Here is a 57,671-nt window from a genome sequence, read left to right on the forward strand (position 1 = left end):
CGCAGCACGTCGATGTCCTCGCTCTGCGCGGCGAGCGCGCTGAGTAACGCATGCGGCGCGTTTGCGTGGCGTGCCAGCAGGCACGCGAGACGTGGGGCGGTTGTTTCGCTTTCCTGCGCGAGGATGGCGAGCGCGTCACCAGGCGTCGCGGGATTTCTCGCGAGGCGCAGTTTCAGTGTCTCGTCGCGATTGGCCACCGCGAGTTGCGCGACTACGGTGAGCACGGCGCCGTGGGCGAACGTGCAGGCGGCGAGCGCGAGGCAGTCACGCCGCCCGGCGAAGAGGCGCGTGCCAAGCCGCTCGCGGGCTGCATGGTCGGCGTGCGGGTAGAGTGCCGCTGCCGCGTAAATGTCCTCCGCGGCGAGCGCGAGTTCGACCAGCTCGCGCCAGTGCCGTCGCATCGTCGGCGTGCGCGGCCTGTGTTGCACAGGGGCGGAGCTGGGTGTCATGTCCGGGCGTCCTCGCCGTGGTTCAGGCCGCAGCGATGGCGCGCACGCCGCCCGGCTCAGCCGGATCGTCTCCGGCCGGTTGCGCGAGGCTCTCGGCGATCAGCTCGATCAGCTCGCGCACCACGAACCGGCCTTCGTAGCCGCTCGTCTTCAGCGCGTCTTCGAACATCGTCAGATCCTTCGGGCAGCAGACGACGAACACCTCCAGCCCTTCGATGCGCGCGGCCTCGTGCATGCGGTTCTGCGAAGGCTTTTCCTTGCCGACCGGATCGCTCATCCAGATCCGGCCGCCGCCGGCGCCGCAGCAGAACGAGTTGTCGCGCGAGCGGGGCATGTCCACGAGCTCGCAACCAATCGCCGAGAGGATTTGCCGGGGCGCGTCGTAGCCCTTGTTGAAGCGGCCGAGGTGGCACGGATCATGGAACGTCACGCGGTAGCCGAGCTTGCGCCTCGGCTTGAGTGCCCCTTCGGCCAACATGCGCACGACGAGGCTCGTGTAGTGCTCGATCTCGAACTTGCCGCCGAAATCGGGATACTCGTTGCGGATGGTGTTGTACGAATGCGGATCGGTCGTCACGATGCGCTTGAAGTGCGATTGCCCGAGCATCGCGATGTTGTTCTCTGCCAGCAGTTCGTAAAGCCCTTCCTCGCCCACGCGCCGCACGTCGTTGCCCGCGTTCGATTCGCCCTCGTAGAGCAGGCCGAAATCGATTCCTGCGTTATGCAGCAGCGTGGCGAAGGCCTGGGTCACGCGCTGGTTGCGCGGATCGAACGAGGCGTAGTCGCCGACGAACCACAACAGATCGACGGGTTCCTTGCGCGCATCCTTGATCTGAAAGGGCAGCGGCTTCGTCCACGCGGCGCGCTTGCGCTTCGATTCGTTAAACGAATTGCCGTTCTTGTGAATGGCCTGGAGCGTCTTTTGCACCTGCGGCTCCATCTCGCCGTCCTCAACGAGCTTGCGGCGCATCTGCACGATGATGGGCACGTGCTCGACCGCGACGGGGCAGATCTCCACACAGGCCATGCAGGTGCGGCACGACCAGACGGTTTCCATGAACACCTGGCCGATGTCCTTGCCATGCACGTCGAGCTTCACCTCGTCGGGCAACTCGTTCTTCTGCAGCGCCTCGTTGGCGAACTCGCGCAGCGAGAGAATCACGTCGCGCGGCGAAAGCGGCGCCCCCACCGCGTTCGCGGGGCAGGCCTCGTGGCAGCGGCCGCACTTCGTGCAGGCGTCGAGGTTGAGCAAGTGCTTCCAGGTGAAATCGGTGATGGTCTTGTAGCCGACCTTTTCGCTATCGGGCTCGACGCGGGGCAGGCGTTGCGCCGCCAGCGGGTCGCGCATCATCAGCGAGCCCGAGGCCGTGAAAATGTGCTTGACCTTCGTGTAGGGAATCAGCGCGATGAAGGTGAGCGCGAGCAGGCCGTGGAACCACCAGAGTCCGCTGCGCAGCGCGTAGGCCGCCGATGCGCTCAGGCCTACGCCTTTCATGATTTCGGCGAGCAGGGCGGCCACCGGCGACCACCAGCGCGTTTCCCACACGACAGCGCGGTCCTGCAGCCACACGAGGCGCAGCGCGCTCAGAACGAAGCCGGTGATGCCGATCAGCACGAGTGTCCAGAGGAACGCCCAGTCTTCGCGGCGGTAGCCGCTGCGCTCGTAGTCGGGGTCGCCGGGCTGGCGGTCCGGGCGCTTATAGTCGAGCTTGGGCGGCTTGATCCAGCCGCGGCGCACCATCATGTAGATGAGCCCGGCGATCATAGAGACGCCCGCGAGATTCATCGCGAGTTTGAACAGCAGATAGAAGTCGCCGTTCCAGAAGTGAAAGCCGAGCAAGCGCGCGGTGACGTCGTAGTCGACGGTTACCGTGGCGGTGCCGAGAAACAGCACCGCGAAGCCGTAAAAGATCATCCGGTGTGCGCGGCCCGCGGCGGGATCGCGGCGCGCGACGGTGCGGTGGCTCAGCACGACACGCACCATGTCCTTGAAGCGCGCTTGCAGATCGATCTTGCCGAACGACTTCGACAAGGGTTGGCCACGCCGGTATTTACGGATCTGAACGTAGACTCCCCAGGCAAACGCGCCGGCCGCCGAGAGGCCGATGAGATAAAACAGCGCGATCGCAAACGACGGGAAGCCCTCGAACAGGATGCGCGTGACGGTCGCGGGGTCGAAAGTCGCTGAGGTCTGCATGGCTCGTCCGTTTTATGGATGGAGGGGAAGGCGCGCCTTGTTCAGGCAACGCGCGCCCGTGCCAGGCGGGCGAGCGCGCCTGACGAAACAGCACACCGCGTTGTCACGGTGGCGGAGCCGAGCCCGTCCGGTGGCAATCCGCAGCGAGTGCCACCTGTTCCGGTTCCACGCAGAGCGCCCCGGCCCCGTGATCTGTCGATCCGGAGTCAGCGCTTTCGCTGTCGGCCGGAGTTAGTGCTTCAGCACTTACTCCGGGCCCATGCAGAGCGCCTACTCCGGTCCCATGCAATGGCTTACTTCTTGTAGTGGATCTGGTAGGTCCCTTCGGGCAAGTGCGGCGTGCCCCATACGGCCACTTCCCGCTTGTACGGCAACGGGAACTGCGCGTTTGCCTCCTCGATCTCGCGCGCGAGGCGGTGGCCCGTGAAGGTCGCGTCGGCGATCAGGCGCGGTGCTTCGGCATCGCCGATCAGATAAACCGCCTTGATACCCTTGCTCTCCCACTGGTCCTGCTTCGCCTTCACTTCGCGGTAGAGCGTGTCATTCGAGCGGCGGCCGGTCACGAGCACGAGCGAATCGAACTCGAGCCAGCGGTGCGTCTTGTTCGCGTCGCGCGGCAACTGGCCCGGGCCCTTGTAGGTACGGCGCGAGCCGTCGCCCCAGATGTTGTAGATCTCGATGCGGCCCTTCTCGATGCGGCTCGCGAAGTGATCGCCCAGTTCGGTCACGTGCAACTCGTGCAGCCGGCGCATCATGTTCGGATACTCGAGCGTGAAGTGCATGTAGTTGGCCAGATGCACGCCGCTCACGATCGTCACTTCGTGGCCGGCCGCCGCGAGTTTCTCCGCGAGGCTCGGCGCCATGAAGTAGGTATCCGCGTTCAGGATCACAACGCGCTTGCCGATCGGCTTCTTGCCTGCAAGCACCTGTTCCGGCGTCAACTGGTCGGGCTGCGAAGCATCGGCGCCGGGGATCGGATCGTGCGTGAGGCAGTTGGTGCCGTCGCCCACCCAATGCGAACCGGTTGCGATCACAACTTTTTCCGCGCCGTAGTCGAGCACGTCGTCGGCGGTGAGCGGCTTCACGCCGAGCGCCAGTTGGCTCTGCTTGTTCTTCTTGAGCAGCTTGGCGATCTGTGTTTCGCGATAGTCGCGATGATAGCCCCATTCGCCGAGGCCCGGCAGCGTGACGACACTATTCAGATGGCCGCCGATCTTCTCCGCCGAATCCACGAGGTGGACGGTATAGCCACGCTGCATGAGCACGCGTGCGCATTCCGAGCCCGACGGGCCCGCGCCCACCACGAGCACCGAGTCGCCCGACTTGCACTCTTCGAACTTCTCGGGGTGCCAGCCGCGGCGGTACTCTTCACCGGCCGTTGCGTTCTGCGTGCAGATCATCGGCGGGCCGCCGATTTCCCAGCGCGAGATACAGACGTTGCAGCCGATGCAGACGCGAATGTCGTCGATGCGTCCTTCCTCGACCTTCTTCGGCAGGAACGGATCGGCGATCGAGGGGCGGGCGGCGCCGATTATATCGGCATAGCCCTTCGTGACGATCTCGGTCATTTTCTCCGGGTCGGTAAAGCGGCCCACGCCAAGCACCGGCTTCTTCGAGACCTGCTTGATGAACTTCGTCCAGGGCACCTGGTGGCCCTGCAGATAGAAGCGCGAGGGGCCCGCGTCCTCGCCCCACTCGGCGATGTCGCCCACATCCACGTCCCACAGGTCGACGAGCGGATCAGCCATTTCGACGAACTTCATGCCGTCGTTCTCGACTTCGACGCCGCCGCTGCCGTAGAGCGTGTCCACGGCGAAGCGCGTGGCGATGGCGCAGTCCTTGCCCACTGCGTTGCGGACTTTCTCGAGCGTTTCAAGCCAGAAGCGCGCGCGGTTTTCGAGCGAACCGCCGTAGCCGTCTGTGCGCTTGTTGTAGTAGGGCGAGAGGAACTGCAGCGGCAGATACGAGTGTGCGCCGTACACGTAGACGATATCGAATCCGGCGTCGCGCGCGCGCAGGGCCGCTTCGACGTAGTACTGCTGGACGTCGCGGATATCGTCGAGGTCCATTTCCTTGCAGTACGTGAGCGTTTCGAACTCCGAAGCATACTGGCTGGGGCCGCGCGGCGTGGCGCGGCTTTCCATGCAGGGCGCGTGCGAGCCGCCGTACCACATTTCGATGCCGGCTAGCGCGCCGTACTTGTGCACTTCCTCGGTCATCGCGCGCAGATTGCGCACGTCGCCCTCGTCCCAGATGCGGGCGGAGAGGCGGTGCGTGTCGTCCGACTCCGGGTGGATCGAGCAGTACTCGGTGTTCATCGCCGCCCAGCCGCCTTCGGCCTTCATCGAGCGGTGCGCGGCCTGGAAGCCGGGCAGGTTGCTGCCCGCGCCGATGCAGTGCGGGACTTGATAGAAGCGGTTGCGCAACGTCTTCGGACCGATCTTGATGGGCTCGAACAGCACGTCATAGCGGGGATCGCGGGACATGGGGACGTATCTCCTGTTGTGTATTTTGGCTACGTGATGCTTACGTAGTGGCTACGTGGCGGATGCTCAGGCCGCGACGCGGGTTCGCACGCGTTGCGGGTCATAGAATGGCGTGCGGGTGACGGTGCCGGTGAAGGTGCCCGAGGCATCGTGGATCTCTACCTTGGTGCCGAGCGCCGTATGCGCAGGCTTCAGATGGACCATCGCGAGCGACTGCATCAGATACCGGCTGAACGTCGCGCTCGTGACGACGCCTACCTGTTCCTTCCCGATGAAGATCTTCGAGCCTGCCGCGACCGCGCCGTCGTGCTTCACGAGCACGCCCGCCTGCTTGAAGCGCTCCTTGCCGCGCGCGTTGAGAAGCGCCGCCTTGCCGATGTAGTCCCCGGGTTTGTCGACGTCGATCATCCAGTCGAGGTTCACTTCCCAAGGCGTGACGTCGCGTTCGGGCATGTCGAACGGATAGAAGAGCAGCGCGGCTTCGATGCGCGCGAGCTCGAGCGAGGTCCACGAAGCCGGCACGATACCGTGCGGCTTGCCCGCTTCGAGAATGGCGTCCCACAGCGCGATGGCGTCGCTGGCGCTGCATGAGACTTCGAAGCCTTGCTCGCCGGAATAGCCGCCGCGCGAGATGATGATCTTGCGGTCGAACAGCTGTGTTTCGACATGTGCGAAGTACGGCAGCTTCACGAGATCGATGCCGATATGCGGCTGCAGGATGGCCGCGGAGCGCGGGCCTTGCAGCGAGAGCATGTGTACGTCGAAGTCCTGGTGCCATTCGACGTTGCGGCCCTCCGCCGCCCGGCGCAGATGAGACTGGGTCGAGCCACCGCCGTGCGAGATGCGATATTGATTCGGCGCGTCGTAGATCACCATCAGGTCGTCGCAGATCACGGCGCGCTCGTCGACTTCGGCGGCAAGGCGCGCCGTGCCGGGCTTCATCTTCGTGACGTCGATCGCGCAGATGCTGTCGATCACGGCGCAGGCGTCCGGGCCGTTCACGCGTACGATGTTCAGCGCGCTGATATCGTAAAGGCCCGCAGTCGAGCGCACGGCGACCACTTCGTCGTTCGGGTCGCTGTTGTAGTACCAGGGCAGCGGCATGTCGTTCCACATATCGCCGTCCAGCTTCGAGCCCAGTTCGCGATGGCGGATATTCAAAATTGATTGCCTGGTCATAGCGTTTTCCCGAGGTTGAGAGCCTTACGTGACTTACATGAATAAAGGCCGACGCATCTGAGCCGATTGGCCGGAACGAGGGCCGCTGGATGGCAATCAGTCTCGGTCGTTAAAATCGGCGTCACAATCGCCCCGAGGCGCTACCTCCGAGTGGGTAGGCACGCTACTTAGTGCCGTCGCGGGAGTCTTTCGAAGGCCTTGCAAAACGTTGCATCGCGTGGTGGCGTACTTGCGCAGACATGTGCCGCATGCCCGTTGTATGGCCATCTGGCGGTCATTCGACGTCGTGAATGGAGTCTGAATGCACCCTCGCGGGCGTAGCAAAGGGGCTACCCCCTATGAATCATTGATCTCCCTTTTTTGCTCGCCGATTCTTCTCGTACAGATTCGCTGCCATGCATGCGTGAGTCCGGTTCAGGGTCTTCCCTGAGCATCGACCGGGCGCGCGCTCATCTGACTTGAGGATCAAAGGCCATGAACGGACCGAAGGCGATTCCAGTACGTGTCGAGCGCGTGGAGGACATCACGGCCGATATACGGCGCTTTACGCTCGTGCCGGCAGACGGCGCTCACTTGCCTGCGTATTCCGCCGGTAGCCATGTCGTGGTGACCATGCGCGGCGACGCGCGCACCTGGCGCAACGCTTACTCGTTGACGAAGCCGGCGGGCGTACGCGACGCGTATCAGATCATGGTGCGCCGCGTGCCCGCCTCGCGCGGCGGCTCGGCCTTCATGCATTCGCAGGTGCAAGAGGGTAGCCGGCTCGAAATCTCGATGCCGTCGAACTTCTTTCCGCTCGCACGGCGCGCCGCGAAGCATGTGATCGTCGCGGGCGGGATCGGCATCACGCCGTTTCTCTCGATGTTGCCCGAGCTTGCGGCGAGCGGCGCCCGCGTGGAAATGCATCTGTGCTGCCGCCCCGAGGATGCCGAGGCGCTCGGCGCGTTGATCTCCGATCGCATCGCGGGCAATGTCGCCATTTACACCGACATTCAGGACGCCGAAACGCGCTTTGGCGCGCTGCTCGCCGCCCAGCCGCCCGGAACGCATCTCTATACCTGCGGGCCCGCCGGCTTGATGGACGGCCTCGCGCAACTCGCACGCTCGCTTGGCTGGCCCGACAGCCATTTCCACCAGGAGAGCTTCGGCGGGGCCTCGCACGGCGAACCGTTCGTGGCGGTGCTCGCGAAGAGCGGCTGCGAGGTGGCGGTGGGCGCCGACCAGAGCCTGCTCGAAGCGCTCGAAGCCGCTGGCATCGACGCGCCCTACATGTGCCGCGGCGGTGCCTGCGGGACCTGTGCGCTGGAGGTGCTGGAAGGCGAGCCCGAGCATCGCGACTTCTTCCAGAGCGCTGCCGAGCGGGCGACGAACTGCAACGTGCTGCCTTGCGTGTCCCGTGCACGCAGCGAGCGTCTCGTGCTGAACATCTGACGAATACGAGGAAGCCCAACGCCATGTCCATAGCCTTCAAGCCCGACGAGTCGTTTCGCGACGCCTATACGTTTCGCAATAGCGACGAAGCGATTTTGCGTTTTCCGTTTCCGTTTCCGGAAGACCGCTACATGTATTCGGTGAACATCGAGCCGCACGTGCCCGGTGAAGCCGGAACGGTCTACCGGGCAGCATTCGACGTGGACGAGCACTACATTGCCGAGTGCCGCGACCGCGCGCTCACGCTCGAGCGCGATCCGCTGCGCTGCCAGGTGCTCGAGCATATGGACGCGGCCCAGTGGGACACGCTGGAACTGATCATGGAGAGCTTTGCGCGCGACTATCCCGAGCATTTCCAGCTCGAGCGCGACGGCGCGCGCTGGACGTGGAAGAACCGCCCGCTAGGCCTCACGCAGGACTTCGTGTTCGGCGATGCGGCCACGTTGCCGTGCCCGCCGTTCGAGTACATCACGCGCCAGGCGCAGGGCGACTTCTGCCTGCTCGATCATCGCGAGGACAATCTGTTCATCGACGGGGGCACCGTGACGACCCAGGCCGACTGGTCGCTCGACTTCGACCTCGGCATGAGCTTCATGGAATGGCACGGTCCGGTGCCGCTCGCCCATCAGGCCGGCATATTTGAGCGTGCGCTGAAATTTTTGTTGCGCCTGCAACCAGGTGCGCCCGTGCGGCGCCTGAACTGGACGATGACGGTCAATCCGCGGCTCGACACCTCTCCCGAGCATTATCCCGAGTGGGGTCCCGACCGCGCGAGCATCACGCCGGAGAACGTCGCCACCAAGCTGCATCTGCGCGTTGAGTTGCAGACGCTTTTCAGGCTGCCGCGCAGCAACGCGATCCTGTTCTGCGTGCGCTGCTACCTGATTGGCCTTGGTGAGCTGGCGCGGGTGCCGAAATGGGGCAAGCGCCTGCACCGCGTGCTGGGCACGTTGCCCCCCGAACTTGCCGAATACAAAGGGTTGGTCCGTTACCGCGAAACGGCCGTGCAATGGCTTTCGCAATTCGACGACGGGGCGCCGACCACCATCGGCACGCAGCCGGAAGTCGAAAACTTGACTCCGCCGCCCGGCGAGGCAAAGAGCGCAGACGCACCAGCCGGCTCTGTTCACCCCAAGCCGAGTTTCGCCAGCACTTGAGCCTTGTCCCGTAGCCGTGCCGCGCCCCTGGCGCGAGCGCCGCACTAGACTCGGCGCCCGCGCGCAGAGCGCGACTTACTGTTGCGGGAGCATCCCAATTCCGTATCCTCGCCGCCACCCACAGCGGTCCCTCACCAGAGTAAGGAAAACCGATATGAATGCGATTCCCGAAGACCTTGTCGTTGAAGCGGAAGGGTCGTTACAGCGCAAAATCAGCTGGACCGGCGCGTTCTGGGTGGCAAGCGGCGTGCCGGCGCTCGTGCTGTTCTCGATCGGCTCGATTGCCGCGACCGTCGGCAAACTGTCGTGGGCCGTGTGGATCATCTCGATCGGCCTCGGCTTCGTCCAGTCGTTCTCGTACGCGGAGATCGCCGGTCTCTTCCCGCACAAGTCAGGCGGCGCATCGGTTTACGGCGCGATCGCCTGGGTGCGCTACTCGAAGCTGTTCGCGCCGCTGTCCGTATGGTGCAACTGGTTCGCGTGGTCACCCGTGCTCGCAATCGGCTCCGGGCTCGCGGCGGGATATGTGCTCTCGATTCTCTTTCCTGCCGACTCCGCCATCAACACCTGGCAGATCACGCTCGTGAGCCTCGACTGGCTACGCAGCGGCCTGAGCCTGCGGATCAACGCGACATTCATACTGGGCGCGGCGATACTGCTGATCACGTTCGCCATCCAGCACCGCGGCATCATGAACGCGGCACGCATCCAGACCATCCTCGGCGTGGCTGCGCTGATTCCGCTGATTCTCGTCGGCACGGTGCCGCTCTTGACGGGCGATGTGCCCATGCACAACCTGTTTCCACTCGTGCCATTCGCGAAGGACAGTGCGGGCCAGATCATCGACGGCACCTGGGACCGTGCGGGCATCACGCTGATGGCGGGCGGCTTGTTCGTTGCCGCCTGGTCCACCTACGGCTTCGAGACCGCCGTATGCTACACGCGTGAGTTTCGCGACCCGAAGGTCGACACGTTCAAGGCGATCCTGTACTCAGGCCTCCTTTGCATCTTCGTTTTCACGGTGGTGCCGCTGTCGTTCCAGGGCGTGCTCGGCCTCGGCCACCTCGTTACGCCCGAGGTGAAGGACGCCGCAGGCAACGTGGTGACCCCCGCGGTCTATAACGGCATGCTCTCGCCGGACATCTACAGCGGCATGGGCGTGGCCAAGGCGATGGCGCCGATGATCCACGGCGGTCTGCTGATCGAGCGCGTGCTCGTCGTGATGCTGGTGCTCGCGCTGGTGCTCGCGATCATGACCTCGATGGCGGGATCGTCGCGCACGCTGTATCAGGCCTCGGCGGACGGATGGCTGCCGAAGTATCTCTCGCACGTGAATGAGCACGGCGCGCCCACTCGCGCAATGTGGACCGACCTTTGCTTCAACCTGATCCTGCTGATGATGTCGGACTATGTGTTCGTGCTCGCGATGTCCAACGTCGGCTACATCATCTTCAATTTCCTGAACCTGAATTCCGCGTGGATTCACCGCCTCGACCGCGCCAACTGGCACCGTCCCTTCCGCGCGCCCAACTGGCTGATCGTGCTCGGCACGCTGTTCTCCTTTGTCAATCTCGCGCTGATGGGCATGGGCGCGGACACGTGGGGCCAGGGCACGCTGGTCTCGGGGCTGTGCTTCGCCGCCCTCATCCTGCCCGTGTTCCTGTTTCGCCACTACATCACCGACAGGGGGCATTTCCCCGACACGATGAAAGAGGACATGGAACTGGTGGGTGACGGAAAGGTTGTGAAGCGCGCCGGGATACTGCCTTATTTGACGATCGCAGCCGGCGTTGCCGTGGTCGTGGTGACCCATAGCCTTGCAATTTATTGACGACTATGAAAACGGAGGCGCCCCATGATGACCTCGACTAACAAGAGCCGCCCGGTGTATGCGCCGCTCGAAGCCGATCCGCGCGGCACGCAGCACTGGCTCGTGATCTCTGGCGCGACCGAGGCGGCCCGCTCCAGCGCGTTTAGCGCATTGAGCAATGTGTCGCCGCTCGAAGTCTGGTCAGTCGAGGAGGACATGGCGCACGCGGGCGCCGGTGCCGCCTGCGCGGTGCCCAACGCCGTGGCGCACCGCTTCGACGGCGAGGACGAACTGCTCGGCGCGCTGGGCGTTGCGCTGCGCGGCGCCCGCGTGGGTCTGCGTATCTACGCGCTTGGGACTGAGCCATTCATCTGGTCGGTGCAGCAGGTAGCGGCGCTCGCGGGCATCGCGCTGGAGGCCGTGCGGCTAGTGCACAGCGGGAGCCTGCAGCGGCGCGTTTACTGTATCCACTGCAGGACGATGAACGAGGGCGTGGCGACCAACCTGGTGCCCTGCGCTGGTTGCGGCAGGCACCTGTTCGTGCGCGATCACTTTTCGCGCCGGCTGGCGGCATTCATGGGCGTGCAGGCCGACGCCGAAGTGCCCGGCGAGCTGCCCGAGATCGAGCACACTTATCTCTAGTGGCGGCGTCGCCGCTTTTACCAGGCTCACGTGTGCCAATACGTGAGCCTTTTTTATTCCTGCTCCCCACTCTTCGCGCTACCTCCAAAGGAGAACCTCCTCTTGCGGATTGCTGCTCGCCGCCGGCGCGCCATACTGGCGTCGTTAGGCCTGTGGCCGTTTTTGCATGAGGAAAGGGGCATGGAGTCTGTCACCACCGTACTTCTCGTCGACGATCATGCCCTGTTCCGGGCAGGCGTGGCGCAGCTTATCGAGATGCACCCGGCCTTTCGCGTCGTCGGCGAGGCGGGATCGGGTCGCGATGGCGTGGCGATGGCGCTCGATCTCGAGCCTGATGTGGTTTTGGTTGACCTGAACATGCCGGAAATGAGTGGTGTGGAAACCATTTCCCTGATGCGCGAGCAGGGCGTCGAGGCACGCTTCGTCATGTTTACGGTGTCCGATAACGAACGCGACGTCGTGGCCGCGCTGCGTGCCGGCGCGCACGGCTATTTGCTCAAGGACATGGAACCTGAAGAGCTGTGCCTGAACCTGGAGAAGGTATTGAAGGCACGGCGGTGCTCAGCGGGACGGTCACAGGCAATCTGATGCACGCGCTCTCCGGCGGACAAGCGCTCTATGCGAGCGAGACCCTGCTCTCTGCGCGCGAGCAGCAGGTGCTCGACTCTCTCGTCGAGGGGTTATGCGACAAAGCAATCGCACGCAAGCTCGATATCAGCGTCGGTACGGTCAAGGTTCACGTCAAGCACTTGCGGCGCAAGCTCGATTTGCACTCGCGGCTCGAGGCCGTCGTGGGGCATCGCGAATACATCGGACGCCGCCTTCCGCCGGGTGTGTGATTCACCGCAAGCTTTGCCATGCCCCACGGGTAACTTACCGCACGGTGCTTCCCGATCCCACGCGCGCCTGTTGCGCGAAGGAGGCCGGCACGAACGTGAGCACGATGCACGAGCCAGGCTCGTTCGAGCGGATCTCGAGCTGGCCGCCGAGGCTGCGCGAGCGCTCGCGCATGATCGAGAGCCCGTAGTGATGCTCGCCGCCTGTTTCTGTGGTGATGCCGCGGCCATCGTCTTCGATCGTGACGGTAACCTCGTGCTCGTTCGACGAAAGCGTGACGCGCGCGCTGGACGCGCGCGCGTGCCGTACGACATTGGTAAGCGCCTCGCGCACGATCTGACCGATGTGCAGCTCCTCGTTGACTGAGAGCCGCACGCGGCGGATGCGGTTGTCGACTGAGATCTGCACCTCGCTGCGCGAGGACAGCTCTTCGGCAACGTCCTCGAGCGTCGCGGCGAGGCCGCGCGCGTGCACCGATGTGCGAAACGTGGTGAGCAGTTCGCGCAACTGGCGATAGGCGCTGTCGATGCCTTCGCGGATGGCTCGCGCGATCTGGCCGGCGTCGCTGTGGGAGAGCTCTTCGGGCAGCACCGCTTGCAGCCGCGCGAGCTGGATCTTCATGTACGAGAGCGATTGCGCGAGCGAATCGTGGAGCTCACGCGCAATGGCGTTGCGCTCTTCGAGCAGCGTCATGCGCCGGTCGCGCACGTCGCGGCTCAGGTTGGAGATGGCGTGCGCGAGCACGCTTGCGGTCGTCTCCAGCAGATGCAGGTGGCGCTGCTCGTAGCGTGTGCCGGCCTCGGCTTCGCCAATCAGCACGCCGTACGTGCCCGAGGGCACGCGCACCGGCACCGCAAGCACCGTCAACAGGCCGCCCGTCTCGCCGTCGGGCAGCGAGCGCACCCCGGAAAGCGACATTAGCTCGTTCACGACGTGGTCGCGCACGATGTGCGGCGCATGGCCCCCAGGCGCCAGGATGGGGTCGACGCCCAGCAGTTGCGCCGAGGTTTCTGAGAGCACGAGCGCAATGCGCTGCACGCGCAGGATGCCGAGCAAGCGCTGCAGCAGCGCTTCGAGCGTGCCGCCGGTAGGCACGTCTTCCGCGAGTTGCGCGCAGATATAATGCAGCAGGTCAAGGGACTGATCGGCGAATGCGATATGGTCTTCGACAATGCGCTTGAGCCGTGTCGATTCGTCTTGCTCGCTGCGCAGCTGTGCCACGAGACCGTTAATCACCATGATCAGGCGATCGATCTCGTCGCGTCCGGCAGGCACGGTGTGACCGGCTTCTGCCAGCACATGCAGGGGCAGCGCCGGATGCAGGACGAGTGCGCGCCGCGCGCCCCATGCAAGCGAGAAGATGCCCGCGAACAGCAGCGCCGCAATGCAGGCTTCAAGCAGCGTGATGACGGCTTCCAGCGCGTCGCTCTGGCGCACGATCTCGGCCGCTAGCGCATCGAGCTTCTCGGGCGCAGCGTGTGAGTCTTCGAGCGCGGCCAGTTCAGCGGCGATCTCCGGCGCGGGCGCGCCATGTTGCCGCCAGTGCGCCAACAACGTATCGTTGCGTACGAGCTCCGTGGCTTGGGCGTTGAGTCTGGCGGCGGCATCGGGCGCCGCGGCGGCAATGCTCGTAGCGATGCGGCGCAGCCGCGCGGCATCGCCGAGCGTGACGGCCGCCTGCTCGTAGGTGCCTTTGTTGTCCAGCTGCACGCGCGTGCAGACGAACAGCAATGCGATCAGCGCGACGAGGCATGCGAGCACGATGCAGGTTTTCGCATAAAGCGGATAGCGGCGCAGCCAGGCACGGTCGGCGGCATTCATCTTGAGACAAGTAGCGAAGAGGGCAGGGGGCGGGGGCTCTGACCACCACGCCCGGATTGTGGATTCGCGAGGCCAACGCATGATGACAGTTTATCTGTTTTCCACCACGTTGCTGGTGGTTGTAGTGGGTTTGGTGCTGCCGAGGCTCGGTCCGGGTCAGGGCGTCGACGTGCTGTTGTATATCGCCATTGCCTTTGCGCTTGCGCTGGCAAGCGGACTGCTCGCGCTCGCCTTCACGTTCGGCGCGAAGCGGGCAGTGCGGCGCGGCATGCGCAGTTCGGCGGCGCCCGAGCTGACCTCGTTCGCCGCAAATCTTTCGACGCCCGCGGTGCTGCTCGACAACGACGCGGTCGTATTCGTCAATGGTGCGTTTCTCAAGCATGCCCGCTGGGAGCACCACGCCGACGAGATCGTCGGAATGCCGTTCGGCAATCTCGTGCACCCGCAGTCGCAGTTGGACCTGACGAAGCTGCTGGCGCAGGCCGGCGACGAGAGCGAGCGCACCGCCGGCTCCCTGCGCCTTGCACATGGTGACGGCACGTTCAGGCGCCAGCCCGTGACGGTGCTGCGGGGCAGGGGCTCACGCTTGACGCTGCTGCAGTTTCAGGCGCCATATGCGAGCGCCGACGCACAACGTAGCGAAGTACAGATCCAGCAGCACTGCCAGGATCTGGTTGCGCACTTGCCGCAGGCGCTGTTCCGCATCGATCGTGAGCAGAATCTGATCTTCGTGAATCCTGCATGGCGCAGCATGCTGCGCATCGTCGGCGGGGGAGGCGATTGTCCACCGCTCGCCGGCTTCGTGCATCCCGAGGACCGTGCGTTGCTCACCACGCGCCTCACGACGCTGCTCGACGGCAATTTGAGTGAGCTGATCACGGTCGTGCGCATGATCCGCGCCGACGAGACGATGTTCCATGCCGATTTGCGCTGCCGCGGCGTGGCGGACGAGGAGGGCCAGTTGATCGGCGCGGTGGGGTTCGCACTCGACGTCTCGAACAGCCGCCGCAACGAGGAGGCATTGCACGCGAGCCGCCGCAGCCTGCGCATGCTGCTCGCGAACGTGCGCGCGATGATCTATCGCGGGCAGAACAACCGGCTTTGGTCGATGGAGTTTGTGAGCGAGGGCTGCTTCGAGCTGACGGGCTACGAACCGAACGAGTTGCTCGACGAAGCCGTGATGGGCTTCGTCTCGCTCATCCATCCCGAGGACCGTGAGTTCGTCTGGAATGAAATCCAGTCACGCGTGTCCGTCGGCGAGCCGTATGAGGTGACCTACCGTATCGTCGACCGCGCAGGCCAGACCAAATGGGTGTGGGACCAGGGGCGCGGCATCTTCTCCGCGCGCGGTGAACTGCTGGGTCTGGAAGGCTTCATCATCGAAGTGACGCGGCGCCAGCTAGCCGAGGAGAGCACACGGCGCCGGCTCGTGTTCGACCGCTCTACGGGGCTCACCAATTCAGCGATGTTCGTGGACCGCTTGAGCTTTGCAGTAGCGTTTGCACGGCGCAACGGGCAGCCGTGCGCGGTTTTCGCGGTTCGCGTGACCGACTTCGAGAGAGTGGCCGTGCGTTTCGGCGCGGAGTACGCCGACCGTGTGCTCGTCGAGTTGGGGCGGCGCCTGCAGGTCATCCAGAGCGACTTGAACTGCGCGACATTGCTCGACAAGCAGGATTTTGCGATCATGCTCACCGACTTTACCGCGGCAGCGCTCGGCTGGTGCGAGTGCGCGGAGCAGGTCGCGGCGCTGGTGCCGGACGACAGCACGGCCGCCTTCGATATCGTCGCGGAAGGATTGCGCGATATCGTAGGCCGTCCGGTGCGTGTCGATGGACATGAGTTCTGTGCCACGGCGCAGGTCGGTTGGGTGCTCGCGCACGACGAGTTCCCGCAAGCGCTGGACATGCTCGACGGCGCTCTGGCGGCGGGACAAGCGTCGGGCGCCGGCGGTGCGGCGGGCACGGCGAATCAACGGGGACAGGCAGATGACGAACCGCAATGACACGGATACGCCAGGGGCCGCACACGAAGTGCACGATCATTCGATGTCGATCGAGCACTTCATCGGCAAGGTCGTGCGCGAAAACCGCACGAATCAGGGGCTCACGATCGCCGAGCTGGCGGAGCAGAGCGGGCTGTCGCGCAGCATGGTCTCAAAGATCGAGAACGGGCAGGTGTCCACCAGCCTCGAATCGATGGTGAGTATTGCGCGCGCGCTCGGCATCTCGATGTCAACGCTGTTTCGCAATTTCGAAGGCCAGGAAGGTAACGCGCAACACGTGAAGGCCGGCAAGGGCATGGAAGTGGTCCGGCGCGGTACGACCAGGGGGCACACCTACCATTTACTGGCCTACGATCAGGGGCCGGCCAAGCTGTTCGAGCCGTTTCTCATATCGATGGACGACGAGTCCGAGATCTTTCCAACTTTCGAGCATCCCGGCACCGAGTTCATCTACATGCTGCAAGGCAAGATGGAATATCGGCATGGCAATCGTAGCTACCTGCTGCAACCGGGCGATGCATTCACGTTTCGCGGATCGGTGCCCCACGGACCTGAGCGACTGATCAAGCTGCCGATCCGTTTCATCACGGTCATCATGTACGGGCATGCTGGCGGCTCGGACTCCTGAGCGATGGGGCAGGGCCGGACAAAGGCTGTCACGGCCCGTCGCGCGGCGGACGCGTGGTCGAGTGAAGGCTTGCGGCTGGCAAGCGACCGCTCCCCGGCCGACACCCTCACGCTGGGAAGTCTTCTATGCCGAACCACGTGGAAACGCACTCGATCGCCTGATCAAGGCTCGCAAGTATCGTCAAGCTGACTCGCATGACCTCGACCGACGGCTGCTTCAGGTCGGGCACCGTCACAACTCGTATGCCAGCTCGATGTGCAGCAAGCACACCGTTCTCACTATCCTCAAACGCCAGGCAATCACTCGGCGATTTGCGCAGACGAGAAGCTGCAAGCTCATACACCGCCGGATCCGGCTTACCACGGGAGACTTCGTCCCCCCCGGCAATCGCGTCAAAGAAGTCGAGCACGCCGACCCGTGCAAGTCGAGTTCTAATCTCTTGTCCGCTCGATGACGACGCTACTGCGCACGGGACTCCGGCATTGAGCAACGTGGTCAGTAGGCCATGTACTCCTGGTTTCAGTGGGTACACCGGTGGTGTTGTTGGGGACTGCAGCCGTTGCCGGGCTCGTGTAAGCGCTTCCTGAAAGACCGGCTCTGTTCCGAACATCCTGGCTAGCATCGTGTGGCACTCATGCAGCGACCTCCCGATGATTTCGACGTAGTCTCCGGGGCGGATATGAACCCCCATTTCGCGTCCGACTGCTATCCACGTGTTCATGATCGTTCGCTCGGAATCGATCAGTAACCCGTCCATGTCGAAGATTGCCGCAGAGAACATATGCAAGGATCCTAAGGGCTTGAAGTGCTTGCCACTATAACCGCATGGCGGAACGCTATGTGGTCGCTTTCGACGGAAATCTTGTAAGGTGCTCGAATTTCCGAAACTCATCTTTTTCAGGCGAGATCAGGCGCTTTGGCCATATCTCGGCCGAGAATCGCAAGACCCAGGCGATTTTCGGGTGCGCCGAATGCGGCCATACAGCGAACGCCGATCGGAGGCCAACGTCGTCACTCGCGCTCGATTATTCACATCTCGTGTTCAACGGCTCAACGCTGCAGGGGCTAATTTCCGGCACGCTATGAGGCATGCTTGCATCTATCGGGCGCGCACTCATTCAGGCGCGCCGCGCCAACGGAGAACGAGACATGAGCAAGACATTCAGAATCGCAGCGATTCCCGGCGACGGCATTGGCCAGGAAGTGATGCCCGAGGGCGTACGCGTCGTCGAGGCCGCAGCCGCGAAATTCGGCCTGGACCTCGAATTCACCCACTTCGACTGGGCCAGCTGCGATTACTACCTGCAGCACGGCAAGATGATGCCCGACGACTGGTTCGCCACGCTCAAGAGTTTCGACGCGATCTATTTCGGCGCGGTGGGCTGGCCCGACAAGGTGCCCGACCATATTTCGCTGTGGGGCTCGCTCCTGAAATTCCGCCGCGATTTCGACCAGTACGTGAACCTGCGCCCGGTGCGTCTCTTGCCGGGCGTTCCGTGTCCGCTCGCCAACCGCAAGCCCGGCGACATCGACTTTCTCGTGGTGCGCGAGAACACCGAGGGCGAGTACAGCTCGGTGGGCGGCAAGATGTTCGAAGGTACCGAGCGCGAGTTCGTGCTGCAGGAGTCAGTGTTCACGCGCCACGGCGTGGACCGCATTCTCAAGTACGCGTTCGAGCTGGCGAACCAGCGCGGGCGCAAGAAGCTCACGGCGGCGACGAAGTCCAACGGCATCTCGATCAGCATGCCGTACTGGGACGAGCGCGTGGCCGCGATGGGCGAGGCGTATCCCGACGTGAAGTGGGACAAGCAGCACATCGACATTCTCTGCGCGCGCTTCGTGCTGCAACCCGATCGCTTCGACGTGGTCGTGGCCTCGAACCTCTTCGGCGACATCCTTTCGGATCTCGGTCCTGCGTGCACGGGCACGATCGGGCTTGCCGCTTCCGCCAACCTGAACCCCGAGCGCAGGTTCCCGTCGCTGTTCGAGCCGGTGCACGGCTCCGCGCCCGACATCTTCGGCAAGAAGATCGCCAATCCCATCGCGATGATCTGGTCGGGCGCGATGATGCTCGACTTCCTCGGCAACGGCGACGCGCAATACCAGGCCGCGCACGACGCGATCATGCAGGCCATCGAGAAGGTGCTCGTGGAAGGCCCGCGCACGCCCGACATGGGTGGCACGGCGAACACGGCAGACGTCAGCAAGGCGGTTGCCGCCGCGCTTTAAGCGCAAAGTGTGCGGGATGTCCCTGCGGGGCACCCCGCTAATCTTCCCGCATGGCCTTCATCGGGAACCGTCGCATGACCGAGGTTCCGCGCGTGCTTGTGCCATGCGATTGCGCCGTGCTCAGCGCGGCGCGGTTCCCGTAGCCGCTCCTTCTTCGGCGGCCGGCTGCATACCCGCCGTCATGTCCGCCGGCTGCGCAGCGCGGCACAGCGCCGTGAGCCACACGTCCTCTCCATGCGGCGCCACGCGCGCGTAGCCTTGCTCCACAACCAGGCGCCACGTTTCGTCGGGCAGTGCTGCACGATACAGCACGCGATAGTCGGCGCGGTGCGCGAGCGCATCGTTCACGGCTGCCTCGCGCGCGGCTCGATCGTCTGGATGGATGTGCTGCGACAGCTCGACAAAATGGCGAGGCGCTTGCGTGGGGTTGACGCCGAACAGGCGGCACCACTCGTCCGAAACGATCAGCTCGTCCTGCGAGCGCAGCCAGCGCCAGGCGCCAAAGCCCACAATGCGCGCGGCGTCGTCGAGCAATTGCAGACGCCGTTGCTGTGCGGATTCCGCTTCCTTGCGCGCGCTGATGTCGATGGTCGTGCCCACTACCCGCACTGGGCGCCCCGCGCCATCCAGCAGCGTGGCCACGCGGGATTCGATCCAGCGGATCTGCCCGTCAGGCAGGATGATGCGAAAGTCCCATACGTGCGGCGCCTTGCTCGCCACCAGCTCGTTCAAGGTCGTCGCGTTTAGCCAGATCGAGTCTTCGGGGTGCAGGATTTCCCAAAATTCGTCGTTGCTGTGAATATCGCGGCCATAGAGTTTCTCGCAGTTGCTCGAATAGATGAGCTCGTCGGTCACGAGATTCCACTCCCACGTCACGATGCCCGCCAGTTCCTGCGCCTGCTTCATGCGCGCCTCGTTCGACATGATCTCGGCGGTGTAGCGGCGGCGCAGATCCGTCATGGGCAGCTCGGTGTTGCCGGCGATACCAAGGTCCTTCACGGCTTCGTCGCCGTAGCGCAACCAGACCCAGTTCACGTCGAGGAAGGCCGCGAGACGGCGCAGGTTCGAATAGTCGATCTCGCCGCCGCGCGTCCACTTGTGCACGGCGGGGCGTGAAATGCCAACTGCGTCGGCCACTTGTTGCAGGCTCAGCTTCTTGTGCTCAAGTAGCACTTTCAGACGGAACGCGAACGTATCCTCGGACATCCATTTCCCTCTATGACGAATCGCGCAGTCGAACAGAACAAGCGAAAAGGGCGGCATACGCCCCGAGGCCGCCAATCGGGCCGGGCATATGCCGCCGGTAACGAGCGGGGGCGCGCGGCCCGGACGTTTCCTCTGCCAGGATGAGTCTGCCAGGATGAGTCTGCCAGGTTACGTCCGGCCGCGTATCTCCCCGCTAGTTTAACGGATCGGCGCGAGCGCGTTTGCGTGCGGCCGGCCCACGAAGGGTCGCCGGTCTGAGCCCTTGGCCTAGAGGTCGATCACGAGGCGCGGCGTGCGCGAGCGTGACACGCAGAGCAGGATGGTTTTCTGGGCGGCCTTCTCGTCATCGTCCAGGTATTGGTCGCGGTGATCGGCTTCGCCTTCGAGGATAGCCACTTCGCAGGTGCCGCACACGCCTTCGCGGCACAGCGACTCCACCCTCACACCGGCGCGCTCGATGGCCTTGAGGATGGATTCGTCCTCGCCCACTTCCAGCTCGATGCCGGACTTCGCCAGCACCACGGTGAACGCCTTGCCGCCGGTGTCCGTCGCGGCGAACTGCTCCGAGTGCAGTTGCGCCTTCGGCCAGCCGAGCAGCGCGGCGTTCGCGTAGACGGCATCGTTAAGGCCTTGCGGACCGCATACGTAGACATGGGCGTCGCCGGGCAGGTTGTGGAAAAGCTTGAAGAGATCGAGCTTCTGGCCTTCGCTATCGATATAGCAGTGCACGTTGGCCGCGTGTGGCCCATTTTTCAGTTCGTCGACGAAGGCGCCATGCTCAGGGCTTCGGTAGGCATAGTGCAGTTCGATTTCGAGAGCGTGTTGACCACCTTCAGGGTGATGCTCGGCCAGTTGCGCGAGGAACGGTGTGATGCCGATGCCGCCCGCAATGAACACGTGCCGCCTGGCATTTTTCGCCAGCTCGAACAGATTGGCGGGCGAGCCGATGGCGAGACGCGTGCCCGCCGCCACCTTGTCGTGCATGAAGGCGGAGCCGCCGCGCGAGGCCTCCTCGCGGCGCACAGCGATCTGATACTGGCGCGTGTCGTGCGGCGAACTCAGGAGCGAATACGCGTTGTGGTGCCACGCTTCGCCGTCCTGCATCGAGACGAGCACATGCGCGCCGCCGTTAAAGCCGGGCAGCGGAGCGCCATCGGGCAACGCGAGCGTGAAGCGCTTGATGAGCGGAGTGAGTTGTTCGACGGCGACGACGTCGACAGTAATCGATTCGCGGGCGTTCATGTTGCCTTCCTTGACTTCCGAATCCAGAAAACGCAGTGGATGCGGCACGGGCCGCATCCGCTCGGCGGGGGCGCGAATTAGCGCGAGATACCCGCCATGCAGAGGTACTTGATCGAGAGAAAGTCCTCGATGCCGTACTTCGAACCCTCCCGGCCAACGCCAGACTGCTTGACGCCGCCAAATGGTGCGACTTCATTTGAGATCAGGCCCGTGTTGATGCCCACGATGCCGTATTCCAGTTGCTCGGCCACGCGCCAGATGCGGCCGATGTCGCGGCTGTAGAAGTACGCGGCGAGCCCGTAGATCGAATCGTTCGCGAGTTGCACGACTTCGGCGTCGTTCGCGAAGCGCACAATGGGCGCGACCGGTCCGAAGATCTCTTCGGAGAGCACGGCCATGCCGGGTTTCGCGTCGGCGAGCACGGTGGGCGCGTAGAAGCTGCCGCCACGTGGGTGCGGAGCGCCGCCCGTGACCACGCGTGCGCCGTGCGCCACGGCGTCGCGAACCAGCCCGTCGACCTTGTTGCGCGCCGCTTCTGTGATGAGCGGACCGATGTTCACACCCTCGGCGAAGCCGTCGTCCACCTTGAAGGCGGATACGCGCTCCCCAAAGCGGCGGCAGAATTCGTCATAGACCGAATCGTGCACGTAGAAGCGGTTCGCGCAGACGCAGGTCTGCCCGGCGTTACGGAATTTCGAGAGCAGGGCGCCTTCGATCGCGGCGTCGAGGTCCGCGTCGTCGAACACGATGAACGGGGCGTTGCCGCCGAGCTCCAGCGACACCTTCTTGACGGTATCCGAGCACTGGCGCATCAGGAGGCGGCCCACTTCGGTCGAGCCTGTGAACGTGAGCTTCTTGACGAGCGGGCTCGTCGTCATTTCCAGGCCGATCTCGCGCGACTTGCCCGTCACGATATTGATCACCCCTGCCGGGATGCCGGCCTCAACGGCCAGCGCGGCGAGCGCGAGGGCGCAGAGCGGCGTTTCGTTAGCGGGCTTGATGACGACGGTGCAGCCGGCGGCCAGCGCGGGCGCGGCCTTGCGGGTGATCATCGCGGCCGGGAAGTTCCACGGCGTGATGGCGGCGACGACGCCAACCGGCTCTTTCGTCACGACGAGACGCTGGTCCGGGTTCGGGCTCGGGATCACGTCGCCGTCGATGCGCTTGGCCTGCTCGCCGAACCACTCGATGAACGAGGCCGCGTAGGCGATCTCGCCGCGCGCTTCCGCGAGCGGCTTGCCTTGTTCGCGCGTCATCAGCGCGGCCAGCGCCTCCTGGTTCGCCATGATGAGCTCGAACCAGTTGCGCAACAGGCGCGCGCGCTCTTTGGCCGTGGTGGCGCGCCACGTGGAGAAGGCGCGTTGCGCGGCCTCGATGGCCGCGCGGGTTTCGCTTGCGCCCATGTTCGGCACGCTCGCGATGCGCTCGCCCGTGGAAGGGTTATGGACGTCGAGTGTGGCGCCGTCGTCGGCGTCGCGCCACTGGCCGTCGATCCAGGCCTGCTCGTGCAGCAGGCCATGATTTTGCAGTGAATTCATGGCGGCCTCTTAGTCCTGGTACTGTTGCGCAAGCAGGTGGTGGAAATGCGCGATGCCGTGCTCGCTCACGCCGCTGCGAGCCTTGTCGACCATGATGCGGCCCTGGCCGCGGTAGCCGCGCGACTTCAGGCCCTTCTGGACGCTTTCCACGAGGCGCAGGTCTTCCGGGCGGAACACGGTGCGATACCACTCGATCAGCTTTTGCTGCTCTTCGGTCGGCTCGTCGTTCAGGAAGTAGATGTCATAGTGCTGGAGCGTGACTTCGGCGCTCATCGGGAATTCGTAGATGACCGTCATGAAGTCGCCGCCGGGCGGCACGTTGAACATCGTGCACGGCCAGGCCCAGTAGCCGCTGAAGTTCGGGTCCTTCACGGAAGGATCGAGCTTGAACGAGCGCTCCGAGGACTGCGCATGGCCGAACTGCAGCGTCCAGTTGCCGTGCAGCGTGTGCGTGTACTGGTCGATCTTCACCGAATCCGAGAAGCCGGGATGAGCCGGGCCGCAGTGGTAGCACTCGAGGTAGTTATCGACGATCGACTTCCAGTTGGCCGGCGTTTCGGTCACGAAGCGCGCGGCCAGCTTGAGGTCGTCGATCACGGGGCACGACTTGCGCAGGCTGGCTTCGAGGCCCGGCAACTGGGCTTCCACGCCTTGTGCGTCCGGGTTCAGGTTGATGAACACGAAGCCCGCATACTCCTCCACGCGCACCGGCACCAGCGTCGAGTTTGCCTTGTCGAACGATTCCACGTGATCGCAGTTGTTGGCGTGCGCAAGCTCGCCGTCGAGCTTGAACGCCCAGGCGTGGTATGGGCAGGTGATGACGTTCTTCGCCTTGCCGCTGCCTTCCAGCAGCTGGTGGCCGCGGTGCGGACAGACGTTGTAGAAGGCGCGCAGCACCTTGTCCTTGCCGCGCACGAGAAGAATGCTTTCTCCCACCACCTCCCGGGTCGCGTAGGCATTCGGCTCGGCCAGTTCGCTGCGGTGCGCGACGCAGATCCAGGTGTTCTCGAAGATCTTCTTTTCTTCAGCCTTGTAGACCGTTTCGGCGGTGTAGTAACTCGCCGGAAGGGTCCAGGCCAGCTCCGGGTTGGCGCAAAAGTCGGCCGGCAGCTTGGGGAGTTCGGGTTTCGTGTGGAATTCGATCGGGAGATAGGTCATGGGGTTCGCCATACTGAAGTTGATTAACTGTCGGTTACAACAAAACTGTGGGTTAACGAAAATATAAAAGAAAACTGAATGAGGTTGGATCAGGGTTATCCCTCGGAGATGTTCAAAGACGCGCGCTAGCTTGATGCGTAGCGCCTATTCTTCGTGTTAGAAGTCGACGAAGATTGATGCGAGTCATAGCGAATGGGTTTCTTCGCGGACGTCAATAGGAGGATCCGATAGTGAGACGAAGCTCTTCAGGGTGGGTACTATTGTTAACTGAGAGTTTTGAGTTAACCGTAGGATAACCGCGTCGTGTCTGGAAACTGGAACCTTTGGTATCGGGGCCGGCGTGAGGAGCGCTGCCGCGTCGCGCGGCGGCGTTCGAGCCACCCCACTACTGGAGGAGACATGTCCCAAGATGCAATTGCTGACGCGTTGGCCAAAGAGCCCTCGCGCGCCAAATCACGGATCGAATCGCGCTCGATCGACTATGTGCCGCTCGCCGAGCGCAAGGGCAAGGCCTGGCATTTGTGGCCCGTGTGGTTCACGGGCGATGCCAACCTTGCGACCATCGCGGCCGGTGCAATCGGCATCAGCATGGGCGGCAACCTGTTGTGGAGTGCGATCGCCATCGTGCTCGGCAACGTGCTCGGCACCTTCTTCATGGCGTTCCATTCGAGCCAGGGGCCGCAACTCGGGCTGCCGCAGATGATCCAGTCGCGCCCGCAGTTCGGCTACATGGGCGCGTTGCTCGTGTGGGTGGTCGCGCTCGTTACCTATATCGGCTACAACTCCTTCAACCAGCTGATGGCGGGGCAGACCGCGCATCATCTGCTCGGCACCGAACCGCATCTGAGCTACATCGTCTTCACCGTGATCTCGGTCGCGCTCGCGGTATTCGGCTATGACCTGATCCACAAGGCGCAACGCTGGCTCGCGTTCGCGCTACTGGCCGCGCTCACGATCTTCAGCATCGGCATGTGCATGAAGGTGCAGTTCCCCGCGGGCCAGTTGAGCCTTGCCGGCTTCAAGACCACGCCGTTCCTCGTGCAGCTCTTCTCGGCGGCGGCGTACCAGCTCTCGTGGTCCATCTACGTTTCCGACTACTCACGATATTTGCCGCCGAATACGGGCGTGCGCGCCACCTTCTGGTGGACCTTCCTTGGCGCGCTGCTCGGTGGCGTCTGGATGATGCTTGTGGGCACCGCGGCGGCGGCGCTCAACTCGCAGATCGAGATTTCGGATGCGGTCCAGCGTGCGGGCGACATGATTTTTCCGGGCTTCGGCACCGTCACGCTGCTGCTCTCGCTGTTGGGTCTGCTCGCCATTACCGGCCTGAACTTCTACGGCGCCTCGCTCACGCTGCTCAGCATCACCGACTCGTTCAAGCCGCTCAGGTCGAATGCGACCAAGCGCGTGGTGAGCCTCGTCGTGGTGGCCATCGTGGCGACGTCGCTCGCGTTCTCGGCGTCGGACAACTTCATGGGCAAATTCGGCGACTTCCTCGGCATTCTTGGCTATCTGTTCACGCCGTGGACCGCAATCAATCTCGTCGACTTCTTCATCGTGCGTCACTCGCATTACTCGGTGCGCGAGATCTTCAACCCGCGCGGCATTTACGGGCGCTGGAACTGGCGCGGCCTGACCGCCTACGCGGTGGGCTTCGTCGCGATGATTCCGTTTTTCAAGACGGAGCCTTACACGGGGCCGGTCGCCGCTGCGCTGGGCGGCACCGACATCGCCATGCTCGTGGGCCTGCCTGTCGCCGCACTGGTCTATCTGTGGGCCTGCCGCTCGCTCGACATCGAAAAAGAACGCCAGCTCGTGCGCGAAGCTGACCGTGGCCTGAACTGATCCCGCAGCAATCAACACGACAACATGAAATCGATGAATACCATGCGGCTTGCCGCATTGCATGCGGCTGTGCTCGCGCTCGCCGCGCTCCCCATTGCGGCCCGTGCGCAAAGCAGCGTCACGTTCTACGGCATACTCGACGCAGGCGTCACCTATGTGAGTAACGCTGGCGGCTCGTATCAGGTGAAGTTCGACGACGGCGTTTCGTACGGGAACCGCTGGGGCCTGAGGGGCACCGAAGACCTGGGCGGCGGCGTCAAGACGGTTTTCAAACTGGAAAGCGGCTTTCACGTTGGCAACGGCAAGCTCACCAACGGAGGATCGCTGTTCGGCCGCCAGGCTTATGTAGGTTTGCAAAACAACTGGGGCACGCTCACGTTCGGCAACCAGATCGACATGACGCAGGAATTTGTCTACCTGTACAACGTTTCGGCATGGGCGAGCGGCTACGCCATCAACCAGGGCGACTTTGACCGCATGAACGGCGACCATCTGCCGAACGCGGTGAAGTTCATGTCGAACACGGTCGGCGGCTTCCAGTTCGGGGGCATGTACTCGTTCAGCAATACGCCGGGGGAATTCCATACGGGCAGCGCGTGGAGCGTCGGCGCGCAGTATCAGCATGGCGCATTCTCGATGGGCGCGGCCTATACGCAGTTGAACAACCCGTCGGGCATCTACGCATTCGACCCCTACGCAATGATCGGCGTGCACACGTTCTTCGGCAGGCCTACAGTAAGCGTCGATCCGGCCACGGGCACCGTCACCTCGCTCTACGCGGATACGCCTTTCCCGGTGGACAAGCAGGGCGCCTTCGGCGTGGGTGCGAGCTACGCACTCGGCAATGTCACGCTGATGGGCGCTTTTACGTATACGCAGCTCAAGGCGTTTGGTGAGAGCGAGCACATGCAGGTTGCCGAGGGCGGCGCGAACTGGCAGATCACGCCCGCGGCAAGTCTCGTGGGCGGCTACCAGTACACGCACTTCGAGGGCCACCACTGGAATCAGCTTTCGGTGGGCGCGCATTACCTGCTTTCGAAGCGCACGGACGTGTATATCTCTGGCGACTGGCTCAAGGCCTCGCAGGGCGTGGATGCGGTGATCGGCTATAGCTTCACGCCTTCTTCCACGACCACGCAAGCCGACGTGCGCATCGGCATGCGCCATTCGTTCTGATGAAGCTGCCGGCTTCACCAGAGCTGGACGACCTGCGGGTTTTCTGCATGGTTGCCCGCAAGTCGAGCTTCAGCGCGGCCGCCGAGGCACTTTCCGCCTCGGCGGCTTACGTGAGCAAGCGAGTGGGCATACTCGAATCGAGTCTCGGCACGCGGTTGTTGCACCGCTCGACGCGCCGCGTGGCAATCACGACGGCGGGCGAGCGCGTGTACTCCTGGGCCGAAAAAATCCTCGACGACGTGGACCAGCTCGTCGAGGACGTCTCCAGCACGCGGCACATCCCGCGCGGCACGTTGCGCGTGTCGAGCAGCTTCGGCTTCGGCCGGAAATTCGTCGCGCCGGCGCTGGCGGCCTTGTCGGACCAGTATCCGCAACTGAACGTGCAGCTCGATTTGTTCGACCGCGTAATCGATATCGTGGGCGAGGGCTTCGATCTCATCGCATCGGCGACGACATCGCGGGCCATCTCATAGGAACCTTCAATTCTATTCGCTTCACTATGTACAGCAAGCCTTCCGTTGTTTCAAACCCAACACCTGCCTTCGTCGCTCGGCAGGTTTGTTCTGGTTGTGCAACGATAGCCGTGCTATTCGCACCTGTCTGAAGACTTTGGACAACCCAACGGGGAGGGTACATGAGAGAAGACGCCACGACGCTGTATGTCGCTTCAGAGGACATTGAAACAGCGCTAGACCTGCTCGAGAGCGTTGAGGTCGAGGTCGGATTCGACAACGATGATCCGGAGAGCATCGAGCAGGCGATTCTAGCCGTCGAGGAGGCGATCAATACCCGCCTGATGGGCCATCGGGGCGATGTACGGATTGAATCAGCGATCCTTCGCGTCAAGTTCGACTTCCGGTGCGCAATCCTCGATCAAGCCTCGTCCGATGACGCTGATGATGAGGCCATCAACTGCATCCACACCCTCCATTGAACATTGCTGGCCCACTTGATCCGTTCGCCAGAGGAAAGCGAGTGGGCCACGGCTTAGCGCCATCTTCGGCACGAAAAGTACTACAAGGGCTTCCCCGTTGAGCGCAAGCTCAATCGCGGATTTACGTTGGTGCTTTGCCGTTGCCTGCGTTGCGTGAGAAGGTGAAGGACTGCAGAACTACAAACGGTCATTGTGGGCCAGTGGCCCGGACCCTGATGAAAGACGCGCGCGGGGACCTCGCTCGATTATCGGGATTGAAGTCCCAGTACTTTTCGCAGGTACGCCCCGGGCGGGGCCAACCCGCTTCACATCACCGCTGGCAGTGCAAAGTGATCTTCTGTCTGGTCATGGTCAGATGGCGCTACGGTGTGGATGTCGGTGTTTTAACCGGCAGATGGATCATGTTTGAAGTCATCGCCGTATCTCAACAGGGCCCACGCCATCCTCGCGTTCTTGGCAGCAAGAGCCACCGCAGTGCGCCAATAGTCGCGGCGGCAAGTGCAACATCGCCCGCACCGTTGCGGATTGCGCTTGAGACGGCGCGAGGCGGCCTGAGCGTTTCGTTCGTGAAGCGCCGCGGCCCGCATCGCGATGACCCCGTCTTCGTTGCACTGTCTCCGCGCCGCCCGTCGATCAGGTGGCTTCGCGCACCGCGCGCAGGAACTGCTGCGTGCGTTCGTGCTGCGGCGACGCGAAGAACTGCTGCGGCGGCGCCTGCTCGATGATCTTGCCTTGCGAGAAGAAGCACACGCGGTCCGCGAATTCCTTCGCGAAGCCCATCTGGTGCGTGACCATCAGCATCGTCAGGTTGTGCTCCGCGCCGAGGCGGCGCACGACGTTCAGCACTTCGCCGCACAGTTCGGGGTCGAGCGCCGACGTCACTTCGTCGAACAGCATCACCTTCGGGCGCATCGCGAGCGCCCGCGCAATCGCGACGCGCTGCTGCTGGCCGCCCGACAACTGCGACGGGTAGTGATCGCACTTGTTCGACAGGCCGACCATCGACAGCAGTTCGCGGGCGCGCTCGACGGCGTCGCGCCGGCTCATGCGCAGCGTGCGCATCGGCGCTTCGATCGTGTTCTGCAACGCGGTCATGTGCGGGAACAGGTTGAAGCTCTGGAACACCATGCCGATCTTGCTGCGCACCGCACGGACATGGCGGTCGTTCGCCGGCACCAGCCCGCCGTTGCGGCGCATGTGCGTGAGCGGCTCGCCGTCCACTTCGATCATCCCCGAGGTCAGCGGGTCGAGTGTCATCAGCACGCGCAGCAGCGTGGACTTGCCGGAGCCGCTCGGCCCGATGATCGCGACTTTCTCGTTGCGCGCGATGTCGAGGTCCAGCTCGTCCAGCACGGTCAGCGTGCCGTAGCGTTTCGTTACGCCGCGAAAGCGCACCATCGGCTGGTCGTGCTGGGCCTCGGCCAACTGACCGAGGGCGGGGTCGAGATCCCGTTTCATCTGCTTCTCCTGAATTTGCATGGCCGTGTCGTCCGTTGTGGCGCTCGGGGTGCGGCTCACGGCAGTCTGACGCGCCGTTCCAGATGCCGTATCCCCGAGGCGAACGTGATGCTGATGACGAGAAAGAACAGCCCCGTCATCGTGATCGGTTCGAGGTAGCGGAACGTTTCCGATCCGATATTTTTTGCCTGCTGCATCAGTTCAACGACGGTGATGGCCGACAGCACCGGCGTGTCCTTGAACATGGCGACGAGGTAGTTGCCGAGCGCCGGAATGACCGGCCGGATCGCCTGCGGCAGGATCACGTCGCGATAGGTGCGCGAACGCGAGAGCGACAGCGCGCACGCCGCTTCCCACTGGCCGCGCGCGACGCCGTTCAGCCCGGCGCGGTACACCTCCGAGACGTAGCACGCGTAATGCACCGCGATGCCGATCGTGCCCGCGGTCAGCGCGGTCATCGTAAGGCCGTAGAGCGGCGCGACGTAAAACAGCACGTACACCTGGATCAGCAGCGGCGTGCTGCGGATGAATTCGACGACGAACGCGGTCGAGCGCGAAACGGTGCGCACCGGGCTGCGCCGCAGCAGGGCGAGCACGAGACCGAGCACGAGCGCGATCGCGAAGCCGACCAGCGTGATGCCGATCGTGTACAGGCAGGCATGCAGCAGCGCGGGTGTGATCTGCAGCGCGTAGCCGATGTCGAAAAGCTGGCTCATCGTGCGACTCCCTGCAGGATGCCGTGGCTCACACGGCGTTCGACGCGGCGCATCAGCAGCACCAGCGCCTGCGCGATCACGAAGTAGATGAGCAGCGTGAGCGCGAAAATTTCGGCGGTCTTGAAGGTGGCCTCGTCGAGCTGGCGCGCGCGGAACGTGAGGTCCGAGAGCGTGATCAACGAGACGAGCGAGGTGCCCTTGATCAATTCGATCATCAGGTTCGTGGCAGGCGGCAGCGCGTTGATCATGGCCTGCGGCAGCACCACGCGAAAAAGCCGCGTGCGCGCCGACATGTACAGCGCGAGCGCTGCTTCATACTGGTCGCCCGGTACGGACCGCAGCGCGCCGCGCAGGATTTCCGAACCGTAGGCGCCGTAGTGCAGTCCGAGCCCGACTACGGCGACCGTGAACGGCGTCAGCTCGATGTGGAACGGCGGCAGCGGCAGCACGAAGAAGAACCAGAAGAGCTGCACGAGCAGCGACGTGCCGCGGAACACCTCGACGTAGGCGTTGGCGATCCAGCGCACCGCGCGCCACGGTGCGGCGCGCAGCACGGTGGCGAGGCTCGCCATCACGATCGCGAGCACGATCGCGAAAGCCGCGATGCTGATGGTGAGCCCGGCGCCTTTCAGCAGCAGCGGCATTAATTCGTTGAGGTCACCCATGTCGTCTCCTTGCCTGCGATGACGGTTGGCGGTGCCGTGCGCGGCGCGTCGCGAAGAACGCACTGCGCACGGCGCGTTATGCGTGTTCGCTTAACCGCCGCACAATTGCGCGGCGGTCTTGTTCGTCACATTCGACTTGTCGAAGCCGAACGGCGCGACCGTCGACAGATGGTCCGGCGTGCCGAGCCATGCATGCAGTTGCTTGTTGACGGCGTCGCGCAGATCCGTGTCTTCGGGGCGGAAGGCGAGTGCGCCGTACCCTGTGTGCTTCGGATCGTCGCTGAACTGCTGGATCGCTTCGACCTGGTCCGACGCCTTCGCGGCGAGGTCCTTCATCGTCAGCGCGGTGCCGGCCGCGGCATCCGCGCGGCGAGCGCGCACGGCTTGCAGTTGCGCGGTCGTGTCGGGCACCTGGAGCAGCTGCGCATCTTTTACGCCCGAATCGCGCGCATAGCCGAACTCGACCGAACCGGCCATTACCGCGAGCTTCACGTCCGGGTTTTTGCTGACGTCCGCATAGCTGTGCAGCTTTTTCGGGTTGCCCGGAAGCGTGAGCAGCGTGTCGTGGATCTGATACTGCGGGTCGGCGAACGCGACCTGCTTGCAGCGCTCGGGCGTCACGTACATGCCGGCTGCGATCACGTCGAAGCGTCCGGCGCGCAGGCCCGGAATCAGCGAACCCCATTCGGTCAGCACCGCATCGACCTTTTTCACGCCGAGCTTTGCAAAAATCTTGCGCGCGATTTCCGGCGATTCGCCGGTGACCGTGCCGTCCGGCGTCGTGTACGCGAACGGTTTTTCGTTCGCGTAGCCGATGCGGACTTCGCCGGTGCGCTGAATGCGCTGCAACGTGGTTTCCGCGTGTGCCGCCATGGCGGCTGCGCCGGCGGCGATGCACAGTGCGCCGAATGCGCTGATCGCGCGGAGTGCTGGCTTCAGTTTCATATCGATTCGTTCCCGTAGTGGTACGTCGCGTTTGAAGTATGTCGCCGCCCGCTACCGGCAGGCTTGCGGCTAGTGGAAAACCCTTGTCCAGCAAGGACTTCGCAGGGGCGGGTCCGCAGACATGGACTGAGCATACAAAGCCATATTTTTGTTCCCGATTGCTCTAGGACAATAATTTTCAGGCGCGCTTTTGGGTGACCATGAGTGCAAGTCGAAGGAGAGAGAACGTGGCGGGTAGGGCGAACGATCGGGTAGCGGCGAGCTGGCGCGAAGCGGTGGGCGCAGCGCATGGCGCCGAATCCAAATACAAGCGGCTCGTGAAGGCCATTGCAGGCGACATCGAAAGCGGCGCGCTCGGCGCCGGCGCACGGCTCGCGCCGCAGCGCGAAGTGGCGGCGGAACTCGGCATCAGCGTGCAGACGGTTACGAACGCTTACAAAGAACTGGAGCGACAAGGGCTGATCCGCTGCGAAGTCGGGCGCGGCAGCTTCGTCGCCGCGCGCGTGACGGAGTCGATGTCGAACTACATTCTCGATACGAGCGAGCGCGAGATCGTCGATTTCTCGATCGCGCGAATCGTGCACACGCCCGAGCACGACGCTAGCTGGCGCGAGGTGTGCGCGACGCTCGCCACGCTCGACGATCAGCCGTGGATCCGCTCGTTCCGGCCCATCGCGGGTTTCGAGCATCACCGCCAGGCGGGCGTTGCATGGCTCGCATCGCTGAACATGCCCGCGCAGGCGGACACGTTGCTCATCACCAACGGCGCCGCGCACGGCATCTTTCTCGCGCTCGCCACGACGGTCGGCCCCGGTGATACGGTGCTGTGCGAAAGCCTCACCGATCACGGCGTGATCGGCTCCGCGAACGTGCTGGGGTTTACGCTGAAAGGACTCGAAGTCGACGAGTACGGCATCCGGCCCGAGCACTTCGAGGAGATGTGCGACAGCGAGCGGATCAGCGCGCTCGTCTGCACGCCGACGCTGAACAATCCGACCGTATCGATGATGCCGGACTCGCGGCGCCGCGCGATTGCGCGCATCGCCGACCGTTATGGCGTGTACGTGATCGAGGACGACGTGTACGGCGCGCTGCCCGCGAAGGCGGCGACACCGATCGCGAGCCTGATTCCGGAGCTCGCGTTCTACAGCACGAGCATGACGAAGTCGGTGTTGACGGGGCTCCGCACCGGCTACCTCGCGATGCCGCGCCGGCTCGCGCTGCGCACGGAGAGCGTGCTGCGCGTGAGCAGCTGGATGGCGACGTCGCCGATTGCGGAGATTGCGACGCGCTGGATCGTGGACGGCACCGCGAAGCGGCTCGTCGCGCTTCAGCGCGAGCGGCTAGCGGTACGCCAGGCGATGGTGCGCGCATCGCTCGGCGAATATGTGCTCGGCAGCCATCCGCAGGCGCTGTCCGTGTGGCTGCGTGTGCCCGATTACTGGCAGGCCGATCGCGTGGTGCGCGAGCTGCGCAACCGGCAGATCGCAATCACGTCGCCGGACCCGTTCCTCGTCGGCAGCACGCCGCGGCCGAACGCGGTGCGGCTGTGCGTCGGCGCGGAAGTGAGCGATGCCGCGTGCAAGGCGGCGTTCGACACGATTGCCGAGGTGTTCGAACAGTACCCGCATCTGAACGATTTCATGTAGCGCAGCAACGCCCGCGAATCGGCGGGCGCGGATTGTACCAGTACATTCGAAAGGCAATCTGGCGACATTAGACTGGGCCGCACTGAAACATTTCCCAAGTCGTGCGCCTCATGTCTTCACTCACGCTTGCCGACGTCTACCGCGCGCGCCAGAGGCTTGCCGGGCGCGTCGCGCCTACGCCGCTCGTCGCGTCCGCATCGCTCACCGAACGCTCCGGCGTGCCCGTCTACCTGAAGCTCGAAACCGTCCAGCCGACCGGCAGCTTCAAGCTGCGCGGCGCGACCAACGCGCTCGCCCAACTCGCGCAAGAGGGCGTGAGGCGCGTCGTCACCGCATCGACTGGCAATCATGGCCGCGCGCTCGCCTATGCGGCGCACGCGCTCGGCATCGAGGCGGCCGTGTGCATGTCGGCGCTCGTGCCGCAAAACAAGGTTCGCGCGGTCGCCGCACTCGGCGCGCGCATCGTGATCGCCGGGCACAGCCAGGACGATGCGCAGATCGAAGCGCAACGCCTCGTGCGCAAAGAAGGCTACGCATTCGTCCCGCCATTCGACGATGCGCGCGTCATCGCGGGCCAGGCGACGATCGGCCTGGAGATTCTCGAAGCGCTGCCCGATGCGGCGACGCTCATCGTGCCGCTGTCCGGGGGCGGCCTTTTCAGCGGCGTCGCGTTCGCCGCGAAGGCGATCCGGCCGGACGTCACGATGATCGGCGTGTCGATGGCGCGCGGCGCCGCGATGCACGCCAGCCTCGCGGCGGGCAAGCCGGTGCCGGTCGACGAACTCGAAACGCTCGCCGATTCGCTCGGCGGCGGCATCGGCCTCGACAATCGCCATACCTTCGCGATGACACGCGCATTGATCGACGATGTCGTCCTGCTCGACGAGGCGTCGATCGCGCGCGGCATCGTGCACGCCTACCGCGAAGAGCGCCTGGTGGTCGAAGGCGCGGCGGCGGTCGGCATCGCCGCGCTGCTCGACGGGCGCATCGGACACATCGAACGCCAGGCGGACAGCAGCGATACCGCCGGCCCGATCGTCGTGGTGCTGAGCGGCGCGAACATCGACATGGCGCAGCACCTGCGCATCATTTCGGATAACTGATATGCGTTTGCCGATCACACTCCTGAACGAGGCGCAACTGCGCGCGCTCGTGCCGCTCGACGTCACCGCCATCGACCAGGTCGAATCGGCGTTCGTGTCGCTCGCGACCGAGGCGGTCGCGATGCCGCCGATCCTGAATCTCGCGCTGCCGGAGCACAACGGCGAGGTGGACGTGAAGACCGCGTACCTGCCGCGCTTCGACAGCTTCGCGATCAAGGTGAGCCCCGGCTTTTTCGACAACCCGTCGCTCGGTCTGCCGAGCCTGAACGGGCTGATGCTCGTGTTATCGGCGCGCACCGGCCTGACCGAGGCTGTGCTGCTCGACAACGGCTATCTGACCGCGGTGCGCACCGCGGCAGCCGGCGCCGTGGCCGCGCGCTGGCTCTCGCGCCGCGACGCGAAGCACGCGGCGATCATCGGCGCGGGCGAGCAGGCGCGCCTGCAATTGAAGGCGCTGATGCTCGTGCGCAACATCGAATCGGTCAGCGTCTGGTCGCGCGACGTGGCGCAGGCCGAACGCTACGCAGCGGACATGAGCCGCGCATACAACCTGCTCTGCACGGTGGCCGGCTCGGTGCACGAAGCGCTCGCGCACGCGGACGTCGCGGTGACGGCCACCCCGAGCCGCGAGCCGCTCGTTGGCGCGCACGACCTGCACGCGGGCCTGCACGTGACCGCGATGGGCTCCGACGCCGAGTACAAGACGGAAATTTCGCCGCTGGTGTTCCGCGCGGCGCACTACATCTGCGACCGGCTTTCGCAGACGCGCGTGCTCGGCGAGCTTTCGCATGCGATCCGCGCGGGCGTCGTAGCCGCCGACGCAGACTTCCCCGAACTCGGCGACGTGATCGCCGGACGCCGCGAGGGCCGCACGCGTGCGGACGAAATCACGATTTGCGATCTGACCGGCACCGGCGCGCAGGACACCGCGATTGCGGCGCTCGCGCTGCAACGCGCCCGCGCGAAGGGCGCCGGAACGATTTTCGATAACCATTCTTGACAACGTCAGGCACTGAGAGGGAACGATGTCAGCAATTGAAGAAGGGCAGGGGGCAGCATCCGGGCCTCGCCTCGCATTCGAGCGAAGCGAGTACGATGCCCGGATCGCCAAAACGCGCAGCGCGATGCAGAAGGCGGGCATCGAACTGCTGATCGTCACGGATCCGACCAACATGGCGTGGCTCACGGGCTACGACGGCTGGTCGTTCTACGTGCACCAGTGCGTGCTGGTGCCGATGCAAGGCGAGCCGGTGTGGTACGGGCGCGGCCAGGACGCGAACGGCGCGAAGCGCACCGCGTTCCTCGCGCACGACAACATCATCGGCTATCCCGACATCTACGTGCAGTCGCCGGTGCGCCATCCGATGGACTACCTGTCCACCGAGGTGATCGCCGCGCGCGGCTGGGAGCGCCTCACGATTGGCGTCGAACTGGACAACTACTACTTCAGCGCGGCCGCGTATGCCTCGCTGCAGAAGCATCTGTCGAACGCGCGCTGGGCCGATGCGACCGCGCTCGTGAACTGGCAGCGCGCGGTGAAGTCGCCGCGCGAGATCGAGTACATGCGCGTCGCCGCGCGCATCGTCGAGAAGATGCACGCGCGCATTCTCGATGTCATCGAGCCGGGCATGAAGAAGAACGAGCTCGTCGCGCAGATCTACGACGCGGGCATCACCGGCGCCGACGGTTTCGGCGGCGACTATCCGGCCATCGTGCCGCTGTTGCCGACCGGCGCCGACGCCGCTGCGCCGCACCTGACCTGGGACGACTCGAAGTTCGAACAGAACGCGGGCACGTTCTTCGAAATCGCCGGCTGCTATCGCCGCTATCACTGCCCGCAGTCGCGCACCGTGTATCTCGGCAAGCCGCCGAAGCACTTCATCGAAGGCGAGAAAGCGGTCGTCGAAGGCATCGAGGCCGGGCTCGCCGCCGCGAAGCCGGGCAACCGCTGCGAGGACATCGCGAACGCGTTTTTCGCGGTGCTCGCGAAGTTCGGCATCGAGAAAAACAGCCGCTGCGGCTATCCGATCGGCGCGAGCTATCCGCCGGACTGGGGCGAGCGCACGATGAGCCTGCGTCCCGGGGACCGCACCGTCCTCGAACCCGGCATGACGTTCCACTTCATGCCGGGCCTCTGGCTCGACGACTGGGGCCTCGAAATCACCGAGAGCATCCTGGTTACCGATACGGGCGTCGAGACCTTCTGCACCACGCCGCGCAAACTGTTCGTGAAGGAGTAAGCCGATGCGAGCGTCACCGATAACGCCCACCGTCGATTTCGATAGGGACGGCGAGCAGCACGGCTTTTTGAAGCTGCCGTACTCGCGCGACGATTCCGCGTGGGGGGCCATCATGATTCCGGTCACCGTGATCCGCCGCGGCGAAGGCCCGACCGTGCTGTTGACGGGCGGCAACCACGGCGACGAGTACGAAGGACCTGTGGCGCTGTCGAAGCTCGCCGGCTCGCTGAGAGCGGCCGACGTGCGCGGGCGCGTAATCATCGTGCCGTTCATGAACTACCCGGCGTTTCGCGCGGGCCGGCGCACGTCGCCGATCGACGCGGGCAACCTGAACCGCAGCTTCCCCGGCAAGCCGGACGGCACGGTCACCGAGAAGATCGCCGATTACTTCCAGCGCTATCTGCTGCCGATGGCCGATTACGTGCTCGACATCCACGCGGGCGGCCGCACGCTCGACTTCGTGCCGTTCGCGGCGATCCACGTGCTGTCCGACCGCGATCAGGAAGCCCGCTGCGCGCGCGCGATGCGCGCGTTCGGCGCACCGTACTCGATGCAGATGCTCGAACTCGACAGCGTCGGCCTGTTCGACAGCGCCGTGGAAGAGGCGGGCAAGGTGTTCGTCTCGACGGAGCTGGGCGGCGGCGGCACGTCGACTGCGGCGAGCGTCGCAATCGCCGAGCGCGGGGTGCGCGGCTTTCTCGCACATGCCGGTGTGCTCGCGCAAGCGTCGAACGAAGCGGCTCCCGTTTCGGACGCCGCGCGCACGACGACGCTGCTCGACATGCCCGACGGCGACTGCTTCACGACGAGCGAGCATCACGGCCTGCTGGAGATGTGCCGCGACCTGGGCGAGATGGTCGAGAAGGGCGACGTGCTCGCGCGGATTCACGACGTGAGCCGCACGGGCGCCGCGCCCTTCGACTACGTTGCGAAGCGCGCGGGATTGCTGGCCGCGCGGCACTTCCCGGGCCTCGTGCAGGCGGGCGACACGGTCGCGGTGGTCGCGCACGTCGTCGAACGCAACATCCCCGTGGCGGCGTGACTTGATCAAGCTCGATCGCTACGACCTCGCCATCCTGCGCATTCTCGCGCGCGACGGCCGGATCACGAAATCGAAGCTCGCCGAGGAGGTGAATCTGTCGATTTCGCCGGCCTGGGAGCGCGTGCGCAAGCTCGAAGAGAGCGGCGTGATCCGCGGCTATCGCGCGGACATCGACTGGGCGGGCGCGTTTCGCGGCAGCCGCATCGTCGTCGAGGTGACGCTCGCGCGTCATACCGCGCACGACATGCGGCGCTTCGAGGAGCGCATCGTTTCTGCACCCGAAGTAAGGCATTGCTATGCGACTGGCGGCGGCGTCGATTACGTGCTGCACGTGATGTCTCGCGACATCGACCATTACCAGCGTTTCGTCGACGCGCTCCTCATGGAGGATATCGGCATCGAGCGCTACTTCACGTACATCGTCACGAAGATCGTGAAGAACGCCCCGGACGGCGTACCGGACTGGGACTGAAAGATTTTCTGCAACGTCGGCGCGCAAAGAGAAAAAACCGCGTGCGGCACGGCGTAAAGCCGAAATTTCGCAAGCCGCATTTGCGAAAGAATGAGGCTCATGACGTCGCTACGTTATCGAGGAGGAGACGACATGCTGCCCGGACACCCCGTCCTTTTCAAATCGCTGTGCTACATGGATGGCCGCTGGATTCACAGCGACACCGCCGCGACAGTCGCCGTGCAAAACCCCGCCGATCAAAGCGTGATCGGTCACGTGCCGATGCTCGAACGCGCGCAGATCGTCGCGGCCGTCGACGCCGCGCAACGCGCGTTCGAATCGTGGCGCTGGGTGCCTCAGCAGCGCCGCAGTGCGGTGCTGCTGCGCTGGCACGAACTGATTCTGCGCCACCTCGAAGACCTCGCCGCGCTGCTGTCGCTCGAACAGGGCAAGCCGCTCAATGAATCGCGCGGCGAAATCCGCTACGCGGCGAGCTTCGTCGAGTGGTTCGCGAACGAAGCGAAGCGTCTCGCGGGACGCACGATTCCGACGCACATCGACGGCGCGCATCTCGGCACGCTGATGGAACCGGCTGGCGTCGCCGCGCTCATCACGCCGTGGAATTTCCCGGTCGCGATGATCACCCGCAAGGCGGCCGCCGCCATCGCGATCGGCTGCACGACCGTCGTGAAGCCCGCGCACGAAACGCCGTTTTCGGCGCTCGCGCTGGCGCAACTCTCGGAAGAAGCTGGCTTCCCGGCCGGCGTGTTCAACGTCGTGCTCGGCGAACCGCAGATGGCGATGGAAACGCTCGTGTCCGACACACGCGTGCGCGCGGTGAGCTTCACCGGCTCGACGCGCGTTGGTGGCCTCGTCACGCAGGCAGCTGCGCAGGCGGGCATCAAGAAGGTCGCGCTCGAACTCGGCGGCAACGCGCCGTTCATCGTGACCGAAGACGCGGACCTCGAACAGGCGGTGAAGGTTGCCGTCGGAGCGAAGTTCCAGACGTCGGGCCAGGATTGCTGCGCGGCGAACCGCATTTTCGTCGCGCGTGCGCTGTACGAAGCGTTCGTCGAACGCTACGCGGCAGCCGTGTGCGCGCTGAAGACCGGCCCGGCGTTCGAGGAGGGCGTCGACGTCGGCCCGCTCATGCATCAGGCTGCGTTCGACACGACCGTCGCACGCGTCGCCGATGCGCGCGAGAAGGGCGCACGCATTCTCGCCGGGGGCAAGCCGCACGCACTCGGCGGCTGGTTCTACGAACCGACCGTGATCGCCGATGCCCGGCCCGGCATGCGCGTCTACGACGAGGAAAACTTCGCGCCGATTTCGGCGGTCTGCGCATTCGATACGCTCGACGAAGTGGTCGCGAAAGCAAACGACACCGAATACGGACTTGCCGCGTATGTCTGCGCGAACCGTATCGACACGATCTTCCAGCTCGTGCGGCGGCTCGACTTCGCGATGGTGTCCGTCAATGGCGTGAAGTTCACTGGCGCGCCCATCCCGTTCGGCGGCATGAAGGCATCGGGCCTCGGCCGCGAAGGCGGCGCGGAAGGCTTCGAGCCGTTCACCGAAACCAAATATTTCTGCCTTGGCAACCTTGGCCTGCCGCTCACGGCGACGGCCTGAACCTACATCAGGAGCACCATCATGACCCGATCGCTCGACGCACTGTTCGAACAGGACCGCACACACTTCATGCACCCCTCCACGCACGCGTACGATCACGCGTCCGGCGCGCTGCCGGGCAAGATCATCCGCGGCGCGAAAGGCATCCGCATCGAAGACCATCAAGGCAAGCAGTACATCGACGCTTTCGCGGGCCTGTACTGCGTGAACATCGGCTATGGCCGCACCGAAGTGGCCGAAGCCATCTACGAGCAAGCGAAGCAGCTCGCGTATTACCACACGTATGTGGGCCACTCGTCGGATGCGATCATCGAACTGTCCTCGCGCATCATCGACTGGGCGCCCGCCGGCATGAAGAAGGTTTACTACGGGATGTCCGGCTCGGATGCGAACGAAACGCAGATCAAGATCGTCTGGTACTACAACAACGTACTCGGCCGCCCGAACAAGAAGAAGATCATCTCGCGCGATCGCGGCTATCACGGCTCGGGCATCGTGACCGGCAGCCTGACCGGGCTGCCGAGTTTTCATCAGCACTTCGACCTGCCGGTCGAGCGCGTGAAGCACACCATTTGCCCGCATTGGTATCGCAAGGCGCCCGCCGGCATGAGCGAAGCGCAGTTCGTCGCGTACTGCGTCGAGGAACTCGAAAAGCTGATCGCGCGCGAAGGCGCGGACACGATCGCCGCGTTCATCGGCGAGCCGGTGATGGGCACGGGCGGCATCATCGCGCCGCCGCAAGGCTACTGGGCCGCGATTCAGGACGTGCTCAAGAAGCATGACATCCTGCTGATCGCCGACGAAGTCGTGTGCGGTTTCGGCCGTATCGGCTCGAAGATGGGCTCGCAGCATTTCGACATGCAGCCGGACCTGATCACTGTCGCGAAAGGATTGACGAGCGCGTATGCGCCGCTGTCCGGCGTGATCGTCGGCGAAAAGGTGTGGGACGTGATCGCGCGCGGCTCGCAGGAACACGGCCCGATGGGGCACGGCTGGACGTACTCGGGACACCCTGTGTGCGCGGCAGCGGCGCTCGCGAACCTCGACATCCTCGAACGCGAGAACCTGACGCGCAATGCGGCGGAAGTCGGCGCGTATTTCGGCCAGCAATTGCACGCGGCGTTCGACAATCATCCTTTCGTCGGCGAAGTGCGTAGCATCGGCATGCTCGCGGCGCTGGAGTTCATGGCGGACAAGGACGCGCGCAAGCCGTTTGACGCCGCGCTGAAAGTCGGTCCGCAAGTGTCGGCGGCAACGCTGCAACGGGGCGTGATTGCGCGCGCGATGCCGCACGGCGACATCCTCGGTTTCGCGCCGCCGCTCGTGATGACGCGCGCTGAAGCGGACGAGATCGTCGGAATCGTGAAGGAAGCAGTCGACGAAGTGGCGGAGCGCACGCTGGCTGTGGCGGGGTAACGCTGGTGGGCGGTGGCGGGCCGGGTGGTTGCAGCTTTGCCCGTGGTGCCGGCTGCCGCCGCCCGCGCATGTTCGTTGTGCGATCGAGCTTACCTGCAATGCCGTGGCGTTTCTCGTGAGCGGCAAGCGGGTCGTGTTGATCAAGCGCGCCGTCGAAGGCAGGAATCGCGGCGCGCCTGGTCACGTTGTCCGGTTTGCGGACGTTGCCTGGCTGGGACATCTGGTGGCTCTATGCGACGCGACGCTGGGTTGCCCCACACGCAGGCTGGAGGTACCATTTTAAATAGATAGCATGATCGCATTTCAATACGCATTCCTTATTGTGTGAATGCACGTCGCCAAAAGTGCATCTGGTCATCCGGTCACTATCGCCCAGTTCAACGCCGGCGAAAGAGCGGATGCAGAGACGCAGCAACCGAACACCGTTGGCCGCACCCATCTGTCTTTGTTAAGCGTCGAAGCTTCCGGATTTTCTGGCAGAAGCTATGTCGATAACTTCCGCATCTCTTCGATCAGGTCCCGCTTGCCCTCAAACCCGATCCCCGGCAAATCCGGCAGCGTCACGTAACCGTCTTCGACTTTCACTCCATCGGGAAAGCCACCGTACGGCAGGAAAAGATCCGGATGTTGGTGCTCGCAGTTTTTGCTAGCCATGACCACGGATTTTGGGAGTGGACGAAAAGTGAGGGAGCGTACGGTTCAGCGTCGAACAGACTCAGACGACCTGAAATGCGGAAAACGCTTCAGGAAACAGCGCTCCAATCTACCGTCAAGCAGCTCGACGCGAGTCTGCAGCAGATAATGCGCTCCCTTCATGGACCAGCGCATCTGTTGTCGCTTTGACAGGCGGCGATTGACCAAGTGATTCATGACCGATTCCGCTGATGCCGACGAAACGCGGCGTCCCTCCATACGGGCCTGCTGGTAGTCGACAAGGTCTCGCTGGTTGTTTTCCAGGAACGAGCGTATCCCGTTGATTATGTGAAGCTTGGCGGGATCCTGGAGAATTTCCCGGCCAAGCGCGCGGCGTCGTGTCGTTCGTGCACGGCAGCGGCAGCAGCGCGGCTGAAAGTAGCGGACGGTGTCGCCGAGTCGCAGATTCCCGACAGCGCCGATGCTGCGGTCGACCATCAAATCGTATGGCTCGCCATTGTCTTCGAACAGCGTGATGCTGACGCGGCCGGTGTCGATCGCAATGACGACCGCATTCGCATCCTCGGGTTTGCCGTCCCGGCGTTCGTCGCGGCCGCGTCGCCGGACGTCACAAGTGCCGGTGCCGCGCCGACAAGGAAACTGTATCGCCATCCACGTTTCAAGGTGACTTCTCCGCTGTTTTCCGCAAGCGCATATTTGCCGACGTTACCGGCGCCTCGACGGTGACGGCATTTGACCGCCTGGGAGCGTTGCAGGGCTTGACTTGCATCAATTCCTTCGCCGCCGCTTCGCCGAATCATGCGCATACGGGGGGCGCTTCAGCTAGCGCAGCCCCTGCATCCGTGAATTTGCGAGAAAGAAATCCCGGTGGGCGATGGAGGAAGACATGATCAAGAATGTGGGTACTGCTGAAAAGATTCGGGCAGAAATTCTGCGCCGGGTTCAAGAGGATGCCGATCTTGGTGACAGCTGCCGTGATTGCGACATTTCGATTCCGCGCAAGGTCGATCCAGTGGAGAACGGGGGGTGCAATTGGATCGTCGACGAGTTTCCAGGGGTTGCGCAGGAGTGTATGGCGCCTTTGAAAGCCGTGATCGGCGAAATGATGCGCGAATATGAACTGTCCTGAGCCTTTGCGGGACCTGCGTTCGCAATCCTCTGCGCAGGTCGGTACGTGCCTGGCCGGAGAGCGACGTGTCCAGCATTTTTCCGACTGCTCCCGCGCCGTAGGGGCGCGCCATGATCCAGCTAGTTGAGAGCCGCGTCATGAACCTGCTGCACTATCAGACGCTGGTGGCGAGCAAGGCAGCACGCATCGTGCTGGCGGCGCGCGGCAATCAACTCGTCGACTTTGGGCTACGGCGCGCGCACCGGTGCCGAGGCCGGCCTCCTCTCGGCGCGAGCCAGCTATCTGGCCGGATTCACCGGCACCGCGCCACAGCTCGCGGGCGCGCTCTGGGGCATACCCACGTTTGGGACGATGGCCCATTCGTATGTTCAGGCGCACCGCAGAGAACTCGACGCATTCGAGCACTTCGCGCGAGCGCAGCCGCACAACGCCACGCTCCTCATCGATACCTACGACACGGAAGCGGCGGCCGGCACGGTGGTCGAGCTCGGGCGGCGATTGGCATGCGATGGCATTTCCATCCGGGGCGTGCGGCTCGACAGCGGCGATCTTGCCACGCACGCCAGGCAGGTACGCGCGATTCTCGACGAAGGCGGCATGCAAGACACGACGATTTTCGCGAGCGGAAATCTCGACGAATACCTTTTGCGCGACCTGATCCAATGCGGTGCGCCAATCGATGGCTTTGGCGTGGGCACGCGGATGAACACCTCTGCGGATGCGCCGTACCTCGATTGCGCCTGCAAGCTCGTCGAATACTCGTGCGAGCCGCGCCGCAAGCGCTCGGAGGGCAAGGCGACACTGCCTGGCCGCAAGCAGGTTTTCCGCAACCATGATGGGGCCGGCCGTATTCTCGAGGACTGTCTCGCACTGGCGCATGAAATGCACGACGGTGTCCCCTTGCTGGGTACCGCGATGCGAGACGGCCAGCGGTGCGCGCTGCCGCCAATCGACGCAATTCGCGCCCATGCCGCGCGCGAGCCTGCGTCGCTGCCGGGGCGCCTGCGTACGCTCAAAGGTTCAGCCATTTCGGCCCCGGCTCTCCGCACGACTCGAGGCGCTCATCGCACAGTTGGACCGTGGTTCCTGACGTGAATTGAGAAGCCATTGTGCCGGGCGGCTTTTGCCTTTTGCTCCAGTCACGAAGACGAGGAGAGTTCCGCAAATTGACCGGCAGGGCCCCGATGCCGTTGCCGATCACCAGCTGGCGGCAGTTTCACGGAATGTCTTCGTCGATCGAAACCAGTGTATGTCCGGATGTCTCCCGGTACTTGCGCGACGTCGATCGACCTGCAGCACGGCATCATCGTCTGAATGCCGAAACCCACAGGCTGGTGGCGGCGACGCTTGCGCCTTGTCACGGACGCTTACGGCGCTCGGCGACATGGCGCGCCGCCAGGAATGCCCGCCACGCAATCGACGACGCAAATCAATTTTGCAAACAAGAATCGTTTACATTTGCGTTACGGGATTGTATATTTCTCCCTGCAACGGCATGACAAGCCCCACTGATGACGGGCAAGGGAACTCCCCTCGAGCACGGCCGTTGCTATCCCCCGCCATGCGCAGGCATCGCCACGTCCTCGGTTGCGTGCCTGCGGCGCATGAATTTCCGTAGGCGCTTGCTCGCATAGCCGGCCAGCGCCCGGCGAATCGCGCCAATCATTCGAATGCCAGGCAATCGGGCCGCTCCTCGCTCACTGTCAGCGAAGGCTGCAGATGGAGCCTGCGCGTTTTCCGGATGTTTCGCAGTGCTACGTAGTATGGGGAAGCATATTCAAGAAGAACGGGAGCTGTTTGATGAAGCAGAAAGTCACATCGGTTGCGATTCGCCGTCTGGTTTCCGGTGCCGCCAACGCGAGTGTCGCCATGACGCTCACCTCCGTGCCCCTGATGGTGTTCGCGCAAGACCCGGCCACAACGGCCCAGGCGCGCAAAGACCAGCAGCTGGGCATCGATGCCGCCGGCGAGACGGCGCAACCGGTCGCGCAGGTGCCCAACGACGTTCCGCCTGCCACGGCGGTTGGCGGCGCACTGCCGAAGATTTCCGTCACGGCAAGGGCGCTGCTCAATACGAACGAAGCCTCCACCGGCATCGCGCGGCTTCCTGATACGGTCAGGGAAATGCCGCAGACCGTCAACGTGGTGCCACGCGAACTGATCGAGCAGCAGAAGGCCACGTCGCTCGAGCAGATTTTGAAGAACGTACCGGGCATCACGATGTCGACCGGCGAGGGCAACGGCGGCCAGAACGGCGATCAGTTCAAGATTCGCGGCCTGTCGGCCAAGGGCGATATCTATATCGACGGCCTGCGCGACTTCGGCGCGTACAAGCGAGACAGTTTCGCTATCGATAGCGTGCAGGTCATCAAGGGGGCTTCGGGCGACAGCTTCGGCGTGGGCAGCATTGGCGGTATCATCAACCAGACCTCGAAATTCGCGAATCTCGATACGGCAACGAATGTCGATCAAAGCGGCGGCTCGGGCTCGACGTATCGCACGACAGTCGACAGCAACATCAAGCTCGCCGACACGACGGCGCTGCGCGTGAACGGCATGTACCAGAGCGGCAATACGCCCGATCGCGACAATGTGAAGGACAACCGTGCCGGTGTGGCGCTGGACTTGGGCACGGGCATGGGCACGAATACCGAGTGGCATCTCGGCTACTCATACCTGCATCGCGATGGCGTGCCCGACTACGGCGTGCCGATGGCGCAGGGGGCCGACGGCATCTATCGCCCGCTGCTCGAATACGGCGTTCCGGGCATCGATCCGTCGACATCGTATGTTCGCAATACCGATTGCGACAAAAGCGATACGCACATCGTCTCATCGCTCTTCACGAAGAACCTCGACAACGGCGTCCAGATCCACAACGACACACGCTTTACGTTCTACCAGCGCGATTTCTCGTCGACGAATCCGGCAGCGGTCAGCTACGCCAATCTGCAGAAGCTGCTGGCTGGACAGAACGTCGCGCTCAGGTACGGCGCGGGCGGCGGTGTTGCGTATCTTCAGCGCGGCATCGGCGTGCAGAACGTGACCACCGCGAAGAGCGAATTCAATCTCGGCCAGTTCCGCAATCGCGCCGTGATTGGTCTCGACATGAACTATCAGCGCGACCACCGCGACCAGGGGACCTGGACCGGCCGTGTGAACAATCAGACGGTGGTCAATCCGCAATATCAGATGCCCGCCGGCTGGCGGCTCGGGTACGGTGCGACCACGCGCGACGCGGAATCGTCGGATATCGGCGTGTTCGCGAACGATCGCATCTGGCTCACGCAGCAGTTCTCACTGCTCGCCAATCTGCGCTGGGACTATTTCCGCAGCAAGTATTGGACGAACGCGACAACCGTGGCTGGGGGCACGGCCACTTCGAGCAAGGTCAGTCCCGCGATTTCGGCGATCTGGGAGCCGACGAAGGACACCATGTTCTATACGTCGTTCTCGCGCACCTATCGTCCTGTCGGCACCGATATCGCACTGGCCGTCGGCGGCGTGCAATCGGAGGTGCCGCAAAACGGCGTGGGCAATGAGCCCGAGCGCGCGGATACCGTTGAAGTGGGCACGAAGCTCGACTTGCTCGACAAGCGCCTCGGCGTGACGGCCGCGTTGTTCCAGACGCGCAAGTCGCATTCGTACACGGTGGATCCGGACACGGGCGAGCTTGCGCCGGGCTTCTCGGACAACGGCGAAGGCTACCGCATTCGTGGTGTCGAACTGGGGCTCTCGGGCTGGATCACGAACAACTGGTCGGCCAACATCGCGTATGCGTACCTTAACGGGACCGTTACCGAGGCGAGCGCGGCGACCTCCATCGGCAACACGGCGCCGGGCGTGCCGGCCAATAACGTGACGCTGTGGACGAGCTACATCGTCCCGCATTCATTGCTATCGCTTCCGGGCAGGCTCACGGTGGCCGGCGGACTGCAGTACAGCTCGGGCTACTGGGTCGATTCGGCCAACAGGGCGCGCATGCCCGACAATTTCTCGCTCGACAGCATGATCGGATACGAGCAGGGGCCGTACCGCCTCTCGCTCAATCTGTATAACCTCACCGACCACCGGAACTATCAGTCGGCGTTCAGCACGGCGCGTGCGGTTCCCGCTTCGCGACGCACATTCCTGCTGAGCGCGGGCGTGATGTTCTGATCGCGGCGATTGCCACGGGCGGCTGCGCGCCGGTGCAAAGGCATAGGGTGCCGCCGCGCAGGGCGTAACCGGCTTTCGGATTGGTCACGCATGGATCTATTCAGGATAGCTATATACATGTTAATTCAGATTCCGGACGTTCTCACGTCCGCCGAAGTGAAGCATTGCCGCCAGGTGCTCGAAGCGTCGCAATGGGTGGACGGGCGTCTTACCGCAGGCGATCTTGCCGCGAAGTCCAAGCGCAATCTGCAGATTCCGGCCGATAGTGCCGAAGCGCGCGAACTGGACGAACTGATACTGAATGCGCTGGGCCGCAACACGGCCTATCATTCGGCTGCGCTGCCGTTTCGCGTGTTGCCGCCACGCTTCAATCGCTACGATGTCGGCATGACGTTCGGCACGCACGTCGACAACGCGATCCAGACCGTGCCCGGCACAGGCGGCATGCGGATGCGCGCGGACGTGTCCAGCACGATCTTTCTCTCCGAACCCGGCGAATACGACGGCGGCGAACTCGTGATCGACGACGCACACGGCTCGCGCGCGATCAAGCTGCCGGCGGGCCACATGATCGTCTATCCCGCTTCCACGCTGCACCGCGTGACGCCGGTCACGCGCGGCAGCCGCTGGGCTTCGTTTTTCTGGGCCCAGTCGCTCGTCAAGGACGAGACGAGCCGCACGATGCTGCATGAACTCGATTGCGCGATTATCGCGCTCCGGCAGGAACTGGGTCGCGTAGCGGGCGATGAAACCGGCGATGAGCATCCCGCGGTCCACAGTCTCGTGAGTCATTACCATAACCTGCTGCGCCGCTGGTCGGAACTGTGAGTCGCACGATGAACATTCCCGCCGATACCGTTTAGCTGTCCGACTACGAACGGTACTTCCGTGCGCGCGTCGATCCCGCCGTTCACGGGTATATCGCGGGCGCGGCGGCAGACGGCATCACGCAGCGCGAGAATCGCAGCGCGTTCGATCGCGTGAAAATCATGCCGCGTGCACTGGCCGATATTTCTGCGGCCACGGCGTGCACCACGCTGCTGGGAGAAACGCTCGGTTATCCGATCCTGATCGCGCCGATGGCGTAGCATCGGCTGGTTTGTCGGGATGGCGAACTATCGGGCGTGTTGGCCGCTTCGCTGGCGGCTTGCACCGACGAAGTGGCGCTTTTCATGCGTGATGCGGGAATGGCCGGGAGCCTGCACCCGGCCGCGCCTCCATCAACTACGGTGCAGCAAACACATCAGTGCGGTTGGCCGTATTTCCCGAATTCGTTTGCACAAAGAATGGTACAAACGTCGTCCCCCTGACATCGAGCCCCTGATAGTCGCCCACAAAAAAGCCTCTGGAGTTCGGGGCCGTTTTCATATCGAAGGAACCGGCGACATGCAGTTCGCTGCCAAAGCTCTGCCCGCCGTCGGTGGACGTGGTGCGCCAGATATCCGTGGGCAACGTCGTCGTGTCGCCAGCCGGGAGATTGCGGAAATCGTAATAGGTGACGGCCACGGTGCCGGCGGAATTGACGCGAACCGACGGATTGAACGCTGGCCGCCCTGTCGGCGTGTTCACGCGGACCGGCGCGCTCCACGTGTTACCGCCGTCGGTGGATGTCGATAGCGCGATTTCGTCGAACAGGCCGCCATTGAAGCGCGAGTCTTGCCACACTACGTAGAGCTGGCCGGTCACCGGGTCAATAGCGGGTTCGGGAATGGTATCGCCCGTACGCAGAGGCTCGCCGGTGTTGGGATCCGTGACCCCAACGGTTCGCAGGTCCGCGATGATCTGCGGCTTCGTCCAGGTGCCACCATCGTCCGTCGACTTGATGAATGCAACCTTGCTGGCCGTGACGTTGAAGGGTGGCCTGAACATGTCGAAGAAGTCATAGAGCGTGCCGTCCTGCGAATTGACCACGATCTGGTTGCCGATCGTCTGCTGCCGCGAGGGAAGATTCACAATGATCTTCGGTGAGCTCCAGGTTTGACCACCATTGACCGTTTTCGCGAAGAACGTCGGTCCCCGGAACGCAGCAGCGTGCAGATCCGCGTACGGGTTGCCGTTTGGCGACTCGAGCCGGTCCCAGACCGCATACGCAACGCCGGCTTTGATCGGGTTGGCCGTCACCGACTCTTTGTCATTGAAGAACTGCGTGGTGGGCTCGTTGTTGGCGATGAGGACGCTCAGATTGCCCCATGTCTTGCCGAAATCGTGCGAAACCGCGGCAGCCACCGCGTTATTGTTGTTCGACGCGTTGAACGAAATCGATACCGTATAGGCCGTGCCATCTGGTCCGATCGACACCCATGGGTCGGAGGCCCGCTCATACCCGAGCCCGCCGGCACAGGCGCTGAAGGGCAGGGGCGTCTCCCCCCATGTCGCACCGCCGTCGAGAGAGAAACCGGCAACCAGACCGTGCGCGCCGCCGTCCGACCAGCGGTCCTGCTGCCATACCCCGATCAGGTTCGTGGAAATGGCGGGATTCACGGCCAGCCAGGGTTCGACCTCGGCGTTCACATAGTTAGTGCCAGTGCTGGATCCTCCGATAGTGCAACTGGCAAAGGGGCTGGGACCCGAGACCGGTGTGGCTGACCATGTGCTGCTGGTTGCCATGACAACTGGAATTCCAATCAGAAGTACGGCTGCGTTGTTGCGTCGCATGGAAGACTCCTTATCCAGATGCGACCCATAACAGCGGGACCGGTCGTTTTGGGCAGTGAAACAGCAGGAGCAGCCGCGCGCTCCCCTCGTCCAGGAGTTCAACGATGTTGCCGTCGGCGCGCCTTGTTCCCAACCTATCCCGCTCGCCCTACTTGCAACCGCTTCAACTGCCACAGGCCGCGAGCGCTGGTCACCGCCAGCGTGTCGGTCACGACTTCAACACGAGTGTGATCCCAGCCTGTCCTGAGATGCCAGCGTGTTCGGCCCTGCACATGAACAAAGTTGCGGCATGGTCGGCTGTGACAAACACTCCTATTGAATGTAGAACGCCCGCAGCGTGATTAGCGTTAATTTTTTGTAACAGGGACCTGTTGCCAGGTGCACTGACGCAAGTTTTCGATTGACGACGATTGCGGCCTGGCGGACGTCTTACGAGAAATGCTCTCGCAAAACGTAAATCAATCGACAGATTCGCAATAAGGTTCATCGACCTTTCGTCATTGAAAATGAAAATATGTTGAAGCTGTGTTCGGGTCACGCATTGCGTGTCCGCGCGCGTGATGGGCCCGGGTCCAGGACTCGTGCGCGCGTGTCATGCAAACGGCATAACCCCGACCCGTTGCCGCCACCCGGTGCGTAAGGACGGCGACGTCCCGGTACTTCATCTGCCATTCACGCGCGGTAGCCGTGGGTTGCCTGCCAGACGAGACCACTCACCGCACGCTGGACTGCGCGGCCGACACTTCTGGACGCCGCGTATTCATCGCCGCTAACATGCCGCCGGTCGATGCTGAGCGCCTGGGACGAGTGCTTGCCGAAGGGCTGGTGATGCTGTGTAATTCGCGAGCCTCACGGTTCAGCCGAGCATCACTGGCCGCGCGTGAGGCGTGACTGGAACATCAAAAGCGGTGGGATATGCCCGCAGCGACCAGTGTCTGAGACGCACCAAAGTCCGGAGCGCCCGTAGGGGTGACAACCCGTATCCCGGGCCAACTGGTTACTGCATTGCCGTTGTTCTTCATATAGCCAGCCCGTACGTACAGGCTCGTACGCTTCGAAAGGAAGTGGTCGTAGCCGAGTTCGATGGCGGGCGTGTTGTCGTGCGACCCGCGCACGTTGCGTTCAAGGCCTGCCACTTCGATAACGTCCACTGGTGTTGCCTGGATCGTTGCGCCGATCTGGGCGATGCTGACAGGATGTGCAGCCCCGACGGACGCTGCCGCTGAGCCACGCGACGCGTCCTTCGGCCGCGCGTACGTATAGACTAGCTGAATGTTCACAATCCCGAAGCGGTATGTGAGTGCGCCGGTGAAATGCTCGGTTGCAACCAGGTTTAACGAAGAAAAAGGCCCGACAGCGATCGTCTCCGTTCCAGGATGCTGGTATTGATAAGCGAAACCCGCATACAGCCCATGCCCTGTGTACGTTGCAGCCAGATCCAGGACGTTGCCCGTCGAGGCGGGCACGGGTTGCGTTACCGTTGCGGCAAACGCGTACATTGCGTAAAGCCGCAGGCCACCCATGTCCGGCGACTGATAGAGCATGGCATTGCTCGTGCGTCCAGTTATGCTCTGTGTCGAGAGCGTATTCCTGTCTACGGCCAGCACCGCTGCTGAAAGCGGCGACAAGGTTTCGCTGAGACCAAAGGGATCGGCGCCATAAACGACGGTGAAGGTTGGCTGATACTGTCGTCCAAACGTCAGCGAACCGTATTTATGATCAACCAGCCCGACCCATGCCTGACGATAGAACAACGTAGTCGTGTCAGCGAATAGCGACCCGTTGTTGAGGTTGTAGCCCGTTTCAACGTCGAACTTTGCCTCAAGCCCTCCGCCCAGATCCTCTTTCCCCGCCAGTCCGATCCGCGAACCTGCTGCACCGCCGCTTCTTTGCGAATAAGAAGTTCTTCCGCCATTATTCAGGTATTGCACGAATGCATCCGCAATGCCGTACAGCGTGACGTTCGACTGCGCGGCCGCCCCTGCGGCCGCGAGCAGCAACGTAGCTCCGCAGAGCGTCTTTGCAAAGAACGGCATGTCTGTCTCCTTTGTTATTCGGCCGCGCATTTCGAGCGGCCCACTTTGTCTTCGCCTGGATTGCAACCTCGCAATCCTTGTCTTTAGCCCCGTCTTCTCGATCGCGCCTGAAATGCGCACGCGAGTGGTCGAAATCAGTGAAGTGGAGCAGCAGGATCTTGTTGGCGCGCGGCGAGTTCGAGGTCTGGACTTTGCGGTATCCGCTTCCTGATTTTCGAAATCGTGTGGACTTTCACCTGGTGAGCCCACGGTCCATCGATTGTCCGTTGATCCTGCGAAAGAACCGCGCCGAGGTCGAGCGACAGGTTAGTGACGAGAACGTCGTCACCGCGGAACACCAGACTATTCGACCAAAGGAGACCTATGGGCGCCCCCTCGCGATCGATTCCGCCGAAATCGCCGAGCTTTGCAATCACTCGCCCCTGTGTCGGCTCGAGCACGAGAATCTCGTTGGACTGGTTGCATGCAATCCAGATGTTGTCGTGCTCGTCAATGATCAGGCCGTCGGGGCCGCCGCCGACGCGATTGACGAAGACCTCCGGCGTGCCAGGTTCAAGCGTCGAGCCAGTCACCGGTATTTTCACAATCGTGTCGGTCGATGTGTTGGCGACAAACAGCGCTGTCCGCTCCTTGTTGAACGCCAGACCATTCGCGCCGATGCGCGGCGCTGGCCTTGTCGGACTGAGCAGTGGGCTTTTGACCCACGCCACCCCTTCGCCGCCGCCTGGTCCAGTTTTCCAGATGATGCCCTGATGGGAGTCGGTTACGTACACGTTGCCGGCGGCGTCGAACGTCATTCCGTCAAGGCCGGGGTTCTTGCCCGTGACCGTCATGAATACAGACGAGACACCCGTATCGGGGTTGACGCTCAGGACTTTCCCAGACTGGTAATCGATTACGAGCAACTTGCCGGTCTGCGGATTGAAACCAACATCGAGCAATAGCCTGCTTGAGCCCTTGATTCGAACAGTCCGTGGGTGCTCGCCCTGAGGGTCGAACACAATGAGCGTTCCCTCACTCGTCTCAGGTTTGTTCGCCGCGACCGTTACGACGTAGACGTTGCCGTCATGGTCCAGGGCGATACCCTCAGGATGCGCCTCGCCGGGGGGCAACGTCGCAAATGTCTCGACCTTGCCGCGTTCCCAAGCCTTCGTGGCGAGCGGCGTCGCCATCAATGCCAGCAGTATCAGTACCGTTTTGGCCAGGTCCGTTCTCATCTTGCAGTCTCCAAAGTGGGGGAGTTGCAATGCGCTAAATCATTCGATCGTGCCGCCCCATGCACGCGCATCGTCAGCGGTTGTAGAGGCCGGTCAGGGTGGCCATGGCGAGCGTGTTCTGATGGATCAGGAAGCGGACCACCGCGTTGGGCACGTTGGCCGGCAGTTCCAGCTTGGGCACACCCAGCGCATGCACGGTGAAGATATAGCGGTGCGCCGGCAAGCCCTTGGGTGGGCAGGGACCGCCGTAGCCGGTGGTGCCGTAGTCGTTGATGGCTTGAGTGCCGCTGGCGCCCAGGTGAGTGGCGTCGGCGGAGCCTGCGCCGGCGGCAAGCTCGGTGACAGACGAATCGATATCGAACAGTATCCAGTGCCAGAAGCCGCTGCCGGTGGGTGCGTCCGGGTCGTACAGCGTCAGCGCGAAGCTCCTGGTGCCTTCCGGCGCGCCGTGCCATTGCAGGGAGGGCGAACGGTTATGGCCGGTCCCGTCGAAGCCATCGAACTCATGCACCGGTTGCAGCCGTTCCAGATCCTTGAATTCAGGGGATAGTAGTGTGAAGTTCCTCACGCCATTTCCTTTGATTAACTATGGTTTGCAATTAGGAAAACTAATCGTTTATCTCACGACTCGACACTTTGGCCGTGGCCGATTACTCAATCCTGCCTATCCCAATGTTTACGTCATGCGGACAGGTCAGCAACAACCCGGGCATAGGCGTCGCCCATTTCTGTCGCTGTCGGATTGCGGCGCAGCGTTAGTCCGCCATTGACCTGCAGGTTCTGTCCCGTCATGAAGCACGCATCGCTTGCCAGCCACAGAGCGGCTTCGGCGACGTCCTCCGCAGTGCCAATGCGTCCGAGCGGATAGCCGGCCTCGAAGGCCCGAAGTATTTCCGGGACGTTCAGGGCGTCGCCCGACATCGGCGTGCGAGTGATGCCGGGAGAGATCGAATTCGCGCGAATTCCCAGGTGGCCGAATTCGTTGGCCACACATCGCACGACGTGGTCAGTGCCAGCCTTGGTGCCCATATAGGCCGCGTGGTTCTCGAGCATGATCGTCGCGGTCGCCGACGAGATCATGATGATCGAGCCACCCGGGGTCGGACTTTGCTTCATTGCTTTCACGAGCGCCTGCATGAACTGAAATGGGCCCTTGAACTGGAGATCCATCATCGCCTGCAGTTCTTCCTCACTCGTGTCTTCGAATGGCTGGAGAAGTCCCCAGCCCGTGGCGTTGATGCCGACATCGACGCGACCGTAGCGCTCGCGCGCGAAGACGACGAGGGCTTCGATGTCTTCCTTGCGCGTGAATTCGCAAAGCCGGCTGGCGCCTCCTATTTCGCTTGCCAACTGATCCAGTGGCTCCGCGCGTCGTCCGGCCACAACCACGCTGGCGCCTTCTCCGGCGAAGCGTCGCGCAATGCACTGCCCCATGTTGTCTTTGCCGGCGGCGCCGGCGACGATGACGACCTTACCTTCAAACCTCTTCATGAAACTGTCCTCCCTCGATGTCCATTTGCATCTCTCAGTCTCCAGGCACGGGTTTATCGACCGTTGGTATTTTCTGGCTTACCGCTGCCACGCCATGGATCTGTTTTGTCTCGCGCCGCGCGCGTCAGTACGACTTCGGCAGCCCAAGCGCCTGCTCGGCCACGTAGCACAGCGCGAGTTCCTGCGTCACCGGTGCGAGCAGCGACAGCACGCTTTCGCGCAAGCCGCGCTCGACGTGGTACTCCTTCGCGTAGCCATAGCCGCCGTGCGTGCGCACCGCGCGCAACGACGTCTCGAAACTGGCCTCCGCGGCCAGGTACTTGGCAGCCGTGGCCTCGACACCGCAGGGCTTGCCGGCGTCATAGAGCGCCGCCGCCTTCCACATCATCAGTTCGGCCGATTGAAGGCGCATCCAGCATTCCGCCAGGGGATGCTGGATCGCCTGGTTCTTGCCGATCGGGCGGCCGAACACGACGCGTTCCCTGGCGTAGTCCGTGGCCCGCGCCAACGCTGTGTCAGCGGCGCCAAGCGCGGCAGCCGCGACGAGGATGCGCTCCGGGTTCAGCCCGTGCAGGAGGTACCTGAAGCCCTGGCCTTCCTCGCCGATGCGATCTTCGACGGGGATTTCCAGCCCGTCGATGAACAGTTCGTTCGAGTCCACCGCCTTGCGCGCCATCTTCTCGATCTCGCTGATACGCACATGCGAACGGTCGATGTCGGTGTAGAACAGCGTCACGCCGTCCATCGGCCGCGCGCATGCCTCGATCGGCGTCGTGCGGGCCACGAGCAGTATCTTGTTCGCTTGCTGGGCGGTCGAGGTCCAGACTTTCTGGCCGTGGACGATGTAGCGGTCGCCGGCGCGGCGGGCGGAGGTTCTGATGCGTGTGGTGTCGGAACCGACGTTGGGTTCGGTCACGCCGAAGCAGGCGCGATCCGAACCGTCGATCAGCGGCGGCAGCATGCGCTGCTTTTGCGCCTCGCTGCCGAACACGACCACCGGCTGCGGGCCGAACAGGTTCAGGTGTACTGACGAAACCGCCGCCGAACCGAGCTTGCCGATCGTGCGCATCACCATCGCGGCCGCCGAGATGCCGAGGCCGGCGCCGCCATGTTCCCTGGGCATGGTCACGCCAAACCATCCGCCGCGTGCAACGGCATCGCAGAACTCGCTGGGCCAGCATCCATCGCGGTCGCGCTCGAGCCAATAGTCGGCACCGAAGTCGGCGCAAAGCACCTCGACGGCGTCGCGAATTGCAAGCTGGTCTTCGGAAAAATCGAAGTTCACGCGGGGAGCTCCTGCAACATGACTGTGGGGACGTCGACCGGCATGTCGAGCAGCATCTGCGCCATGCCCTTGCCGAGCGGGTCGTTACGCATCGATGCCATGCCGCCGCCGCCCAACGCCCGCTCGCAGACGAGGTTGATGGCATGGATGCCGGGCAGCTCGTAACGTTGGACCGGCCCCCGCACCAGATGGCCGAGGTATGTCGCGACCCGTTCCGACGTCACCTGGTCTCTTAGCACCGGCAGCAGGGCCGGATGCCGCGCGATGAGACCAATGTTGGAAGTGTCGCCCTTGTCGCCGCTGCGTCCGAGCGCGATTCTCAGCAGCGGCACGGTCTGGCGTGGGCCGGCGGGCAGCGCACCCTCGCTGGGCACCAGCGGTTCCCGCGCGCCCTGCGGCTGCGGTGGCGGCAGCGCCACGGTGAATGTCGTCTCGCCGAGCGTGACCGTCGGCGTCACCTGCTCCTTCGGCATGAGCCAGGCGAACTGCCGCAGCACCGGCGACACCGTGGGACGCCCACCAGCACCGGTCGTGCCGGGGGACCAGGATGTGCCTGGTGCGGCCAACTCGCGGCTGAACATCTCGAGTGCACGCCGGTCGGCATGCGTCACCGTCAGGCGCAACACGACTTCGCGCGTCGGCAACGGGCGCGCGTGGGGCCCGTAGGCCGACTCCGTGCCGAGCAGCTCGATATGGGTGCCCAGGAAATCCGTGAACCCGCGCTCACGCAGCAGCCGGCGGCCGCGCTCGAGCAGCGCCTCGCCTGTGCGCTGCGCCTTCGCTGCGGCGTCGATTCCGACGATGGTAAGTTGTCCTGACACCTTGAAGCCCGCCGGCGCGGTGGCGCTGACCTTGTAGGTGCCGGTCGGCGGCCGGCCGCGCGCGCCGGTCACGCGCACGCGATGCGGCCCGGTCTGTTCCATGCGCACCTGTCGAAAGTCGCAGGTCACGTCCGGAAGCAGATAATTGGCCGGATCGCCTATCTCGTACAACAGTTGCTCCCCGACGGTTGCGGGCGTGACGAGGCCGCCAGTGTCCGCGGGCTTGGTGACTTCAACGCTGCCATCTTCGTGGCACTCGACGATCGGATAGCCGATGTTCGCCCAGTCCGGCACGCTGGCCCAGTCGGTGTGCAGGCCGCCCGTCGCCTGGCAGCCGCATTCGATGATGTGGCCGGCCAGACTGCCGGCCGCGAGCCGGTCGAAGTCGTCGGCCGCCCAGCCGAACTCGTGCATCAGCACGCCCAGGGTGACGGCGCTATCGACGCAGCGCCCGGTGATCACGATGTCGGCGCCCGCGGCCAGGGCCTGCGCGACGGGCAGTGCCCCCAGATAGGCATTGGCCGACACCAGCCGCTCCGGCATCGGTTCGCCGCTGGCCATTTCGACCGTGCCGGCCGCTCGCATCGCGGCGGCGAGCGGGAGCACATCGTCGCCTTCGACGATCGCGACGCGCACCGGGACGCCGAGTTCGTCGGCCAGAGCCTGCACCGCTGTCGCGCAGCCCTTCGGGTTCACGCCGCCGGCGTTGCTGACGATGCGAATGCGCTGCTCGACGGCCTGCTTCAGCACCGAGCGCAGCGCCACCGTGACGAAGTCGATGGCGTAGCCCTCCGCCGGCCGCTTCGCCCGCGCGCCCGCGAGAATCGACATGGTGAGCTCGGCGAGATAGTCGAACACCAGGTAATCGATGCCCCCGCAGCGCACCAGTTGCACCGGCCCGAGGCTGCTGTCGCCCCAGAAGCCCGAGGCGCCGCCGATGC

At 63.7% G+C, this 57,671-nt stretch carries 45 protein-coding genes and 6 pseudogenes (2 of these 51 cut by a window edge); 27 read left to right on the forward strand and 24 right to left on the reverse strand.

Features of this window, described 5'->3' with window-relative positions; translation table 11 throughout:
- The 4 genes from VSR34_RS15910 to VSR34_RS15925 form a co-directional block, all read right to left on the reverse strand.
- A protein-coding gene (locus tag VSR34_RS15910) for a hypothetical protein (RefSeq protein ID WP_342962892.1) crosses the window boundary here: on the reverse strand, positions 1-449 show its 5' end (the start). The gene continues 1,117 nt to the left of window position 1, outside the view; the window shows 449 of its 1,566 coding nt (coding positions 1-449); it begins with the start codon at positions 447-449; its stop codon lies off the left edge, out of view.
- A gap of 22 nt (positions 450-471) precedes the next feature.
- A complete protein-coding gene (locus VSR34_RS15915; protein WP_028212629.1) occupies positions 472-2,646 on the reverse strand; it encodes a heterodisulfide reductase-related iron-sulfur binding cluster in 2,175 nt (724 codons plus the stop codon).
- Between the two features lie 293 nt (positions 2,647-2,939).
- Positions 2,940-5,132, reverse strand: coding sequence for an FAD-dependent oxidoreductase (locus tag VSR34_RS15920; protein ID WP_028212628.1), 2,193 nt, complete (start codon positions 5,130-5,132; stop codon positions 2,940-2,942).
- A gap of 66 nt (positions 5,133-5,198) precedes the next feature.
- On the reverse strand, positions 5,199-6,311 hold the full coding sequence (locus tag VSR34_RS15925; RefSeq protein ID WP_342962893.1) for an aminomethyltransferase family protein: 1,113 nt from the start codon (positions 6,309-6,311) through the stop codon (positions 5,199-5,201).
- Between the two features lie 474 nt (positions 6,312-6,785).
- On the opposite strand from VSR34_RS15925, the gene VSR34_RS15930 reads away from it, so the two are divergent.
- The 6 genes from VSR34_RS15930 to VSR34_RS15955 all read left to right on the forward strand — a co-directional run bounded on the left by VSR34_RS15930 (position 6,786) and on the right by VSR34_RS15955 (position 12,190).
- The gene (locus tag VSR34_RS15930) at positions 6,786-7,742 is read left to right on the forward strand and encodes a PDR/VanB family oxidoreductase (RefSeq protein ID WP_028212626.1); all 957 of its coding nucleotides are present in this window, start codon (positions 6,786-6,788) and stop codon (positions 7,740-7,742) included.
- Between the two features lie 23 nt (positions 7,743-7,765).
- Entirely contained in the window at positions 7,766-8,899 is a 1,134-nt protein-coding gene (locus VSR34_RS15935) for a DUF3445 domain-containing protein (RefSeq protein ID WP_342962894.1), read from the forward strand.
- Between the two features lie 154 nt (positions 8,900-9,053).
- Positions 9,054-10,730 (forward strand): APC family permease, encoded by a 1,677-nt coding sequence (locus VSR34_RS15940; protein WP_028212625.1) that lies wholly within the window; start codon positions 9,054-9,056, stop codon positions 10,728-10,730.
- A gap of 24 nt (positions 10,731-10,754) precedes the next feature.
- On the forward strand, positions 10,755-11,351 hold the full coding sequence (locus VSR34_RS15945; RefSeq protein ID WP_342962895.1) for a dimethylamine monooxygenase subunit DmmA family protein: 597 nt from the start codon (positions 10,755-10,757) through the stop codon (positions 11,349-11,351).
- Between the two features lie 180 nt (positions 11,352-11,531).
- Complete coding sequence (locus VSR34_RS15950; RefSeq protein WP_238327901.1) at positions 11,532-11,939, forward strand: response regulator; 408 nt, start codon at positions 11,532-11,534, stop codon at positions 11,937-11,939.
- Entirely contained in the window at positions 11,939-12,190 is a 252-nt protein-coding gene (locus VSR34_RS15955) for a LuxR C-terminal-related transcriptional regulator (protein WP_342962896.1), read from the forward strand. Before VSR34_RS15950 ends, VSR34_RS15955 begins: the two co-directional genes overlap by 1 nt.
- A 34-nt stretch (positions 12,191-12,224) precedes the next feature.
- On the opposite strand, the gene VSR34_RS15960 is transcribed toward VSR34_RS15955, so the two are convergent.
- On the reverse strand, positions 12,225-14,009 hold the full coding sequence (locus VSR34_RS15960; protein WP_342962897.1) for an ATP-binding protein: 1,785 nt from the start codon (positions 14,007-14,009) through the stop codon (positions 12,225-12,227).
- Between the two features lie 79 nt (positions 14,010-14,088).
- Here VSR34_RS15960 and VSR34_RS15965 point away from each other — a divergent pair, with 79 nt between their 5' ends.
- A complete protein-coding gene (locus VSR34_RS15965; protein WP_342962898.1) occupies positions 14,089-16,011 on the forward strand; it encodes a PAS domain-containing protein in 1,923 nt (640 codons plus the stop codon).
- Between the two features lie 43 nt (positions 16,012-16,054).
- Positions 16,055-16,639, forward strand: coding sequence for an XRE family transcriptional regulator (locus VSR34_RS15970; protein ID WP_036019384.1), 585 nt, complete (start codon positions 16,055-16,057; stop codon positions 16,637-16,639).
- Between the two features lie 106 nt (positions 16,640-16,745).
- On the opposite strand, the gene VSR34_RS15975 is transcribed toward VSR34_RS15970, so the two are convergent.
- Positions 16,746-17,420: an HAD family phosphatase gene (locus VSR34_RS15975; protein ID WP_342962899.1), complete on the reverse strand. Its 675-nt coding sequence runs from the start codon at positions 17,418-17,420 to the stop codon at positions 16,746-16,748.
- Between the two features lie 368 nt (positions 17,421-17,788).
- Here VSR34_RS15975 and VSR34_RS15980 point away from each other — a divergent pair, with 368 nt between their 5' ends.
- On the forward strand, positions 17,789-18,868 hold the full coding sequence (locus VSR34_RS15980) for a tartrate dehydrogenase (protein ID WP_342962900.1): 1,080 nt from the start codon (positions 17,789-17,791) through the stop codon (positions 18,866-18,868).
- A 120-nt stretch (positions 18,869-18,988) separates the two neighbouring features.
- Here VSR34_RS15980 and VSR34_RS15985 read toward each other — a convergent pair whose 3' ends face one another.
- From VSR34_RS15985 to VSR34_RS16000, 4 genes are all read right to left on the reverse strand, one after another.
- A complete protein-coding gene (locus tag VSR34_RS15985) occupies positions 18,989-20,074 on the reverse strand; it encodes a PAS domain-containing protein (RefSeq protein ID WP_342962901.1) in 1,086 nt (361 codons plus the stop codon).
- Between the two features lie 267 nt (positions 20,075-20,341).
- Complete coding sequence (locus VSR34_RS15990; protein ID WP_342962902.1) at positions 20,342-21,316, reverse strand: PDR/VanB family oxidoreductase; 975 nt, start codon at positions 21,314-21,316, stop codon at positions 20,342-20,344.
- Positions 21,317-21,393: 77 nt separating this feature from the next.
- Positions 21,394-22,854: an NAD-dependent succinate-semialdehyde dehydrogenase gene (locus tag VSR34_RS15995; RefSeq protein ID WP_342962903.1), complete on the reverse strand. Its 1,461-nt coding sequence runs from the start codon at positions 22,852-22,854 to the stop codon at positions 21,394-21,396.
- 9 nt (positions 22,855-22,863) lie between these two features.
- Positions 22,864-24,012 carry a ring-hydroxylating oxygenase subunit alpha gene (locus tag VSR34_RS16000; RefSeq protein WP_051391101.1) on the reverse strand — a complete coding sequence of 383 codons (1,149 nt, stop codon included), beginning with the start codon at positions 24,010-24,012 and terminating at the stop codon, positions 22,864-22,866.
- A gap of 399 nt (positions 24,013-24,411) precedes the next feature.
- Here VSR34_RS16000 and VSR34_RS16005 point away from each other — a divergent pair, with 399 nt between their 5' ends.
- The 4 genes and pseudogenes from VSR34_RS16005 to VSR34_RS16020 all read left to right on the forward strand — a co-directional run bounded on the left by VSR34_RS16005 (position 24,412) and on the right by VSR34_RS16020 (position 27,967).
- The gene (locus VSR34_RS16005) at positions 24,412-25,857 is read left to right on the forward strand and encodes a cytosine permease (RefSeq protein WP_342962904.1); all 1,446 of its coding nucleotides are present in this window, start codon (positions 24,412-24,414) and stop codon (positions 25,855-25,857) included.
- A 24-nt stretch (positions 25,858-25,881) separates the two neighbouring features.
- Positions 25,882-27,033: a porin gene (locus tag VSR34_RS16010; protein WP_342962905.1), complete on the forward strand. Its 1,152-nt coding sequence runs from the start codon at positions 25,882-25,884 to the stop codon at positions 27,031-27,033.
- Positions 27,033-27,505 (forward strand): annotated as a pseudogene (locus VSR34_RS16015) (LysR family transcriptional regulator); the annotation flags it as partial. The gene VSR34_RS16010 and the pseudogene VSR34_RS16015, both read left to right, overlap by 1 nt.
- Positions 27,506-27,667: 162 nt before the next feature.
- On the forward strand, positions 27,668-27,967 hold the full coding sequence (locus tag VSR34_RS16020) for a hypothetical protein (protein ID WP_028215611.1): 300 nt from the start codon (positions 27,668-27,670) through the stop codon (positions 27,965-27,967).
- A gap of 383 nt (positions 27,968-28,350) precedes the next feature.
- On the opposite strand, the pseudogene VSR34_RS16025 reads toward VSR34_RS16020, so the two are convergent.
- A pseudogene (locus VSR34_RS16025) lies at positions 28,351-28,461 on the reverse strand (IS110 family transposase); the annotation flags it as partial.
- Between VSR34_RS16025 and VSR34_RS16030 the strand changes: the two are divergent.
- Positions 28,456-28,587: pseudogene (locus VSR34_RS16030) on the forward strand (cell division protein); the annotation flags it as partial. The pseudogenes VSR34_RS16025 and VSR34_RS16030 sit on opposite strands and share 6 nt — an antisense overlap.
- A 13-nt stretch (positions 28,588-28,600) precedes the next feature.
- On the opposite strand, the gene ehuA reads toward VSR34_RS16030, so the two are convergent.
- From ehuA to ehuB, 4 genes are all read right to left on the reverse strand, one after another.
- A complete protein-coding gene (gene ehuA / locus VSR34_RS16035; RefSeq protein ID WP_028231087.1) occupies positions 28,601-29,425 on the reverse strand; it encodes an ectoine/hydroxyectoine ABC transporter ATP-binding protein EhuA in 825 nt (274 codons plus the stop codon).
- Positions 29,426-29,481: 56 nt separating this feature from the next.
- Complete coding sequence (gene ehuD, locus VSR34_RS16040; RefSeq protein ID WP_028214182.1) at positions 29,482-30,141, reverse strand: ectoine/hydroxyectoine ABC transporter permease subunit EhuD; 660 nt, start codon at positions 30,139-30,141, stop codon at positions 29,482-29,484.
- Positions 30,138-30,806: an ectoine/hydroxyectoine ABC transporter permease subunit EhuC gene (gene ehuC, locus VSR34_RS16045; RefSeq protein ID WP_342962906.1), complete on the reverse strand. Its 669-nt coding sequence runs from the start codon at positions 30,804-30,806 to the stop codon at positions 30,138-30,140. The genes ehuD and ehuC overlap by 4 nt, the downstream gene beginning before the upstream one ends.
- A gap of 90 nt (positions 30,807-30,896) precedes the next feature.
- Positions 30,897-31,751, reverse strand: coding sequence for an ectoine/hydroxyectoine ABC transporter substrate-binding protein EhuB (gene ehuB / locus VSR34_RS16050; protein WP_028214184.1), 855 nt, complete (start codon positions 31,749-31,751; stop codon positions 30,897-30,899).
- 227 nt (positions 31,752-31,978) lie between these two features.
- Here ehuB and VSR34_RS16055 point away from each other — a divergent pair, with 227 nt between their 5' ends.
- The 8 genes from VSR34_RS16055 to VSR34_RS16090 all read left to right on the forward strand — a co-directional run bounded on the left by VSR34_RS16055 (position 31,979) and on the right by VSR34_RS16090 (position 41,284).
- Positions 31,979-33,400 carry a PLP-dependent aminotransferase family protein gene (locus VSR34_RS16055; protein ID WP_028231085.1) on the forward strand — a complete coding sequence of 474 codons (1,422 nt, stop codon included), beginning with the start codon at positions 31,979-31,981 and terminating at the stop codon, positions 33,398-33,400.
- A 110-nt stretch (positions 33,401-33,510) separates the two neighbouring features.
- A complete protein-coding gene (gene eutB / locus VSR34_RS16060; RefSeq protein WP_028214186.1) occupies positions 33,511-34,503 on the forward strand; it encodes a hydroxyectoine utilization dehydratase EutB in 993 nt (330 codons plus the stop codon).
- Between the two features lies 1 nt (position 34,504).
- Positions 34,505-35,503 carry a cyclodeaminase gene (locus VSR34_RS16065; protein WP_342962907.1) on the forward strand — a complete coding sequence of 333 codons (999 nt, stop codon included), beginning with the start codon at positions 34,505-34,507 and terminating at the stop codon, positions 35,501-35,503.
- Between the two features lie 25 nt (positions 35,504-35,528).
- The gene (gene doeA, locus VSR34_RS16070; RefSeq protein ID WP_342962908.1) at positions 35,529-36,743 is read left to right on the forward strand and encodes an ectoine hydrolase DoeA; all 1,215 of its coding nucleotides are present in this window, start codon (positions 35,529-35,531) and stop codon (positions 36,741-36,743) included.
- A gap of 4 nt (positions 36,744-36,747) precedes the next feature.
- Complete coding sequence (gene doeB / locus VSR34_RS16075; protein WP_028214189.1) at positions 36,748-37,785, forward strand: N(2)-acetyl-L-2,4-diaminobutanoate deacetylase DoeB; 1,038 nt, start codon at positions 36,748-36,750, stop codon at positions 37,783-37,785.
- A gap of 1 nt (position 37,786) precedes the next feature.
- Positions 37,787-38,257, forward strand: a complete 471-nt coding sequence (locus tag VSR34_RS16080; RefSeq protein WP_342962909.1) for an Lrp/AsnC family transcriptional regulator — start codon at positions 37,787-37,789, stop codon at positions 38,255-38,257.
- A 132-nt stretch (positions 38,258-38,389) separates the two neighbouring features.
- Entirely contained in the window at positions 38,390-39,868 is a 1,479-nt protein-coding gene (locus VSR34_RS16085) for an NAD-dependent succinate-semialdehyde dehydrogenase (protein ID WP_028214191.1), read from the forward strand.
- A 21-nt stretch (positions 39,869-39,889) separates the two neighbouring features.
- Positions 39,890-41,284 carry an aspartate aminotransferase family protein gene (locus VSR34_RS16090; protein ID WP_342962910.1) on the forward strand — a complete coding sequence of 465 codons (1,395 nt, stop codon included), beginning with the start codon at positions 39,890-39,892 and terminating at the stop codon, positions 41,282-41,284.
- A gap of 483 nt (positions 41,285-41,767) precedes the next feature.
- Here VSR34_RS16090 and VSR34_RS16095 read toward each other — a convergent pair.
- Both VSR34_RS16095 and VSR34_RS16100 read right to left on the reverse strand, forming a co-directional pair.
- A pseudogene (locus VSR34_RS16095) lies at positions 41,768-41,911 on the reverse strand (mandelate racemase); the annotation flags it as partial.
- Between the two features lie 72 nt (positions 41,912-41,983).
- Positions 41,984-42,253 (reverse strand): annotated as a pseudogene (locus VSR34_RS16100) (ISKra4 family transposase); the annotation flags it as partial.
- A gap of 571 nt (positions 42,254-42,824) precedes the next feature.
- On the opposite strand from VSR34_RS16100, the gene VSR34_RS16105 reads away from it, so the two are divergent.
- The 5 genes and pseudogenes from VSR34_RS16105 (at position 42,825) to VSR34_RS16125 (ending at position 48,313) form a co-directional block, all read left to right on the forward strand.
- Entirely contained in the window at positions 42,825-43,067 is a 243-nt protein-coding gene (locus VSR34_RS16105; RefSeq protein ID WP_028214193.1) for a hypothetical protein, read from the forward strand.
- Positions 43,068-43,183: 116 nt separating this feature from the next.
- Positions 43,184-44,093 (forward strand): annotated as a pseudogene (locus tag VSR34_RS16110) (nicotinate phosphoribosyltransferase); the annotation flags it as partial.
- 774 nt (positions 44,094-44,867) lie between these two features.
- A complete protein-coding gene (locus tag VSR34_RS16115) occupies positions 44,868-47,225 on the forward strand; it encodes a TonB-dependent receptor (protein ID WP_342962911.1) in 2,358 nt (785 codons plus the stop codon).
- Between the two features lie 117 nt (positions 47,226-47,342).
- Positions 47,343-48,053: a Fe2+-dependent dioxygenase gene (locus VSR34_RS16120; protein WP_028214195.1), complete on the forward strand. Its 711-nt coding sequence runs from the start codon at positions 47,343-47,345 to the stop codon at positions 48,051-48,053.
- A 35-nt stretch (positions 48,054-48,088) separates the two neighbouring features.
- The gene (locus tag VSR34_RS16125; RefSeq protein ID WP_255217810.1) at positions 48,089-48,313 is read left to right on the forward strand and encodes an alpha-hydroxy-acid oxidizing protein; all 225 of its coding nucleotides are present in this window, start codon (positions 48,089-48,091) and stop codon (positions 48,311-48,313) included.
- A gap of 136 nt (positions 48,314-48,449) precedes the next feature.
- On the opposite strand, the gene VSR34_RS16130 is transcribed toward VSR34_RS16125, so the two are convergent.
- The 7 genes from VSR34_RS16130 to VSR34_RS16160 all read right to left on the reverse strand — a co-directional run.
- A complete protein-coding gene (locus tag VSR34_RS16130) occupies positions 48,450-49,832 on the reverse strand; it encodes a sialidase family protein (protein ID WP_028214196.1) in 1,383 nt (460 codons plus the stop codon).
- A 947-nt stretch (positions 49,833-50,779) separates the two neighbouring features.
- On the reverse strand, positions 50,780-51,916 hold the full coding sequence (locus VSR34_RS16135; RefSeq protein ID WP_028214197.1) for a porin: 1,137 nt from the start codon (positions 51,914-51,916) through the stop codon (positions 50,780-50,782).
- A gap of 134 nt (positions 51,917-52,050) precedes the next feature.
- Positions 52,051-53,133 (reverse strand): SMP-30/gluconolactonase/LRE family protein, encoded by a 1,083-nt coding sequence (locus tag VSR34_RS16140; RefSeq protein ID WP_051391103.1) that lies wholly within the window; start codon positions 53,131-53,133, stop codon positions 52,051-52,053.
- 73 nt (positions 53,134-53,206) lie between these two features.
- Positions 53,207-53,701, reverse strand: coding sequence for a YbhB/YbcL family Raf kinase inhibitor-like protein (locus VSR34_RS16145; RefSeq protein WP_028214198.1), 495 nt, complete (start codon positions 53,699-53,701; stop codon positions 53,207-53,209).
- A gap of 113 nt (positions 53,702-53,814) precedes the next feature.
- Positions 53,815-54,624: an SDR family oxidoreductase gene (locus VSR34_RS16150; RefSeq protein ID WP_028214199.1), complete on the reverse strand. Its 810-nt coding sequence runs from the start codon at positions 54,622-54,624 to the stop codon at positions 53,815-53,817.
- Between the two features lie 124 nt (positions 54,625-54,748).
- The gene (locus tag VSR34_RS16155; RefSeq protein ID WP_028214200.1) at positions 54,749-55,909 is read right to left on the reverse strand and encodes an acyl-CoA dehydrogenase family protein; all 1,161 of its coding nucleotides are present in this window, start codon (positions 55,907-55,909) and stop codon (positions 54,749-54,751) included.
- Positions 55,906-57,671 carry the 3' portion of an acyclic terpene utilization AtuA family protein gene (locus VSR34_RS16160; protein ID WP_342962912.1) on the reverse strand. 43 nt of this gene lie beyond the right edge of the window, so only the last 1,766 of its 1,809 coding nucleotides appear in the window; its start codon lies off the right edge, out of view — the gene reads right to left on this strand; it ends in the stop codon at positions 55,906-55,908. The genes VSR34_RS16155 and VSR34_RS16160 overlap by 4 nt, the downstream gene beginning before the upstream one ends.

This window comes from Paraburkholderia sp. JHI2823, assembly GCF_038900695.1.
Lineage (GTDB): Bacteria > Pseudomonadota > Gammaproteobacteria > Burkholderiales > Burkholderiaceae > Paraburkholderia > Paraburkholderia mimosarum.

What these genes read in the sequence shown, in the direction of transcription:
- eutB (WP_028214186.1), top strand. Translation starts at nt 33,511, where the DNA reads ATGTCTTCACTCACGCTTGCCGACGTCTACCGCGCGCGCCAGAGGCTT.
- VSR34_RS15985 (WP_342962901.1), bottom strand. Translation starts at nt 20,074, where the DNA reads ATGTCCGAGGATACGTTCGCGTTCCGTCTGAAAGTGCTACTTGAGCAC.
- doeB (WP_028214189.1), top strand. Translation starts at nt 36,748, where the DNA reads ATGCGAGCGTCACCGATAACGCCCACCGTCGATTTCGATAGGGACGGC.
- VSR34_RS16115 (WP_342962911.1), top strand. Translation starts at nt 44,868, where the DNA reads ATGAAGCAGAAAGTCACATCGGTTGCGATTCGCCGTCTGGTTTCCGGT.
- doeA (WP_342962908.1), top strand. Translation starts at nt 35,529, where the DNA reads ATGTCAGCAATTGAAGAAGGGCAGGGGGCAGCATCCGGGCCTCGCCTC.
- VSR34_RS15960 (WP_342962897.1), bottom strand. Translation starts at nt 14,009, where the DNA reads ATGAATGCCGCCGACCGTGCCTGGCTGCGCCGCTATCCGCTTTATGCG.
- VSR34_RS15930 (WP_028212626.1), top strand. Translation starts at nt 6,786, where the DNA reads ATGAACGGACCGAAGGCGATTCCAGTACGTGTCGAGCGCGTGGAGGAC.
- VSR34_RS15955 (WP_342962896.1), top strand. Translation starts at nt 11,939, where the DNA reads ATGCACGCGCTCTCCGGCGGACAAGCGCTCTATGCGAGCGAGACCCTG.
- VSR34_RS15975 (WP_342962899.1), bottom strand. Translation starts at nt 17,420, where the DNA reads ATGTTCTCTGCGGCAATCTTCGACATGGACGGGTTACTGATCGATTCC.
- VSR34_RS16010 (WP_342962905.1), top strand. Translation starts at nt 25,882, where the DNA reads ATGAAATCGATGAATACCATGCGGCTTGCCGCATTGCATGCGGCTGTG.
- ehuC (WP_342962906.1), bottom strand. Translation starts at nt 30,806, where the DNA reads ATGGGTGACCTCAACGAATTAATGCCGCTGCTGCTGAAAGGCGCCGGG.
- VSR34_RS16130 (WP_028214196.1), bottom strand. Translation starts at nt 49,832, where the DNA reads ATGGCAACCAGCAGCACATGGTCAGCCACACCGGTCTCGGGTCCCAGC.
- VSR34_RS16020 (WP_028215611.1), top strand. Translation starts at nt 27,668, where the DNA reads ATGAGAGAAGACGCCACGACGCTGTATGTCGCTTCAGAGGACATTGAA.
- VSR34_RS15925 (WP_342962893.1), bottom strand. Translation starts at nt 6,311, where the DNA reads ATGACCAGGCAATCAATTTTGAATATCCGCCATCGCGAACTGGGCTCG.
- VSR34_RS16120 (WP_028214195.1), top strand. Translation starts at nt 47,343, where the DNA reads ATGTTAATTCAGATTCCGGACGTTCTCACGTCCGCCGAAGTGAAGCAT.
- VSR34_RS15980 (WP_342962900.1), top strand. Translation starts at nt 17,789, where the DNA reads ATGAGCAAGACATTCAGAATCGCAGCGATTCCCGGCGACGGCATTGGC.
- VSR34_RS15935 (WP_342962894.1), top strand. Translation starts at nt 7,766, where the DNA reads ATGTCCATAGCCTTCAAGCCCGACGAGTCGTTTCGCGACGCCTATACG.
- VSR34_RS15920 (WP_028212628.1), bottom strand. Translation starts at nt 5,132, where the DNA reads ATGTCCCGCGATCCCCGCTATGACGTGCTGTTCGAGCCCATCAAGATC.
- VSR34_RS16000 (WP_051391101.1), bottom strand. Translation starts at nt 24,012, where the DNA reads ATGACCTATCTCCCGATCGAATTCCACACGAAACCCGAACTCCCCAAG.
- ehuA (WP_028231087.1), bottom strand. Translation starts at nt 29,425, where the DNA reads ATGAAACGGGATCTCGACCCCGCCCTCGGTCAGTTGGCCGAGGCCCAG.
- VSR34_RS16150 (WP_028214199.1), bottom strand. Translation starts at nt 54,624, where the DNA reads ATGAAGAGGTTTGAAGGTAAGGTCGTCATCGTCGCCGGCGCCGCCGGC.
- VSR34_RS15945 (WP_342962895.1), top strand. Translation starts at nt 10,755, where the DNA reads ATGATGACCTCGACTAACAAGAGCCGCCCGGTGTATGCGCCGCTCGAA.
- ehuB (WP_028214184.1), bottom strand. Translation starts at nt 31,751, where the DNA reads ATGAAACTGAAGCCAGCACTCCGCGCGATCAGCGCATTCGGCGCACTG.
- VSR34_RS15950 (WP_238327901.1), top strand. Translation starts at nt 11,532, where the DNA reads ATGGAGTCTGTCACCACCGTACTTCTCGTCGACGATCATGCCCTGTTC.
- VSR34_RS16065 (WP_342962907.1), top strand. Translation starts at nt 34,505, where the DNA reads ATGCGTTTGCCGATCACACTCCTGAACGAGGCGCAACTGCGCGCGCTC.
- VSR34_RS16105 (WP_028214193.1), top strand. Translation starts at nt 42,825, where the DNA reads ATGATCAAGAATGTGGGTACTGCTGAAAAGATTCGGGCAGAAATTCTG.
- VSR34_RS16135 (WP_028214197.1), bottom strand. Translation starts at nt 51,916, where the DNA reads ATGCCGTTCTTTGCAAAGACGCTCTGCGGAGCTACGTTGCTGCTCGCG.
- VSR34_RS15995 (WP_342962903.1), bottom strand. Translation starts at nt 22,854, where the DNA reads ATGAATTCACTGCAAAATCATGGCCTGCTGCACGAGCAGGCCTGGATC.
- VSR34_RS16085 (WP_028214191.1), top strand. Translation starts at nt 38,390, where the DNA reads ATGCTGCCCGGACACCCCGTCCTTTTCAAATCGCTGTGCTACATGGAT.
- ehuD (WP_028214182.1), bottom strand. Translation starts at nt 30,141, where the DNA reads ATGAGCCAGCTTTTCGACATCGGCTACGCGCTGCAGATCACACCCGCG.
- VSR34_RS16090 (WP_342962910.1), top strand. Translation starts at nt 39,890, where the DNA reads ATGACCCGATCGCTCGACGCACTGTTCGAACAGGACCGCACACACTTC.
- VSR34_RS15965 (WP_342962898.1), top strand. Translation starts at nt 14,089, where the DNA reads ATGATGACAGTTTATCTGTTTTCCACCACGTTGCTGGTGGTTGTAGTG.
- VSR34_RS15915 (WP_028212629.1), bottom strand. Translation starts at nt 2,646, where the DNA reads ATGCAGACCTCAGCGACTTTCGACCCCGCGACCGTCACGCGCATCCTG.
- VSR34_RS16005 (WP_342962904.1), top strand. Translation starts at nt 24,412, where the DNA reads ATGTCCCAAGATGCAATTGCTGACGCGTTGGCCAAAGAGCCCTCGCGC.
- VSR34_RS15970 (WP_036019384.1), top strand. Translation starts at nt 16,055, where the DNA reads ATGTCGATCGAGCACTTCATCGGCAAGGTCGTGCGCGAAAACCGCACG.
- VSR34_RS16140 (WP_051391103.1), bottom strand. Translation starts at nt 53,133, where the DNA reads ATGAGAACGGACCTGGCCAAAACGGTACTGATACTGCTGGCATTGATG.
- VSR34_RS15990 (WP_342962902.1), bottom strand. Translation starts at nt 21,316, where the DNA reads ATGAACGCCCGCGAATCGATTACTGTCGACGTCGTCGCCGTCGAACAA.
- VSR34_RS15940 (WP_028212625.1), top strand. Translation starts at nt 9,054, where the DNA reads ATGAATGCGATTCCCGAAGACCTTGTCGTTGAAGCGGAAGGGTCGTTA.